General features: G+C 55.5%; 54 protein-coding genes (1 of these 54 running past the window's edge). 25 read left to right on the top strand and 29 right to left on the bottom strand.

Going from position 1 to position 57671, the window contains the following annotated elements:
- The 6 genes from JNC80_RS13185 to JNC80_RS13160 all read right to left on the bottom strand — a co-directional run.
- A protein-coding gene (locus JNC80_RS13185) for a hypothetical protein (protein ID WP_024897975.1) crosses the window boundary here: on the bottom strand, positions 1-129 show its 5' portion. It extends 273 nt beyond the left edge of the window; the window shows 129 of its 402 coding nt (coding positions 1-129); the start codon lies at positions 127-129; its stop codon lies beyond the left edge, outside the window.
- A 65-nt stretch (positions 130-194) separates the two neighbouring features.
- Positions 195-392, bottom strand: coding sequence for a hypothetical protein (locus JNC80_RS13180; protein WP_003497264.1), 198 nt, complete (start codon positions 390-392; stop codon positions 195-197).
- Positions 389-1054, bottom strand: a complete 666-nt coding sequence (locus JNC80_RS13175) for a hypothetical protein (protein WP_024897973.1) — start codon at positions 1052-1054, stop codon at positions 389-391. Before JNC80_RS13175 ends, JNC80_RS13180 begins: the two co-directional genes overlap by 4 nt.
- Before the next feature lie 97 nt (positions 1055-1151).
- Positions 1152-3320: a ParB/RepB/Spo0J family partition protein gene (locus tag JNC80_RS13170; protein ID WP_024897972.1), complete on the bottom strand. Its 2169-nt coding sequence runs from the start codon at positions 3318-3320 to the stop codon at positions 1152-1154.
- Between the two features lie 109 nt (positions 3321-3429).
- Positions 3430-3771, bottom strand: a complete 342-nt coding sequence (locus JNC80_RS13165; RefSeq protein ID WP_003497267.1) for a hypothetical protein — start codon at positions 3769-3771, stop codon at positions 3430-3432.
- The gene (locus tag JNC80_RS13160; protein ID WP_003497268.1) at positions 3768-4724 is read right to left on the bottom strand and encodes an ArdC family protein; all 957 of its coding nucleotides are present in this window, start codon (positions 4722-4724) and stop codon (positions 3768-3770) included. The genes JNC80_RS13165 and JNC80_RS13160 overlap by 4 nt, the downstream gene beginning before the upstream one ends.
- A 276-nt stretch (positions 4725-5000) precedes the next feature.
- Between JNC80_RS13160 and JNC80_RS13155 the strand changes: the two genes are divergently transcribed.
- The 3 genes from JNC80_RS13155 to JNC80_RS13145 all read left to right on the top strand — a co-directional run bounded on the left by JNC80_RS13155 (position 5001) and on the right by JNC80_RS13145 (position 7257).
- Positions 5001-5600, top strand: a complete 600-nt coding sequence (locus tag JNC80_RS13155) for an SOS response-associated peptidase (RefSeq protein WP_003497270.1) — start codon at positions 5001-5003, stop codon at positions 5598-5600.
- Positions 5601-5770: 170 nt separating this feature from the next.
- Positions 5771-6733 (top strand): hypothetical protein, encoded by a 963-nt coding sequence (locus JNC80_RS13150; RefSeq protein WP_003497272.1) that lies wholly within the window; start codon positions 5771-5773, stop codon positions 6731-6733.
- Positions 6730-7257 carry a hypothetical protein gene (locus JNC80_RS13145; protein ID WP_003497274.1) on the top strand — a complete coding sequence of 176 codons (528 nt, stop codon included), beginning with the start codon at positions 6730-6732 and terminating at the stop codon, positions 7255-7257. Before JNC80_RS13150 ends, JNC80_RS13145 begins: the two co-directional genes overlap by 4 nt.
- An 82-nt stretch (positions 7258-7339) precedes the next feature.
- Here JNC80_RS13145 and JNC80_RS13140 read toward each other — a convergent pair whose 3' ends face one another.
- The 7 genes from JNC80_RS13140 to JNC80_RS13110 form a co-directional block, all read right to left on the bottom strand.
- The gene (locus JNC80_RS13140) at positions 7340-8551 is read right to left on the bottom strand and encodes an AAA family ATPase (protein ID WP_003497275.1); all 1212 of its coding nucleotides are present in this window, start codon (positions 8549-8551) and stop codon (positions 7340-7342) included.
- A gap of 205 nt (positions 8552-8756) precedes the next feature.
- Positions 8757-10502 (bottom strand): DUF2326 domain-containing protein, encoded by a 1746-nt coding sequence (locus JNC80_RS13135; RefSeq protein WP_003497277.1) that lies wholly within the window; start codon positions 10500-10502, stop codon positions 8757-8759.
- Entirely contained in the window at positions 10499-10726 is a 228-nt protein-coding gene (locus JNC80_RS13130) for an ABC-three component system middle component 6 (RefSeq protein WP_003497278.1), read from the bottom strand. Before JNC80_RS13130 ends, JNC80_RS13135 begins: the two co-directional genes overlap by 4 nt.
- Complete coding sequence (locus tag JNC80_RS13125; protein ID WP_003497280.1) at positions 10723-11466, bottom strand: HNH endonuclease; 744 nt, start codon at positions 11464-11466, stop codon at positions 10723-10725. Before JNC80_RS13125 ends, JNC80_RS13130 begins: the two co-directional genes overlap by 4 nt.
- Positions 11456-11839, bottom strand: coding sequence for an XRE family transcriptional regulator (locus tag JNC80_RS13120; protein ID WP_003497282.1), 384 nt, complete (start codon positions 11837-11839; stop codon positions 11456-11458). Before JNC80_RS13120 ends, JNC80_RS13125 begins: the two co-directional genes overlap by 11 nt.
- Position 11840: 1 nt before the next feature.
- On the bottom strand, positions 11841-12209 hold the full coding sequence (locus tag JNC80_RS13115; protein WP_003497284.1) for a type II toxin-antitoxin system RelE/ParE family toxin: 369 nt from the start codon (positions 12207-12209) through the stop codon (positions 11841-11843).
- 12 nt (positions 12210-12221) lie between these two features.
- Entirely contained in the window at positions 12222-12524 is a 303-nt protein-coding gene (locus JNC80_RS13110) for a helix-turn-helix domain-containing protein (protein WP_024896899.1), read from the bottom strand.
- A gap of 245 nt (positions 12525-12769) precedes the next feature.
- Between JNC80_RS13110 and JNC80_RS13105 the strand changes: the two genes are divergently transcribed.
- The 4 genes from JNC80_RS13105 to JNC80_RS13090 are packed head-to-tail and all read left to right on the top strand — an operon-like array spanning position 12770 to position 16580.
- Complete coding sequence (locus JNC80_RS13105) at positions 12770-13363, top strand: DUF6088 family protein (RefSeq protein WP_003497286.1); 594 nt, start codon at positions 12770-12772, stop codon at positions 13361-13363.
- Positions 13356-14372 (top strand): nucleotidyl transferase AbiEii/AbiGii toxin family protein, encoded by a 1017-nt coding sequence (locus JNC80_RS13100; protein ID WP_003497288.1) that lies wholly within the window; start codon positions 13356-13358, stop codon positions 14370-14372. Before JNC80_RS13105 ends, JNC80_RS13100 begins: the two co-directional genes overlap by 8 nt.
- A gap of 14 nt (positions 14373-14386) precedes the next feature.
- Positions 14387-15268, top strand: coding sequence for a hypothetical protein (locus JNC80_RS13095; protein ID WP_024896898.1), 882 nt, complete (start codon positions 14387-14389; stop codon positions 15266-15268).
- Positions 15258-16580, top strand: a complete 1323-nt coding sequence (locus JNC80_RS13090; protein ID WP_003497293.1) for an AbiJ-related protein — start codon at positions 15258-15260, stop codon at positions 16578-16580. Before JNC80_RS13095 ends, JNC80_RS13090 begins: the two co-directional genes overlap by 11 nt.
- Before the next feature lie 33 nt (positions 16581-16613).
- On the opposite strand, the gene JNC80_RS13085 is transcribed toward JNC80_RS13090, so the two are convergent.
- The 9 genes from JNC80_RS13085 to JNC80_RS13045 form a co-directional block, all read right to left on the bottom strand.
- Entirely contained in the window at positions 16614-17498 is an 885-nt protein-coding gene (locus tag JNC80_RS13085; protein WP_024896897.1) for a DUF4231 domain-containing protein, read from the bottom strand.
- Positions 17499-17515: 17 nt separating this feature from the next.
- Positions 17516-17983 carry a TIR domain-containing protein gene (locus tag JNC80_RS13080; protein ID WP_024896896.1) on the bottom strand — a complete coding sequence of 156 codons (468 nt, stop codon included), beginning with the start codon at positions 17981-17983 and terminating at the stop codon, positions 17516-17518.
- Between the two features lies 1 nt (position 17984).
- On the bottom strand, positions 17985-18575 hold the full coding sequence (locus JNC80_RS13075) for a 7-cyano-7-deazaguanine synthase (RefSeq protein WP_024896895.1): 591 nt from the start codon (positions 18573-18575) through the stop codon (positions 17985-17987).
- Positions 18572-19279, bottom strand: a complete 708-nt coding sequence (locus tag JNC80_RS13070; protein WP_024896894.1) for an 8-oxoguanine DNA glycosylase — start codon at positions 19277-19279, stop codon at positions 18572-18574. Before JNC80_RS13070 ends, JNC80_RS13075 begins: the two co-directional genes overlap by 4 nt.
- On the bottom strand, positions 19276-20679 hold the full coding sequence (locus JNC80_RS13065) for a toll/interleukin-1 receptor domain-containing protein (protein WP_003497299.1): 1404 nt from the start codon (positions 20677-20679) through the stop codon (positions 19276-19278). The genes JNC80_RS13070 and JNC80_RS13065 overlap by 4 nt, the downstream gene beginning before the upstream one ends.
- A gap of 44 nt (positions 20680-20723) precedes the next feature.
- Positions 20724-21461 carry a PfkB family carbohydrate kinase gene (locus JNC80_RS13060; protein WP_353612169.1) on the bottom strand — a complete coding sequence of 246 codons (738 nt, stop codon included), beginning with the start codon at positions 21459-21461 and terminating at the stop codon, positions 20724-20726.
- 456 nt (positions 21462-21917) lie between these two features.
- Positions 21918-22706: a hypothetical protein gene (locus tag JNC80_RS13055; protein ID WP_198647619.1), complete on the bottom strand. Its 789-nt coding sequence runs from the start codon at positions 22704-22706 to the stop codon at positions 21918-21920.
- 72 nt (positions 22707-22778) lie between these two features.
- Positions 22779-23273: a TIR domain-containing protein gene (locus JNC80_RS13050; protein ID WP_024896892.1), complete on the bottom strand. Its 495-nt coding sequence runs from the start codon at positions 23271-23273 to the stop codon at positions 22779-22781.
- A 518-nt stretch (positions 23274-23791) separates the two neighbouring features.
- Positions 23792-25195 (bottom strand): tyrosine-type recombinase/integrase, encoded by a 1404-nt coding sequence (locus tag JNC80_RS13045; RefSeq protein ID WP_003497302.1) that lies wholly within the window; start codon positions 25193-25195, stop codon positions 23792-23794.
- A gap of 378 nt (positions 25196-25573) precedes the next feature.
- On the opposite strand from JNC80_RS13045, the gene JNC80_RS13040 reads away from it, so the two are divergent.
- A complete protein-coding gene (locus JNC80_RS13040; protein ID WP_376710609.1) occupies positions 25574-26353 on the top strand; it encodes a glycosyltransferase family 25 protein in 780 nt (259 codons plus the stop codon).
- A gap of 5 nt (positions 26354-26358) precedes the next feature.
- On the opposite strand, the gene JNC80_RS13035 is transcribed toward JNC80_RS13040, so the two are convergent.
- Positions 26359-27246: a LysR family transcriptional regulator gene (locus JNC80_RS13035; RefSeq protein WP_376710608.1), complete on the bottom strand. Its 888-nt coding sequence runs from the start codon at positions 27244-27246 to the stop codon at positions 26359-26361.
- 129 nt (positions 27247-27375) lie between these two features.
- On the opposite strand from JNC80_RS13035, the gene JNC80_RS13030 reads away from it, so the two are divergent.
- Positions 27376-28233 (top strand): EamA family transporter, encoded by an 858-nt coding sequence (locus tag JNC80_RS13030; protein WP_022711273.1) that lies wholly within the window; start codon positions 27376-27378, stop codon positions 28231-28233.
- A gap of 3 nt (positions 28234-28236) precedes the next feature.
- On the opposite strand, the gene JNC80_RS13025 is transcribed toward JNC80_RS13030, so the two are convergent.
- The 3 genes from JNC80_RS13025 to secA form a co-directional block, all read right to left on the bottom strand.
- Positions 28237-29358: a GNAT family N-acetyltransferase gene (locus JNC80_RS13025; RefSeq protein ID WP_376710607.1), complete on the bottom strand. Its 1122-nt coding sequence runs from the start codon at positions 29356-29358 to the stop codon at positions 28237-28239.
- 3 nt (positions 29359-29361) lie between these two features.
- Positions 29362-30594, bottom strand: a complete 1233-nt coding sequence (locus tag JNC80_RS13020; RefSeq protein WP_376710704.1) for a lipopolysaccharide biosynthesis protein — start codon at positions 30592-30594, stop codon at positions 29362-29364.
- Between the two features lie 375 nt (positions 30595-30969).
- Positions 30970-33690 carry a preprotein translocase subunit SecA gene (gene secA / locus JNC80_RS13015; protein ID WP_376710606.1) on the bottom strand — a complete coding sequence of 907 codons (2721 nt, stop codon included), beginning with the start codon at positions 33688-33690 and terminating at the stop codon, positions 30970-30972.
- 393 nt (positions 33691-34083) lie between these two features.
- Between secA and JNC80_RS13010 the strand changes: the two genes are divergently transcribed.
- The 5 genes from JNC80_RS13010 to JNC80_RS12990 all read left to right on the top strand — a co-directional run bounded on the left by JNC80_RS13010 (position 34084) and on the right by JNC80_RS12990 (position 38209).
- The gene (locus tag JNC80_RS13010) at positions 34084-35010 is read left to right on the top strand and encodes a peptidylprolyl isomerase (RefSeq protein WP_075657333.1); all 927 of its coding nucleotides are present in this window, start codon (positions 34084-34086) and stop codon (positions 35008-35010) included.
- A 296-nt stretch (positions 35011-35306) separates the two neighbouring features.
- A complete protein-coding gene (gene argJ, locus JNC80_RS13005) occupies positions 35307-36548 on the top strand; it encodes a bifunctional glutamate N-acetyltransferase/amino-acid acetyltransferase ArgJ (RefSeq protein WP_376710605.1) in 1242 nt (413 codons plus the stop codon).
- The gene (locus tag JNC80_RS13000) at positions 36548-37309 is read left to right on the top strand and encodes a GNAT family N-acetyltransferase (RefSeq protein ID WP_376710604.1); all 762 of its coding nucleotides are present in this window, start codon (positions 36548-36550) and stop codon (positions 37307-37309) included. The genes argJ and JNC80_RS13000 overlap by 1 nt, the downstream gene beginning before the upstream one ends.
- Positions 37310-37319: 10 nt before the next feature.
- Positions 37320-37730 carry an 8-oxo-dGTP diphosphatase MutT gene (mutT, locus tag JNC80_RS12995; RefSeq protein WP_075657337.1) on the top strand — a complete coding sequence of 137 codons (411 nt, stop codon included), beginning with the start codon at positions 37320-37322 and terminating at the stop codon, positions 37728-37730.
- Positions 37731-37852: 122 nt separating this feature from the next.
- Positions 37853-38209, top strand: a complete 357-nt coding sequence (locus JNC80_RS12990) for a hypothetical protein (protein ID WP_022711265.1) — start codon at positions 37853-37855, stop codon at positions 38207-38209.
- 9 nt (positions 38210-38218) lie between these two features.
- Here the strand turns inward: JNC80_RS12990 and JNC80_RS12985 are convergent, their stop codons facing one another.
- Complete coding sequence (locus JNC80_RS12985) at positions 38219-39094, bottom strand: methyltransferase domain-containing protein (RefSeq protein WP_376710603.1); 876 nt, start codon at positions 39092-39094, stop codon at positions 38219-38221.
- Positions 39095-39245: 151 nt separating this feature from the next.
- Between JNC80_RS12985 and JNC80_RS12980 the strand changes: the two genes are divergently transcribed.
- The 4 genes from JNC80_RS12980 to JNC80_RS12965 all read left to right on the top strand — a co-directional run bounded on the left by JNC80_RS12980 (position 39246) and on the right by JNC80_RS12965 (position 41631).
- A complete protein-coding gene (locus JNC80_RS12980; protein WP_376710703.1) occupies positions 39246-39977 on the top strand; it encodes a ComF family protein in 732 nt (243 codons plus the stop codon).
- Positions 39978-40062: 85 nt separating this feature from the next.
- On the top strand, positions 40063-40326 hold the full coding sequence (gene grxC / locus JNC80_RS12975) for a glutaredoxin 3 (protein WP_033316077.1): 264 nt from the start codon (positions 40063-40065) through the stop codon (positions 40324-40326).
- Positions 40327-40351: 25 nt separating this feature from the next.
- Positions 40352-41209 (top strand): carbon-nitrogen hydrolase family protein, encoded by an 858-nt coding sequence (locus JNC80_RS12970; protein WP_022711261.1) that lies wholly within the window; start codon positions 40352-40354, stop codon positions 41207-41209.
- A complete protein-coding gene (locus JNC80_RS12965; protein WP_121994036.1) occupies positions 41206-41631 on the top strand; it encodes a DUF1178 family protein in 426 nt (141 codons plus the stop codon). Before JNC80_RS12970 ends, JNC80_RS12965 begins: the two co-directional genes overlap by 4 nt.
- Before the next feature lie 103 nt (positions 41632-41734).
- Here the strand turns inward: JNC80_RS12965 and ubiG are convergent, their stop codons facing one another.
- Positions 41735-42526: a bifunctional 2-polyprenyl-6-hydroxyphenol methylase/3-demethylubiquinol 3-O-methyltransferase UbiG gene (ubiG, locus tag JNC80_RS12960; protein WP_083647263.1), complete on the bottom strand. Its 792-nt coding sequence runs from the start codon at positions 42524-42526 to the stop codon at positions 41735-41737.
- A 186-nt stretch (positions 42527-42712) separates the two neighbouring features.
- On the opposite strand from ubiG, the gene JNC80_RS12955 reads away from it, so the two are divergent.
- From JNC80_RS12955 to JNC80_RS12925, 7 genes are all read left to right on the top strand, one after another.
- Positions 42713-43966 carry an aspartate kinase gene (locus JNC80_RS12955; RefSeq protein WP_022711258.1) on the top strand — a complete coding sequence of 418 codons (1254 nt, stop codon included), beginning with the start codon at positions 42713-42715 and terminating at the stop codon, positions 43964-43966.
- Between the two features lie 641 nt (positions 43967-44607).
- Positions 44608-46878, top strand: a complete 2271-nt coding sequence (gene ptsP / locus JNC80_RS12950) for a phosphoenolpyruvate--protein phosphotransferase (RefSeq protein WP_022711257.1) — start codon at positions 44608-44610, stop codon at positions 46876-46878.
- 140 nt (positions 46879-47018) lie between these two features.
- A complete protein-coding gene (prfA, locus tag JNC80_RS12945) occupies positions 47019-48095 on the top strand; it encodes a peptide chain release factor 1 (protein ID WP_028233711.1) in 1077 nt (358 codons plus the stop codon).
- A gap of 8 nt (positions 48096-48103) precedes the next feature.
- The gene (prmC, locus tag JNC80_RS12940; protein ID WP_376710602.1) at positions 48104-48979 is read left to right on the top strand and encodes a peptide chain release factor N(5)-glutamine methyltransferase; all 876 of its coding nucleotides are present in this window, start codon (positions 48104-48106) and stop codon (positions 48977-48979) included.
- Between the two features lie 462 nt (positions 48980-49441).
- A complete protein-coding gene (locus JNC80_RS12935) occupies positions 49442-50362 on the top strand; it encodes a DUF4167 domain-containing protein (RefSeq protein ID WP_376710601.1) in 921 nt (306 codons plus the stop codon).
- A gap of 359 nt (positions 50363-50721) precedes the next feature.
- Positions 50722-53307: an ATP-dependent chaperone ClpB gene (gene clpB / locus JNC80_RS12930; protein WP_022711252.1), complete on the top strand. Its 2586-nt coding sequence runs from the start codon at positions 50722-50724 to the stop codon at positions 53305-53307.
- Positions 53308-53605: 298 nt separating this feature from the next.
- Positions 53606-55042: a L,D-transpeptidase gene (locus JNC80_RS12925; protein ID WP_075657374.1), complete on the top strand. Its 1437-nt coding sequence runs from the start codon at positions 53606-53608 to the stop codon at positions 55040-55042.
- Positions 55043-55090: 48 nt separating this feature from the next.
- Here the strand turns inward: JNC80_RS12925 and JNC80_RS12920 are convergent, their stop codons facing one another.
- Entirely contained in the window at positions 55091-57058 is a 1968-nt protein-coding gene (locus JNC80_RS12920; RefSeq protein ID WP_225685227.1) for a M23 family metallopeptidase, read from the bottom strand.
- Positions 57059-57671 lie beyond the last annotated feature (613 nt).

Genomic DNA, 57671 nt, shown 5'->3' with positions numbered 1-57671 from the left:
GGCGATCCATTCGCCATCGTAGCGGACGCTTTCGGCGACGCTTCGCGCCTCTGCGGGCGTGCCGGCCTCGACGACGGTTTCGTAATAGACAAAGGCATCGTGGCCCTTGCGGACAACAAATCTGGGCATGGGAAGCTCCATAGGGAAAGCACCGGGCGCGACGGCCGGTCTGGTTGACGGGATGGTGGGAAGGCTCAGTGCCAGGTCTGCCACGCGCCGCTTTGGGCCGCGGCGTGGCAGCGCAGCATCTCGCGGTAGAACTTGCGGCGCAGAAGGCGTTTGCAGCGGTCCCGGCGGACCCAGGCGGGAAGCATTCGCGCCGCCGCCCGCAGGACCGCCCGGTCGGTGTCGATCACCGTGATGCCGAGATCGGCATAGATCGAGTGCATCATGGCCGGCCTCCCTTGGTGTTGCGCCACAATGCCGGTCCGAGGGCGGTGAGCACCGCGCGGATCTCGGCCGTGCCGGTCCGGTCGTCGGGAGCGGTCGATCTGACGACAGCCAGGCATGCCGAGCTGATCTCGCAGTCGGTCACGGCGTCGGGCGACAGGCCGCCGAAGTCCGGATCGGTTGCGAGGATCGTCGCGATGCGATCGCGAACTCGATCTTCCTCAAGCCATGCCAGGACATGGCGACGTCCGGGAAGATCGGCGGCAGGGTCGGGATCGCGCGCGCCGGCGATGATCGCCTCGCCGCGTGCGACCTCCCAGGAGGCGCGCGAGATCCAGTCCCTCTCCGTGGCGGTATTCGCGCAAACGTCTGCGACCAGCATCTTCAGCAGGCCGAGAACGATCTCGAACTGCGCGATCTTCCGGGCGTCCGTCTCCGCGAACTGCGAGGGAACGGCAATGGATGACCGTGCGAGGGGCGCATCCGGTCCGGGCCAGATGCCGGTGACGTAGGTCTCGCCGGCCGACTCGTAGGCGATCGCATCGCCATCCCGATCGTCGTCCTCGATGGCGAGCCGGCAAGCCAGCTCGGGCGTGTCGGCCTCGTATGTCCGCGTCCGGTAGGCCGGGAGCCGGTAAGCGGTCTCGATGGTGAACATCGGCATGATGTGCTCCTGAAACGAAAACGGCCCGGCGAGCGCCGGGCCTGGAGGTGGAAGGGGGAAGATGCGGGGCGACCGCGGCCGCCCCGCGGATGTGGGACTATTCGGCGGCGACGAGCACCGCCGGATCTTCGCCGGTGCCGGCTTCGGGGGCCTCGTCGTCGCCGGCGAGGAAGTCGGGAAGCGCCACGTCGGGCTCGTCCTCTTCGGCTGCACCCTCGATCGCGGGCTCTTCGCTGGCGAGACGCAGCGGTTCCGGGAGCCAGCCGGTATTCGCCAGCCGCTCCTCCGCCTCGGACGCCATCCACATCTTGTCCTTCTTCTGGTTGTCGAGGAGATTGGCGGTGCTCTCGCCGACGGCCTCGGCGATGGCTTCGAGGATGCGCTGCTTGGTCACGCGACCGAAGTAGTTCGCGACGGTCGGCCGGAATCCGGCCTCCGCCATGTCGAGGCCGGTCACGCGGGCCAGGCGGTCGGCTTCCGCCATGCGCGCCTGGAGCTGCCTTTCGGAGATGCCGGTGGCGCTCATGGGATTGGGCCGCTCGTAGAGCGCGTTGATCCCGAGAGACATGCAATGCGCCAGCAGCGCCATGCGGTTCTCGTCGTCGAGCGCAACGAGCCAGTCCCAGAGCGCATCGTCGTCGGTCGGCACCTTGGCCTTCCATGCGGCGTGGCGCTTGTCCACGGCCTTCGCATAGGGCGTGGTCTTCAGGTCGGTTCCCTGATTGCCGCAAAAGACCTCGTGAACCGAGACCTGGACGGTCGCGCCATGGGTGGATCGCCTGAAGGCGTCGCGGGCGAGCTTGTGCAGCAGCGCCGTCATGGCGACATGGGGATTGCTGCCGACCGCGTTGCGCAGCGCGATGGTACGATGCGCCGACAGCTCGATCACCAGCTTTTCGGGGAGCGGCCGGATGACGTCCACGTCCTCCTCTGGCTCGACCGGCCGGCCGTTGACGGCGATGACGGTGCGCGGTCCCTCGGGCGAGAGATCGTCATCGTCCTCGCCGTCGATACCGGCATCCGGCTCGACGCCTTCGGTGTCGACGGTCTCGACCGGCTCGTCCTCGGGGCGCACCCAGCCGCGATTGACGACAAGCTCGCCGTCCTCGTCGACGGTGACGAAAGCGCCGGCGATGGCGATCTCGACCGGATCATAGACGGTCGGGCGGCGCTCGAAGGCTTCGAGCTGCCTTTCGATCTCGCCTAGGCGCCGGTCGATGTCCTCGGGCAGCTCCTGATCGGCCGGGTACTTGGCCTCAAGCCGCTCCTGCTGGCTGCGCAGCTTCTCGCGTTCGCGCCGCTCCTTCTTGGACAGTTCCGCCGGCGTGCCGACGACGCCGCGCAGGCCGTGGTCATAGCCGTAGGGAAGTTCGAGGTCTGCTTCGACCCACTTCCAGCCTTCGGCGGCCACAGCATCCGCGGCCGCCTTCAGCTTCTCCCCGACCAGCCGGTCGAGAAGCGGCACGTCTTCCAGCCATCCCTCCTCGTCATCGTCGAAGAGATAGCGCGGCAGGAGAGACCCGCTCGCCGCCAGATAGGCGTCGAGGCCGACGAAGCGCGCACGCTTGTCGGATGCGGGAACCTCGGTCTCGGTGAGCATTTCCCGGATCTGCCAGGGCTCCTTGTTGTGGGACTGCCGGACGGCATCCCAAACCTGCTCCTGGCGTTCGTGATCGGGATGGGCGGTGAACGCCTCCAGCGTCCGGAGCGTCATGCCGTTCGCGGCATAGACCTCGTGCAGCTTGGGCGAGACCTTGGCGAGCACCAGGCGCTGCTCGACATAGCGCGTCGTCGTGAAGTAGGCGCTGGCGACCTCCTCGTGGGTCATGCCGCCATCCACCATCCGCTTGAAGGCGCGGAACTGGTCGAGCGGATGCAGCCCGACGCGGAAGGTGTTCTCGGCCAGCGAGTCGTCGACGGCCGAGGTCTTGGCATTGGCCTTCTTGACGAGGCAGGGGACCAGGCCGTCCTCGGGGAAGCGACCCTTTGCCACCAGGCGGGCGATGACGCGGTAGCGGCGACCGCCGGCCGGGGTCTCGAAATCGCCGGTCTCGTTGCCGTCGGCGTCGAGAACGGCGCGGACATTGATGCCGAGGATCAGGTCCTCGCGGCGCTCGACATCGAACTCAAGCTCATCGAGGCCCGCATCGGCGTCGACTTCGCGAACATTGTCGTTCGACAGATGGATGCGGTTGAAGGGAATGTCGCGCGACCGCGAGAACTCGATCATCGCGAGGGCGGGCTTCTTCTTGGCAGCTCGGGCCATGGTGGGGTACTCCGTGACGGGCGCCGAGAGCCTCTCTCTCCGCTATCAACCCGTCACGAAATCCCCATCCCCTCTCTCACTCTCTGGAACGCCGATGCGGGCGCCTGCCTCACCGGGCGGGGAGCGACGGCCGCGGCGCGTCCACCCCGTATTTCCGCCGCAGCGTGTCGATCGCCGCCTCCTGCCGGACGATCCTGCGACGAAGCCGGTCGAGATCGGGACCGGACGCCTTGAGCAGATCGTCGAGGATGCGGCGGTATTCCGCCTCGTCCGCGCCGGTCCAGCGGCTCATCGCACGATGGTAGTGCCGCGCTTTCGGCCGCCGGCGGATCGCCTCGGCTTCGGCCCGGCGGCATACCGCGCGCTCGGCCAGCGCGAGATTGTCCCGGCTTCGGGCGAGGCCGGCTTCCATGCGCACGAGAGCGGCGTGAAGTCGCGCGCGGTCAATCACGCCGCCCGCCTGTCAGGCTCGGCCTCCACCGGGCGCAGCCCGTCATCGGGGGCGAAGGACAATATCCAGTCGGCCGCCTTGCTGGCCTGGCTGGCGGCGCGGACCACGGCGCGGGAATCCTCGCGCAGCACGTCGAGCCAGGAGCCGATATAGTCGGCATGGCGCACGGTCGGGACGATGCCGAGCGACGCGCAGCAGAATGCGGCGCTCATCTCGGCGATCAGTTCCTCGAAGGCATATTTCTTCGTGCCGAAGGAGGAGGAGAAATCGCGGTTCAGCCGGCTGCGATGGCCGCTGGCGTGACCCAGCTCGTGCAGGGCCGTCCGGTGCCAGTTGATCGGCTCGAAATAGGCTTGCGGCGGCGGCACGACCACATAGTCGTCGGCCGGTACATAGAATGCCCTGTCGCCGCCGATGCGGAAGTCGACGCCCGTCGCCCTGATCAGCGCCTCGACCCTCGGCTCGATCAGGCCGGGGGGCGGCGGCGGAACCGCGACGGTGATGTCGTCGGGCAGCCGTTCGCATTGCGCTGCATTGAAGACGGTGAAGCGCTTGAGGAAGGGGATGGCCTGGGCTTCCTCGCCGGTCTCGCGCGCCCGGCGCTTCTCGTCCTCTGGGACGAAGCGGTCGGCATAGACGACGGTGGTGCCCTGCTCGCCCTTGCGGACATTGCCGCCGAGCGCGGCGGCCTGCCTGTAGGTGAGCCAGCCCTGACCGGGAAAACCGTGCTGCACGACGGCGCCCCAGAGGATCAGGATGTTGATGCCGCTGTAGCTGCGGCCGGTGGCGGCGTTCCTCGGCAGGCCGAGCGGCGCTTTCGCCGACGCCGTGCCCCAGGGCTGGACCCAGGGGAAGCGGCCGACCTCGAGCTCGGCGATGATCTTGCCGGTGATCTCGTCATAGAGGTTCGTCCGGTCCGAGCCGGCGCGAGGGGTGCGGTCACGTCTGGACATCGCGGTTCTCCGCGACGGGCGCCGGGAGCCTCTCTCCCAGCCCTCAACCCGTCACGGCAAACCCCGTCCGCACTCTCACTCTCGGGGGGCGTTGCGGGGTCTCCCCGCAGAAGGGGGTGTGTCGGCAACGAAGTGCCGACCAGGGGGAAGGCTTTCCCCCGCAAGACCGTAAAACCGTGGAAGCGTATAAATGCAAAAGCATAGATACGGACCGCCGGAAATCGCGAAGGACCGCCAGCCTCGAAATCGCTCCGGTCCCGCCCTATCTTGCCATCCATGTGCAACGCCTATGAACAGCATGTGAAATGGGTCGAGTATTGCAGGATGATGCAGGCGCTGGAGCTTGGGATTCCGACGCAACAAAGCGACCTTGACCTTCCCGAACATGACGACATCCGCATCAACCAGATGGGTCCGGTGATGCGGGCGACGGCGAACGACCGCGAGGTCGAGCTGGAGCGGATGAATTTCGGATTGCCGTCGAACCGGCCCGAGGGCGGCCCGGTGTTCAACTTCCGCTCGGAAGGGCGCGATTTCTCCAACACCCATCGCTGCCTCGTCCCGGCCTCGGCCTTCTTCGAGTTCACCGGCACGAAATATCCGAAGACCAAGCACCGCTTTACGCTGAACGGAGCGCCCTTCCTTGCCGTCGCCGGCATCTGGCGCGAGGCGCAGGGCAATCACCCGGCCTCCTTCGCCATGCTGACGACCGATCCCGGTCCCGACGTGAAGCCGATCCACGACCGGCAGATCGTGGTGCTGCGGCCGGAAGATTGGGCGGCCTGGCTATGGCTGACGAAACCGGAGGCCGAGTTATTACGGCCGCTGGAGCAAGTCTCCCTCTCGGTCGAGACGGTGCGGAAGGGTGCCGACTAGCCCCATCGCCGCTTCCATCCGCCACTATGACAGCGGCATCCGACGACGAAAGCGGCCGTCAGCTTCTCCAACATGCGATAGTGCGCTCGACCGCTTCCCGGCCGAGGTGACGCCTTTCCTTGAAGAGTCTAGGGTAGATTTGTGGAAGTTTCGGAGCTGTTGGCGGGGGCATGGCGGATATATTTGAGAATGCGGTAACTTCGATTGTGCTCGGTATCGAAGATTTCCGAGAGGGTTCCGACGCGCGCATGTTGAGTGCGGCGCGCAACTACTATGCGGGCGTGCTGTTACTGGGCAAGGAATGCCTCGTCCGTGCCGCCCCTGACGCCGATCCGATGGAGATCATCGGCGCGAAATTCGAACCCGTCCCCGATGGTGACGGCGGCGTTGACCATGAGGTTGTCGGCTATGCGACGGTAGATCTCGCCCAGCTCAAGAGCCGATTCAAGAAATTCGGCTTGTCCTGGCCTGACGTGAACATCGAAAAGCTGCAACGATTCCGAAACAATCTTGAGCATTATCACCTGGCCGAACCCGTTGGAGCGCTGAAGGAGGCGATCGCCGCCTCATTTCCGATGGTTATCGACTTCCTGGAGACGCTGAAAGAAGATCCGCAAGACGTCTTGGCGGACGTCTGGGATACAATCCTTGAAGAGACGAATGCCTTCAATAAGGTCCAGAAGAGCTGCATGGACAGCCTTCTGCGCCTGAATTGGCCCGGTGAGATCGGGCAACTGGATCGTATGTCTTGCACCAATTGTGGCTCGTCTCTTATCGGTCAGACCGACCGCGACAATATCGAGAGCGAAGCGGCCGATGCCAAATGCTTCCAGTGTGGCCATGAGTACGATCAGCGGCAGCTTGCTGAGATGGTCGTGTCGGCGAGCTACGAGATCGACGCCTATTATGCCGCCAAGAACGGTGACTCGTCACCGATCGCGACATGCCCCGAATGCAGCGCCGACGCCTATGTCGAGAATGGAGAAATGAGCATTTGCTTTGCATGTAAGGAAACGATCGGTGGCGAGTGCAGTCGATGCAGTGCCGACATCACGGTCCATGAGTACAATCCAGACTATCCCGGTTTGTGCAGCTACTGCGCTCACACCTGGGAAAAGGTTATGCGAGAGTGACGAAGGATATTGTCATCCGCACCGCCGTCGAGACGGATAATTTGATGGAGATGGTGCGAGCCTCTGCCGCACGGGCTCAACAATGGATGGCGTCGCAATCGGGGGACCCGCTGGACCTGTTGCGCCGGATGAAGTTCGATCCAATTGGCTTCCATCCCCTCGAGGATCGGCCGTTAAATCTGATCGAGCAAATCAATCAGACTTGGACCTTCGCCGTCGCCATCGCGGCTGCCCGCCAATTGTTGAACCTACATCCAGACGTGAGCGGGTTTCGGCTCGCCCCTGGCGCGCACGCATCGCTTGAACTCGACATCATGAGTGAGGAAGCCGGCTATGTCGGCGCCGAGACCTTTGCGGCTGTCAATCCACGCAACAACGGCAAGCTGGCAGCCGATCTTGTTAAGCTCGCATCTCGCATGGAGCGATATAAGTACGTATTCTTCATGTCACCCTTGTTCCCCGGCAACGAACGCCGACCGCAGTTCGAACGCAATGGGATAGAGGTCTGGTCTGTCGATTTCTGACCAGGACGAAAGGGTTGTCCGACAGGGTGGTCGTCGGTGGTTGCAGCAGACTGAGAGAGGCGATGAACCCAAACTTCTTGGGTCACGCACGCGGTGATGCGACTACTGTCCCTTTCTCTCCTGGTCGTCCGTCCACCATGTAGATCTGCCAGCCGAGCATCTCGACGTCGCTGGGTAGTTCCCAAGATGTCAAGACAGTTTGGTATAGGCACTCGGGACTGCCGAAGAAGTCCAAATAGGGCTGGATAGCACCCCAATCCATTCCAAGCGACTTAAGCTCGACCAATAGCAGCGTCGGCCCGAATTGGGTTCCTTCACGGGCTAGCGCCATCGCGAGTTCAAGTAGAACGCGCCCCCTTTCGCCACCCGATAATTGCTCGAACCTCATCACTCGACCATTGGTCAGATGACTTTCCAACACGTAGACAGGTGCGTCAAGATCATCTCTCTGAAGCTCGTCCTCGTCGTCTTCCTGCTGCGTCCGCTGGACAAATTCCACTTTCTTTACGAAATCACCGGATACGCGAGTGCCCAAGCTGCGCAACGCGAACTCATCAATCTGGAGCAAGTCCATGATTCGACGAAGATCGCACACAATGCGGTTGTCACCGCGTCCGCTTAGATAAACCGCGCTTGATCGGGCGTGGTTTCGGCTAACCGTTTTTCCATCAAGGTCTAGAGTGAGGATGCCTTCTGTTTGAACGGAGAGCCGATGTTCGGCGGGGGCGTCGAATATGATATCGTAGTGGACGTTGTTGTTTGCGAGCCAACGCCGGATATTGTCACTCGCCTCAAGTATGCTCACCCACTCGCAAATAGCGGATTTGCCACTGCCATTAGGCCCGATTAGAAATGTGGTCTTGGCGAAATCGATCTGCGTGCCGGGCGTGAAGAGCGGTGAACGCTCAAGCCTTAGAGTTCGCACGAATCCGAAAGCTGCCTGATTTCCGCTATGTTCAAACGATGTGCGGTATTCGTGGAGCGCTTTCCAGCTCTGCAACACATTGACGGGAAAGCGCACGCCGCTTTTCTTGTCGATCAGGTTCTCGTGCGCTCCGCACATCCAAATACCATTGGATGCGTGTTTTAGTTGCGCAGGCTTTAGCCCGCCCTGCCCACGGGGGCCACGAAGAGAGGCGGCGTGAATATGGCTGGCGAAGCCGGTGTCCTCGTACTGGTCAGGTGCGACCGCTGGCCCGAGGGTCAACTTCTGGCAGCCCGGATAGGAACAACGATAGCCTGCCCTGGAAGCGATGACATGGCGCGTCGTTGATGTAAAACCGTGCCGCGTCACGTAGATCGTACTCCGATTTGCGAGGCCCTAAGATACACAACTGAATAGACCAAATTACCTTCATTCACTTAAAATCGCGCGTTTTCACGCGAATTTCTCCGATATGCCCATATCCGTCCGTGAGCGTGCGCCCCCGGAATGGGCGCGGTGGCAACCGAAGCGTTCCGAAAATGAAGAGCCAGACCCGACCATGTGCGCCCCCCAATCAGTACCGGAATCCGAGCAGACTACCGCTCGCGTCGGTATCCGTCAGACGCAGCCGAACGAGCGCTTCATAGTCGAAGCCCGGCGAAAAGTCGCTGACCGGGACCATGTCGGTGTTGAGGGTGCAGATATATTGAAAGTCGTATTTTGCGGCCATCGCTGCCGCTAGTTCGAGCGCGTGGGCTCGCTGACGGGGATCAACGCCGTCGAAGATCGTGCTGTCGTGAATCAGGAAGTCGATCCCGAGACCGCGCTGCCGCGCGAATGAGATCAGCATGAGATCGTAGCAGAAGATTTTCATCTTGCTGATACCCTCGCTCGGGCTACCGGCAATCTCTACGTCGAACTTGTAGCCCGTATCATCGATGTCGATGACTAGGCGACCGGGCGATTTGTAGAGACTCTCGGAGAATTCAGAGAACAGGCTGAGCGCCTGTGACCAGAGTGCGCGCCGTTCTTCATAATCGAGTGCTGTCGCTCGCTTCAACTCCACGGTCTCGACCTTGATCGTGTCCGCCTTCGTGGTCATCTGGCGAAGCTGTGTGATCCTGTTGGTCAGTTCATCGACCTTCAGCCGGGTGGCGGCATGCAGCTCCTGTAGCTGCGTCAGTTCCTCCAGCGCGCCCTGTCCGGCAAGCGCGCTAAGGTAGCCGGCACGGCGATCCGTGAGAGTCGCTATGTTCGTCTCGCGCTCGCTGACAGCAGCCTCAAGCGCGGCAATCTCGCTGGCGATGAACTCGCGGCGGTTGGCGATAATCTGCGCATTGAAAGCCCGCGCATCCTCCAGCGTCTTCTTGACGGCGCCAGGCAGGGCGATGCCCGCCTCACCGTAGAGAGCTTCCAGCCGGTCTTCGGTCGGGACATCTTCGCTGACCAGCGAGTCGCGGTAGCGATCGAGCCGGCGCTTATCCACGATATTGGCGTTGACCAAGCCGTGGATTTCGCCGGTCAGGACGTTCGCCTGGCCCTCGATCTCACGGTACTGGGGAAGCACGCGGAAGCTTGAGAGAGCATCGCGCTCGCGTTCGAGCTGTGTCGACAGGCGAAGGCGTTCGGCTTCGAGTTCACCGAGGGACGCCAGTTCGCCGTCGACCGCTCCGGTCTTGATCGCCTGTTTGAGCGCATCGAGTGCGTTCTTTTGATCCTTGAGCTGCTGCCAGGTCGCAGCTTTCTCCCAGTTCAATCCGAGAAGGAATGCGTTGTGGACCTGGATATCCCAGGTCTTCTGATTATCGAAATACTTGAAGGGGATGTTGTACGCGGCTGTCTGGTTACGCACGAAATAGGAAAGCAGCGACCGCGCCGAGGGCTTGTAGCCCGACTCGGCAGACAACTCGCTGATGCCGAACAGCGCCCAGGCGAGGACCGCTCGCCATTTCTTCGCGTCGAGACCGGGCACGCCTTCCTTGTTAGGGGTCGGGCGGACAGGCCAGTCGTCGGTCGCGCCTTCGATCGCGAAGAAACCGGGCGTGTCGGTGGCTCGCGTTACCGCGACGTCGCGGCCGGACAGGGAAAGCTCCAGCGTGAATGCCCAACCCTGCAAAGCCTCGATGCGAAGTCCCTTTCCGGGTGAGGTATTGCTTGCGAGACAGAAGTCGATGATCTCGATGAGCGTCGATTTGCCAAGTGCGTTCGTCGTGTCCTTGTCGCCGGCCGAGGTGGATCGGTCGGCCAGTATGAGATTGACTCCTGGCTGAAGCAGAGCGGCGTGGAAGCCTTTGTGATTGGCGCGAACAGCTCGGATCATGAGGCGGTCCTGACGATGAGGCCGTCTCGAATGTCGATGGCGCCGATGAGATAGAGGAGATTCGAGGCCAGCACGAACCGCTCGAAAGTTCCGACGTTCGGCTCCGTGCGCAGACGCTCCCAAAGGCCCGAGACGGTCATGGGCATGCTGAGGTGGGCAAGCAGCGTCGCGCCGACACCGATCAGCGCCTCGTTCTGCGGGATATGTTTGGTCGGAAGAATCATTTCTCAAACACGTCGCAGATTTCGAAAAGATAGATCAGCACCGCGATACCAGCAGTCTTGTCCGCCTGCCGACGCAACCCGCGTTGGGCAAAGGCGCACATCAGCTCGAACAGCTCGTCGCCCTTATGGCCCTCCTTCCGACGCGCGTAATATTCCTCAAGGAAGCCGGCTTTCAGGCGTTCGGGAAAGTCCGGATCGAGCTGCGCTTCGGCCTCGACATAGTCGCCAACGGTAGCTCGCGAGGTCAGACCGGCAGCAATGATATGCCGAGATCCGTTCGATAGAGCGTTCTTCTTGATCTTCTCGTCGGGCGCGGTGAGATCGAACGATCCATTGCCTACAGGAGCTTGGCTGGCGACCCACGACACAGCGTTCTGCAATTCGGGAAAGGCAACGTCCGCAAAAGCCGCCTCCATCGCCTGGCGAACCTGCTCTTCGTGGCTTTCCTTCAGTTGCTGCAACGTCGCGGTGGGCCAATCAGCCTCGACCTTGTCGATGATCGTATGGTGGTCGGTGCAGAGATAGATAAGGTTGCGGACGTTATCGCGCTCCGCATCGGTCATGGAGGCGTCGTAGCGCGCGGCGGTCGGCTTTTCACCCCGAATATGTGCCGCCTCGCCGACATAGGTGTCGTCTCCCACCTGGGCGTCGTAGGTGAGATGCTTGCCGCATTTCGGAAAGGCGCAGACGCCGCCGCTTCGAAACGCCAGGATGATTCTCGTCGGATAACTAGCGCCCACGCCGACCGCCCATCTGCGCGCGCGTGCCAGGACGGCGGGTCGTTATCTGTGGAGGAGCGCTGGCATCGCCGAGCTGGTGAATCCGCAATGCGGGCCGCTGCGGCAGCTTGACCGTCAATTCGAGCTCTCCCCCCACAGCTTCCACATAGCTGCGGAGAGTGGAGAGATACATATCGGTCTGTCGCTCGATCTGAGAAACCGAGGGCTGCTTGATGTTGAGCGCGGATGCGATCTCAGCCTGGGCCTTACCCGCAATCTGCCGCAACTCGCGAAGGCCCTCGACTTCCTGCTTCAAATCCTGATAGCGGGCGTCGATCGCTGCCTGCTCTTCGGCAGGGAGCGCGGCAATGATGTCATTCAGGCTCCGACCCATCTCATTTGCCCTTCTTTGCGGATTTCAGGCTTTCCAGATGCTCGGAAAACCGTAGATCCGCCTTTGCGATCAGCGTTTTGTAGAAGCGCTTCTGACTGACGCCCGATTTGTCACCCGCTACAAGAACGATGGCTTTGCGCTCGGGATCGAAAGCGAAGGCCGCACGCCATTCGCCATCGCTGCCTTCGAAGCGCAGCTCCTTCATATTGGCGTGTTTCGATCCTTTGAGCGTGTCGGCGTGAGGCCGGCTAAGCTGCGGTCCGTAATCGGACAGCAGCTTGGTGGCGGCGATCAACGCGACCCGGACATCACGCTCAAAAGTCAGAACCTCAGCCTCGAAGGCGGAGTGGAATTCGACCTCCCATTCCATATAGGTTAGAACCTATATCCGGTCAATGGGAAGGATGCGGGGCGGTTCTGGCGATACCGTCGTGGTGCGACGGCAGCTCTTAGCCCAAGCGTCCAGATCATCGACTGCATAGCGGACCCATTTGCCGAACTTATGATAGGCGGGGCCTCCTCCTCGCGAGCGGTAGCACTCCAACGTATGTGCTTCGAGGGCGAGGTAGCGCGCCGCCGCCTCAGTGTCGACGAAACGAACTGGTCCCGCCTCGTCGACGAACCTGGCGCGCTTGAGGATGTCCGGCGTTGGCCAGCGGCGATCCGGCTTTGCTCTATCGGACATGACCGGCCTCCATCGCTTCGGTGCGCTTCGAGCCAGGCGGAACCGAGCGGTTTTCGCCGCTGCGGTGACGATAGGGTCTGTAATTGCCGAGACGGGTGGGGGACTAGCGCCCCGACCGCAGATAATTCGAACATCCCTGACTCCGCGCGACAGTCCGGGGAGCGGGCGTAAACATGAGTCATGGCGTTCCCACATAGATTGAAAACTGTCAGAAAACTGCGTATATTTCTGACAGGAGATTTATCATGCAGCGACTGACCGAACAGATTCTGGCGCATACCGAGGGTTTGCCCGAGGGCGCTCCGATCGCCGCGAAAAGCCTGCTCCATCTCGGCAACCGCCCCGCATTGGACCAGGCATTGTCGCGACTGGCAGAACGTGGCCGGCTGATACGGGCCGGGCGCGGCGTTTACCTACGTCCGGTTTCGAGCCGGTTCGGCGTTCGCGCGCCCTCCGTCGATAAAGCCGTTGAAGCCCTTGCGACGCAGCGTGGTGAAATCATCGTGTCGAACGGAGCGGCGGCTGCCAATGCGCTCGGGCTCACGACCCAAGTACCGGTCCGGTCGGTCTATCTGACCTCGGGCCGAAGCCGGACCATGACTCTGGGCCAGCAGACTATTGAGCTGCGCCATGCGCCACGCTGGCAGTTGGCGTTGGCCGATCGCCCTGCCGGGCAGGCCGTGCGCGCACTCGCCTGGCTGGGACCGGAGAAGGCGGAAGCGGCCTTGAAGACGCTGAAACACAAGCTGCCGTCTTCTACGTTCGGCGAGCTTGTCGCGGCCGCGCCGCAACTACCGAGCTGGCTCGCCAGATCGGTCGGCAAGGTCGCTCATGGCTGAAGCCTTCGTCACATTGTCAGCGAACGATCGGCGCGAGGCTCTTGCCGTTGCCGCCGATCGATCCGGCCGCCCGGCCCATCTGCTTGAAAAGGACGTGTGGGTCGTCTGGACTCTCGCAACGCTGTTCGGGTCAAATTTCGGCGAACATCTCGTGTTCAAGGGCGGCACATCACTGTCAAAGGCTTATCACGTCATCCGGCGTTTTTCCGAGGACGTGGATCTCACCTACGACATCCGCGCCATCGCCCCCGACCTGGTGGGCGAAAACGGCGAGGGCCTGCCGAAAAACCGGAGTGAGGAGAAGCGATGGTCGAAGGCAGTCCGCCACCGGCTGCCAGAATGGGTCGACGGAACAGTCCGACCTCTCCTTGCCCGCGCGATCGACGCGCAGTCGTTGCCTGCAACGTTCAGGGCCGAAGGCGACAAGCTGTTCATCGACTATGAGGCGACCTCTTCGGGATCGGGCTATGTGGCTCCGAGCGTGATGCTGGAATTCGGCGCCCGCTCGACCGGGGAGCCGGCCAGCCCGCGCGATGTTGTATGCGACGCGGCCGGATTGGTCGACGGCGTCGAATTCCCAACGGCTCGTCCCCGGGTCATGCATGCCGAGCGAACCTTCTGGGAGAAAGCGACGGCAATGCATGTTTATTGCCTCGAGGGCCGGTTGCGGGGCGATCGGTTCGCCCGTCATTGGCACGATGTCGTCCGACTGGATGATGCGGGGGTCGCCAACGCCGCAATATCGGATCGTGAGCTCGCCGACGCGGTTGCCCGCCACAAAACCATGTTCTTCGGGGCGAAGACGGTTGATGGCGAGGTTATCGACTACGAAGCCGCCGTCGGTGGAAAGCTGCAACTCGTGCCGGACGGAGATGCGCGCGCTGCGCTGGCAACGGACTATGCGCACATGGTCGAGGATGGGTTGCTGCTTGACGACGCGGAACCCTTCGAGGCGCTGATCATGCGATGTGCGGACATCGCCGGGCGAGCCAACCGTGCTGCGAAGTGATGATGGGAGATAGGGTGTCGAGCTATTTTACGGATCGTGAATATGGGGCACGCCCTGCAACAATCGATGTCATTGGTGACCGTCTGTGGGCGGGTCTTTTCACCTTGATCGAGACGAGGATTGGCGATGGCTCGTTTGGCTTTCGCTTTCCGGAACAGTGCCCCGACGGGAATGGTCCGTGCGGATGTGACGTCCAAGCCTTCAGCCGGGTGCTGGGCGCCGAGGTGCCGTGGATCGAATGGCCGTTCTCTGTGAACGAAGTGCCCGATACGCCGGTGATCCTCGATCTGCTCGAGTTTTGCGCCAGCGCCGTCGGCGAGCCGATTCAAGGCAGTTATCATTCCTACTTCGGTCACCATCACTTGAGCTGGAACCGGGACGGCGGCCTTGCTCGGTTCGTAGCCGACGTAAACCTCCTGTTTCGCCGGAACGCGATTGCGTATGAACTCACATCGAGCGGACAGGCCCGCCGGCTTCTCCCACAGCCGGTCGCCGATGTTCTCGGTTGGGCGATGTTTCATACCGGTGATGCGGAGACGGACCGCCTGCTCGAAGCCGCTCGCCAACGGTTTCTATCGCCCAAACCTGAAGACAGGCAGGACGCGCTGGAGAAACTGTGGGATGCCTTTGAACGGCTGAAGACACTGGAACCCGGCGCCAACAAGCGCGCTCAGGCCGAAGCGATGCTGGACCGTGTCGCCACGCCGGACTCTGGATTCCGGGAAGCCCTTGGGCGGGAGGCCGCTGAGCTGACCTCCATAGGGAACAGCTTTCGCATTCGTCATTCCGAGACGACCCAAGAAACCCTGACCTCTCTGGATCAGGTGGATTATCTGTTTACGCGGATGTTTGCATTTGTGCGTGTGATCCTGAGAGGGACCGGGCGTGGCGGATGATCTTTATCGGCTTATCTTCGGAATTCTGCACGGGATGAGCCACGCCCAAATGAGTCAGGAGCCGGGGCTGGTCGCTGGGCTGGTCGTGCCGGCACCAGAGGGCTTCTCAAAACGGCAGCGTATCGAACTTGCGCTCGAAAACCTCACGCAGGCGGACTTGGCTCGACTGGCGCTCAAATTCGCTGCTGCTCGCAGCGACATCCCGCTTGATGAGGCGGGCCGCAAGGTGCTTGAGGCTGATGATCCACCGCTGACGCAGATCACACGACGAGACGTCGCGCGGATTCTCGGCAACGACCTCGCCGGCGAGCGTAGCACCGTGGAGGTCGTCGAGAGCTACTTCCCGCTTTCCTCACCATTCGAAGCCCTTTTTGGCAGCAAAGGCCAGAGCCTGCGCGACCGCATCGCCCGGCACATGGATCACAATCCCGGCGATTGGTCGGTCGAACAACTGTTTGGAGAAATCGGGGCCTTCGATTGTTCCAGGGCCAGGTTCGGCGCCTTGCTCGAACAAGCTGTTCACCCCCTTTCCCGATCAGGTGATGAGCAGACGAAGACAGTCGAAGCGTTGAACAGGGTGCTCGCGCGGGATGGATATGAGCTTGCGCAGGATGGCGAGGTATCCGGCCATCCGCTTTTCAGTTTCCGCTCTCTGGTGCGGGGGGTTGGCGGCCGGCCGAAAAACCTGATCTTTGCGTCACGAGGACCGAAGCCGGAAATCGGCTTCGCCGATGCGATCAACAACGACATCGTCATTCTGTCCGGCGAAGAGAGCTGCCTGATCTACGACCGGCCGATCAGCGCGAGCGGCCTTCTGTGGTCGGAACTCGTTTCCTGGTGGGGCGACGTTACGCCCGGTGCTGATGCCGCAAGACTCGGAGCGCGTCTCCAGGAATCCCTGGCCTCGGATGCGGAACGCAAGCTTTTCGCGGCCTACTTCAAGGCTTATCGGTCTACCCTCGGCGAGGCGCTGCCCGCGCTGCTGCCGCAGGTCTACCTTCACTATGATCCTGCCGTCGTAAAAACCCTGCGTCACCGGCTTCCATTGCCGCGTCAACGCATGGACTTCCTGCTTCTGTTACCCAGCCGTCAGCGCGTCGTGATTGAGGTCGACGGTAAGCACCATTTCTCGGAAAACGACCTTCCTTCATTGAAGGTCTATGCCGATATGGTGTCGGCCGACCGCGAGCTGCGCCTTGCGGGATATGAGGTCTATCGGTTCGGTGCAAATGAACTGGTCGGTGACGGCGCCGAAGCGAAGATCAAGGATTTCTTCGACAAACTTTTTCGCCTGCATCGCATTCGCCAATGAACTCACTCGCTGATCGGTTGGCGTATGATCAAATCAGGGCGCATTCTCGATCTGGCGGGCAACCCATTGGGTATGTTCACGAGAGAACGCTCGCTCGGCTTCATTTACGAAGGCAGAAAACTTCTCTTCGCTGTCAATCGTGCCAAGCCGCGTCTGCAAGATGCCGATCTCGTGGGCGGTGAGGCTGTAGGCAGAAGCGAGTTCGTTGAATTTCTTCAGTTGGATCCAACCTATGGCGGAAGACGCTATCACCAGCAAAGGTTCGGTTGGCCAAATCATCCATGGTGGATCATGGCGGATTCGGAGGAGAGCTAAAGCGATTGCGGCACCTTGAACGAGGACGCATATCAATATCCATAGGCGAAAACGCTGCCTATTCCAGGTAACCTTTGCTACATACCATTCGCGTTGGTCCGTAATCCGGTCAGTATTATATCGTTGAACACGCTCTGCGAGAGGCAGAGCACGAACCGCATTCATTTCGTTGGTGATCTGATCGCCGGTTACCGGCCGACGGCTTATCGAGTCGCGGACGTGGCTGTTGGCATCCAGAATCGCCCTCAGAAACTCCGAGAATTTCTCTGCTACTGTTGAGAGTTTCGGGGCATCTTCGAATGGCTCAGCTCGCATCATGTAACGCCAGGTTGATGTCTTGATCGACTCCGCCAGCGCTCGGCACCCGTACCACTCTTTCTCAGGTTTTTGGACTGCCATATATAGTAGGAGACCCGTAGAGGCGGCCAGAACTAACGCATAAGCGATGTATAGATCAGGAGACGCTCCAAACCAAATAGAGATCGTCGCTGCGACAGTGAGCAGAAGGTACTGCAGCCGAATAAGCCTTAGATAGGTGGACTGGGCATCGGCGGCGGAGCCGTCTGCCGAGCGGTACAGGGCGGGAAAACTATCAGGCGTCATATCGACGGATCTCCGGGCTATTTCAGTTCAGCGGCCAATTGATTCCACTGGACGACTTTCACGCCGTGCTTCGCCACCCAAGGCGGATTTTGCCGTGGGGCGCCCCCCTTGGGGTGAACCGCCACCACCTTTTTCCCAAGAGCGAGGCTGGTCTCCACTTCCCAAGTCACCCAACGGCTTTGCGCAGTATTGTCGGAGATGTAGACGACACAAACAGATGAGCGCTCTATCCGCTCGCTGATCTTTTGTTTGATATATTCTGCGCGTTCGCTGTCGTAGGGCTCGCGAACAGAATGATCGTTGAACTCGATATCACTGTTCTCGTTCTTCGCATGCGCGCGCAGAAGATTGACCTCGTCCATATCTTCGGTTGCAAAACTGATAAAGACATTTCGTTTGCCGCCCTGAAGCGCCGCCTTGGCTTTCTCCTCCAGGGACCGAATGTCGCCTAACCTGCTCCAGCTCCCGCTACTCCCGCCGCCCATATCAGACCCCCTCAGCCTTGAATTCATTACATGCTATGCACGCTCCACAAGGTGTTTCACCCCCGAGATGACAGGAATAAGTGCCCTCGATGCCTTTAAGCGTCGCGAGTTCGATGACTTCCTGCTTGTGGAACGACGAGAGCGGTGCAAGGACCTTTATTTCACGCCCCATGCTCCTTGCGATCATTGCCTCCGCCTCCTGCAAGAACGCCGATGTCTGGTCAGGAAACAGGCTGGTTTCCTCATGGAGGAGTCCAATCGATATCGCATCGGCGTCGCGCTGAAATGCGTAGGCTGCTGCTACAAGCAGAAAGAGGAGATTTCGACCAGGAGTAAACGCATCCTCCAGCACTCGCTGGTTCGGGTCCGTCAACCCGGACTTAATGAGGCGGCCATAGCCCGACAGGTCGGCCACCTCCAAATCTGGTAGCTGCAACTTGGCCATCGCTGACCGGCAAGCCGCGTGCTCTCGATCGCGGGATCGCTGCCCATAGTCGATGAAAATCGGATATTGCTGAATCCCTTCCTCTTTTGCGAGGTAGGCGACCAGCGTGGAATCAAGCCCACCGGAAACGAGAGTGACAATGCTCATGCTAACGCGCGCTCCGTATCTTGAGAACCCGCAACCCGCATCACTATCCAGATCGCCCAATCCATAAGGCCGACTGCAAATCCGAGCCTATTTGCATGTGAAATCAGTTTATCTTCTTGCATGTGATAGTGTGAAAGCTTCGAGATGGCTCGGCCGGCCCCTGTGTAGAGTCCAATAATCGTCATGTAGTTCAATACGTGGCGATCCAGGACTGCGAGATCGTAGCTGATACCTGCGTTACGCAGGAACATACTCGCCTGCTTTGGCCCGATTCCAGCTACGTTCGACACAAGCCACGAGCGAGCGGTTGCCGCATCTCCGAAGGCATGCACGAGTGAGCACAGGTCCCCGCTTTCCTGCGAGACCGATTCGCGCGCAGAGGCCAATTGCATCGACTTTGATCGAGGAAAGCGATAATTTCGAAGGCTGCCGTTCACCAGTACAGGTTGACGGAGAACCCCGAGGATTTCATCGGCGAGTTCGGCCCGGGGTGCCGATGTGTTGAGGAGAAGCTGCCGTTTATCCAAAGCATCGGCGGTGGCTACGGCAAGCCCATACGGTACTTGACTGCTGAGCAGGCAGCATGAGAGTTCCCACCAGAGATTTCGCTCGTCAAGCGCACTCTGAGAGCGCTTAGCCCGCTCTTCAATCTCCGGGCATATTGCGGCAACGGCGTGCTCCAGCCTGGCAGCATCGTTTCTCATCTGAACAAATCCGGCATTTGATCCCTAAGTTGTTTTGAATTGGATTGGCCCAACAGGCCGACGGCAAATGCTTCTAAGCGATTTGTTGAAGCGGCAGCCTGCAAGTCGTGGGTTAGCTCCCGATAGTAGTCCAAATTATGGAAGGCAACTTTACCTGCGTAGTCTATATTATCGTCGGAGAGCGCAGAAACAGTGATGGCCGAAGCCGCCATCTGCGCCTGGTATGCGAAAAAATCGAAATGTTGGTAGTGATTTAATCTGTGCTGCTGTCGGTCAACGGCAACCCGGCACCACTCTAACCCATCGAAGCTGTCTGCTCCAGCTGCCGTTAGGATCGCTATACTCCATGGATTTCCCGTACCCAAGAGATGGATCGGCTGATAAAAGGATAAGCGATCAAGCTCGTTCCGGACGCGCCTCATGGTCTGTGCGCGCTGGATCAGCCCTCGGCCCAACTCGCGCTCCGCCAGCGCGATCATCGGTGGCTGGAGCTGGTCGGCGACATCCCGCACGACCTCGGGGAGAATAGTAAGATCGTACCCTTTCGACCTAGTGGCGGGAGCATGAATGATTGGAAGGACGGGGGCTTTGGTGAACTTCCTGTCTCGTTCGACCGCTGCAATGACTTGCCCAACCGCACGCTTTCTGTCCCTCGACGGATCCATCTCGTCGAAGCAATACACCCAATCGTGTGAAATCCCTTCCAGCGCCAATTCGAAATCTTGGGGCTTCCAGCTGTCGTCGTCGCGTCGCGTCGCTTCATAATTGCCTGAATCGACGAGGACAAATCCGCCTTGCGCGCGGATACGCTTCAGCTCCTGCTGGATACCTCGAGGGCGGCGGGGTGGAAACAGGTCGTAGGCGGAGACAAGGACCGTCGATGTACCGAAGAGACGAAGAGCCTTAAGAGCTTCGAGAGGAACGAGTTGTGTCTCGTGTGATGACACGGAGAGGAACAAGCTCGGAAGGGGGACTCTACCCGCAGCGATGGCTGATGGGCGGGTTGGCGCCATCCTCGGCGGGACGACAGTCGAAATCTTGCGCATCAGGTGCTGGATACCAGGATGATCGTCTTCTCCGGTCCAGCCCAGAAGATCAACCGCACTATAGCCGTTAAAGCCGTACGGCGCATTTGTCGGAATGATCTTAGCGGGAATAATCGGAATATTATATTGCTCAGCTAAGCGGAGTTCGTCCTTTACATTACTCTTGTCCTTAGCTGTCGGCGACCAGAGCGGAACGACGCATTTTGTATTCTGGATTTCACGTTCGATCACGGTCGAGAAGTCGCCGACGATTTTATCGTCCCACCAAACATCCCATCGGGTTGAAAGTGTTTTTACTAATCTCTCCGCCTGTCCGACATCTTCTCGTGAATAGACTATGTAGACGTCTGACATACGTAATTACTCCCCCCAGAGTAGTGAATCAGAAGTCTCACAAATTATGCGTCGCCGCAACTGTCTAGGCTACGGCAAGATGCACGAGGCCAGGCAGCTCGGTACAAAGACGAGGCGAAGTCGGGAACAATCGTAACGCCGAGATCGGAGAGTGCAGCGATATCGGACCGCTGCTCCTCGTCCAGTATTACAATATTTTGGTGAGATCGCGTTGCGCAGAGTCGTCGAATTTCCGTTGTGCTCAATCCGTCCGCCACTAGAAGTGAAGGTGCATTTTCGAGGAATGAATCTGGGACCTCATCGAGTTGAGGTGAGAGCACTTCAACACCAAGCTCTTTCAGGCGGAAGCGCGCCTCCTCAAGCGTATACCGCCTTCCGATTGTAGATGTTGAGCCATGCAGAACAATCCGGTTTGGTGCCTGCCCTGTTATGGGCTCGCGGCTACTGAGCAAGTCGGTTTGCACCGGAAGGGTCATTGTCTCACAGTAGGCGGACACCGATCGGGAGGCGAGGTCCGCGGCTTCGGCCGCGGAAGTTCCGGCTTCGCCCCAATGATATGCAAACACGGCACTGAAGACATCCCCTGTTCCGATCTTGAAGACCCGAGATGAATAATATGCGGGAATGGTATTAGGTTCGGCATGACGCTCAAAGACGGTGACCCCCCGCACCCCTCTTTTTACGACTATCACAGTCACCCGATCGCCATGCGACATGGCTTTCGCGGCGGCAGTCGCCAAGTCGGTGCAACCCGCATAGCGGCAGAGCTCTAGCTCATTCATAACCAAAGCAAGCCGTTTCGCTGTCGAGCCATTGGCTCCAAATGGCTCAGGACGGACAGCTGTCTGAGGATCGTAAATCGCGCGGACAGCGTGCACGATGGCAGATCCTTCCAGGAACCCGAATCTCAGGACCACATCTCCCGAAACATGTATCGGAGGCTGCTGAGGAAATGACCCAGGTCGCGGCTCGATGTGTGGTTGAGACAGTGGGTGGAAGTACGCAAATGCGATCGCAATATCGGAATGGGTGCGGGATAGCCGCACACCGAGGTCCGACAGTTCGTCCGCTCCCGGGCTGCTCTCGTCCCGTGCATAGGTGTGAAGAGTGCTCCCTGGCGAAAGAGCACTGACGGCTGCCGCCGCGCGCCCGCCCGAGCCAAACTGTGCGTTCCACTTCGGCGTTTCGCACAATTCGCGATATAGTCCACCTGCGATTTGCATGATGCATACGTCCAGCTAATGGCCGATGATTGTCTGCATGCGGGCTAGTAGCGTCGCGGACAACTCGGCCCGACCTTGGTCGTTGTTGAGGTAGCGCACATATCGGAGATGGCGCAGGTCGAACGGGATATCGTGATCGCTTTGTGCAATGAGGATGACCTCTCGACCTAAGGTGTGTGCAATCCCGGCTTCGTAAAATACATTCGGATTTCGACCTGAGCAGTCACAGATCACGATGCGCGAACGATCAATCAGGGAAACGACATCCTGAATAATTGACGCATTCTCCCAGATGTCGTCCGCCCGTCGGCAACGAAGTCCGACACCTTGAGCAGCGTTTCGGATAGCATCAAAAACAGGATTAAACGCCGCATCGAAGGGCATCATGGCGGATGCAAGATGGGGGTCTAAATTCTCATGCTCGGCCAATGGGAAGACCGTTGGCCGCTGTCGCCGGGGGCGTACCTGGCGAAGTAAAAAGCGGTACAAGTCGACCTCTTTCACGGCCCAATGGTTGCGAGAGAATTCGAAATCTCGGGGCATGTCCAGTTCAGCCCGGCTATCATAAAGCAGCGAGTTTGTTAGGGGAGGAACGTCGGGGTCAAAGCTTACCTCGAGTGAGACTTCGCCCCCTACGATGCGCGCCCGGTTTATCTGCCCGACATACGCGGACTCATCGCCGGTCCCCTCTTCGCAGAAGAGACAAGGCAGAGCCGTAAGTTTGTCCAGAAGTGGCGTATTGTTCAATCTGAATAGTTCGGCGATATGCGCTTCCGTATATTCGAACATCCGGCCGATCGGCACAGTGACTCTTCCCGATGGCCAATCAGCATTAAACATCAAAAGATTGAAAATCGACGTCCCCTCCGCGTTAAATTACAGGCCCCAGCTACGATACTGATCCGTGCCGTAGTGCCGTGCTCCCCCGGCCCTTTCGGTGCGGCTCAAATGTTGGAATTCAGTTGGCCAATGTCTTATAGCATGTTCTATGGCCTTCAGTTTGAATGGTACGTGTACAACACAATGATCCCTAATGATCGGCGGGCACAAACTGTCCTGTACGCGGCTTTCATTGAGGTTGACGGCAATAATCGGCAGATCCAAGCTCAACGCGAGTTCTAGCTCCCACCTTACAAAGCGGAAAAGATTCTTGGTCGAGTTTCCAATCAACACCATAACTGCTGTCGATTGTCGCATTCGCTCCCGCAATTTCGATTTTACGTAATCCTCATTCTGAGCACGCGACGTCATGTTGTCGAGATCATGAGAGTCCACGAACTGGAACGGTATTCTGGGGTTGGCATGCCACCCCCGGACATACCGGTAAGCCCATTGGTCGTTATCGCCATCGAAAACGACGTAAGTCGACATTTTCCGTTCCCCCCAAGACTACTTAACGCTGAACCCGATCTACAAAACTCAGAAGCTTCCTTCGCCGCGTGCGAACCCCAACGCGATTCAGAACTCTCGGTCAAAGGCTCGAATCTCATCCTCGAAGGAAGAGTGAGCGTGCCCCTCCAAGAGACATAGCCTCAAACCTATGTTCGATTAAGAGGGAGAATGCGCGGTGCTTCCGGAGAAGCGGTCGTCGAACGTCGGCAGCTTTCCGCCCAGGCATCAAGGTCGCCGACCGCGTACCGGACGTAGCGTCCGAACTTGTAGAATGCCGGCCCCGTATCGAGAGATCGGTAGCATTCGAGCGTATGGGCATCGAGCGCCAGATATCTTGCCGCTGCGTCTGTATCGACAAAGCGGACGGGGCCAGCATCTTCCACGTAGACCGCGCGCGCGAGGAGGTCTGCGGACGGCCATTTTGCTCGGTTGTTAGGTCGCGACATGACGCACCTCCGTTCGTGCTTCGGCAGGGATCGATGTGAAACGGGGCGCGCTCATCGCGTTGCCTCCCTGTTTTCATCATGTCGGGCGCCGGGCGGGGTGGCGCGATTGGCCCCGTTGCGATGGCGGAATGGCCGATAGTTTCCGACCTTGGTGCGCGACGAATACTTGCCGTCTTCCAGGCCGGGAGGCGGCGACGCGGGCTCGGCAACGTCCGCTGTTTCCAGCGCGGCGCCGACCTCGATCTCGACCTCTGTCGACGGTTCCTCAGCGACCGGGGCTTCGGCGCCGACGACGATGCGCCTGCGCGCGGCGACCGCATCCGCAGCCATGCGCACCGGGTCTTCCTCGTTGTGAACGTAGCGCATGAACATGGTGACGGTCTTATGCGCCGTGAGCGCCATACCGACCTTCAATGGCACGCCCGAGTTCGCGATATCGGTTGCGGCGCGATGGCGGATGCCGTGCGTACCGACATGGGGGACGCCCGCTCGGGCAAGGATGCGCCGCCATCCGTGTTGATAGGTATTGTCCGTCATCGGCTTCGAGGGATCGAAGATCGACGGGCACACATAGGGCGACGTCTCGAAGCGCGGAGCCTTGCTGAGCAGCCGGTGAGCCTCGTCGCTGAGAGGCTTCGTCATTCCTCCCGTCTTGCTGTCAGGCCAGGTCACGCGCCGGCGTTCGAGGTCGATCCAGGCCCATTCGAGCGTAAGCACCTCGGACTTGCGCGCCGCCAGCTCGAACTGGAGCCGGATGGCGAGGGTGATGAAGGGATGCTCCAGGCCCTCCCGGTCCGAGCGGTCGAGATAGGCGAAGAGCTTGCGCATCTCCTCGTCGGTGATGAACCGGGTCGATCCGTTCTCCGCGAATTTCTGGACGTGCCTGCACGGATTGGAGCCGTCTGGCCGATATCCCCACAGTTCGGCGAGGTTGAACATCTTCCGAAGGGCAGCGAGCGTTCGATTGGCGTTCACCGGCCGGTCGGCCATGCCGGTCATCAATTCCGAGATGTGGGCGCGGGTGACTTCATGAGCCTTGTAGCGGCCCAGGCGCGGAAGGATGTGGTTCTTGATGTTCAGTTCGTTCGTCGCGACGGTGGAGGGCTTGTTGTGAAGCTTCGAGTGCTCCTCGATGAACTTGGTGCACAGCTCCTTCATGGTCGGTGCTGCGCGCGCGGCTGTCTTCTCCGCGCACGGGTCGCGTCCATAACGAACCTCCGCGAGCCAGTCCTGTGCCAGGTTGCGGGCCTGATCGACGGTGAGTTCTCCGAATCGACCTAGCGCGGGCTTCCGGCGGACGCCGGAATTGGTCACGTAGGCGAGCATGAAGATCTTGCCGCCGAACGGTGTGACTTTCAGCATGAAGCCCGGTACGATCGTATCGCGGAGTTCGTATTCGCGCTCCTTCGGGCGCGCGGCGTCCACAGCCGTCTTGGTGAGTTTGATTTTGGCCATCAGAGGTCTCCAAACACGTTAGTCGTAGGAGTCGCGCGAGGGTGTCTAGGAGCACGATTCCCGGCTATTGCCGGCAAGTATGGAGAAGTTTGAAGCCTACGATGGTCAAGCTAAATCATTGATCGTAGTAGGTTTTCGCGCTTTTACTTGCAATCGGCGGTGTTTAGAATATCGTCCTTTGGGCCGCTCAAAATCCGGTTCCGAAAGGAGTGTCGGTTCGATTCCGACCACCCGCACCACTTTTTCCCTGACAAAATTTCGCCGCAACTTTCTTTCACTTTTTTTACCGTAAACTTGAGTAAAATATACCTAATATCTCTTGAAAGATATGCGGACATATTTTACCGAAAGAGAATATTCTCTAGGGCGGAAATTGCAGTGAAAGCCTATTTGATTAATCTGGATCGTTGTCCTGAACGCTTGGTGCGCATGCAGGAGCAATTTGCCAAAGCGTCAGTTCCGTTTGAACGTGTCGCAGCTGTGGATGGCAAAAATCTCAGCGATCAGGAGTTGGCGTCCATCATTCGTATACCGTCCTGGAAAGAGCCTCTGACACGAACGGAAATCGGTTGTTTTCTGAGCCACCGGAAATGTCTGGAGCTTATAGCGCAGGGTGAAGATCGTTTCGCAGCGATTTTTGAAGATGATGTGACCCTATCGAAAGATACGCGACAGTTTTTCGAATCCACAGACTGGATTCCAGACAATGCCGAGCTGATTAAAATTGAAACTCAGGGCAAAAAAGTTCTGACTGACAAGCCGGTTGTGACAATTGCCGGTCACTATACAGTGGCACAATTGCGCAGCCAGCATATTCTTGCTGCCGGTTATATTGTTTCCCGTGATTGCGCGAGAAAATTATTGTGCCGTATGAATGATGCGGCCTCGCCGATCGATCATCTCCTCTTTACGCCATCCTGTGGTTTCTTCCCGCAAATGACGGTTTATCAGGTCAGTCCTGCAATTTGCATGCAAGCGGGGCTGGAAAGCACATTGAGTCCTGAGCGGTCTTCGCAATATTGCCCGCCGGCCAAAATGCAAAGGCTGAAAAGTGAAGTGAAGCGAGTGTTTGTCCGTGGTAAAACCGGTTTATGGGGACTTTACATCAATTGCTTCACCAAGAAGCGCTGGGGACGGGTTCCGGGCGCCCGTGACTGATTTTCTCAACTTTCGAGCTTTTCGCTTAAGAAATCGAGAAATACCCGCACCTTGGGTGCCAGATATTGGCGTGACGGGTAAAAGGCGTAAATGCCGGTTTCCATCTGCTGCCAGTCGTCCAGTGCTGTAACCAGTCTGCCTTCCGCAAGATCATTTTGCACATAGCTGAGCGGGATCAGGCTGAGGCCGAAACCGGCGCATAAAGCATCGCGCACTGCAAAACTGGATGAAACAATATAGCGTCCGGTCACCGGTATGCGCTCTGTTCGTTCTCCTTTGCGGAATTCCCATTCATGGACATGTCCGGACAGGCTGTAGCGAATACAGTTGTGGTGACGCAGATCCGCTGGTTCCTTGGGCTTACCGTGCTTTTCGAAATAAGAAGGCGAAGCGCAAACCACATGATGCAATGTGGACAGCCGTCTGCTTATGAGGCTGGAATTCTTCAGACTGTCGCTGCCTTTGACGGCGATATCGTAACCTTCCCTGACAATATCAATCTGCCGGTCATCGAGGTTCAGTTCCAGTGTGATCTCAGGATAGCGCTCTAAAAATTCCGGTATGAATCGGGACAGGCTGACAATTGTCATGGTCAACGGTGCCGTCACGCGCAACAGCCCGTATGGCTGATTATTATGTGGTGTCAGCGAGCGGTCGGCTTCTTCAAGCTGTTCGATGATCGGGGCAATCTGATCATAATAGAGCGTACCGGCTTCCGTCAGGCTCATGCGTCGCGTGGTGCGGTTGAACAGCCGGACTTTCAGATGGGCTTCAAGCTCACCGATGCTTTTTCCGACCGCTGCCGCAGTCAGACCGCTAGCGCGTGCAGTTTCGGCAAAACTGCCCAGCTCAGCGGTTTTGCGGAAGAGACGTAATGCGCTGAGCTGATCCATATCTTGCCTGTCATTGAAATATTCAAAACTTTTGGTTGGCAATATAATCGTAAAACAAGAAATTATCATCTCCAAAAATTGTAATTATGGTGCGCTGTACCGGCATATGAGAACTTACGGAGACAATATATGACATCGACACGCACGGATTTGCTGCTGACAGCATTGGCACCGGCGATCTGGGGCAGTACCTATATTGTCACCACGCAAATGCTGCCTGCCGGTTATCCGATGACAGTCGCGATGCTGCGTGCTCTGCCTGCGGGATTGTTGCTTTTGCTGCTTGTCCGGCAACTGCCGCAGGGTATCTGGTGGCTGCGTGTGTTTATCCTTGGTGCGCTGAATTTTTCATTCTTCTGGGCAATGTTATTTGTCGCTGCCTATCGCTTGCCCGGTGGTGTTGCAGCCACAGTGGGCGCTGTGCAGCCACTGATTGTCGTGTTTCTGGCGCGAATGGTGCTAGGAACGAGATTGCGCATTGTTGCGGTAGCCGCAGCTCTGGCAGGGATTGCCGGTGTGGCGCTCCTCGTTTTGAAGCCCAATGGTGTGCTGGATCAGACAGGGATCATTGCAGCGCTGGCCGGTGCATTTTCGATGGCTGCGGGCACGGTTCTGAGCCGCTATTGGCAACCGCCGGTTTCTCCACTTACTTTTACTGCATGGCAGCTGACGGCCGGTGGTTTGTTGCTGGTACCTGTAGCTCTGTCGCTGGAGCCCGCTTTGCCGGTACTGACACTGACAAACTGGCTGGGGCTGATTTATCTCGGCCTGATCGGCGGTGCTGTCACCTATCTTTTGTGGTTTCGCGGATTGGCACGACTGGAATCATCTGTCGCTGCTTCACTCGGTTTTTTAAGCCCGCTGACAGCTGTGATCCTCGGCTGGGTATTGCTGAACCAGCAACTGAACTTGTTACAAATCACCGGTATGGCGATTGTGCTGTTCAGCGTCTGGCTCGGGCAGCGTGTACAGGCGCGTAAAATTTGACGTTTAGCGTTTCAGTCGTTTTTGCAGGCGGGATTTGATGTGGCGTAATGCTGAGCGCAGGCGGTCATAGCGGTCGAGCTGGCGGGCTATTTTAGACACGTTCTGCTGGCTTTGGGCGCCCAGGCCAAGAATAATTGTGCCGAAACTCTCGCGCTCATGAAACAGGCGCGACATCACCGGATGATCGGGAATGGCGCAGGAATCGGTGATGCGCAATGCCGGATTTTCCAGATGGTTTTTCAGTACTTCGATCATCAGCAGCACACCGGGAGAGTAGGCGCGCAGAGCTTCGTCATAGGCGGTTTTCCACGTCCATGCCTGATCCCCCTGCACAAAGACCACAAGGCTGGCAATGAGCCTGTCATCCAGTGTCAGGGTATGAATGCGTACCAGATCACGCTCGGCCAAGGAGAGGACAGTTTCACGGGCAAAATCCGCATCAGCCTGTTTGCTCAGAAAAGCCGTGCCGCGTGTACCTTTCCAGCCTGCAGCTTCCAGTGACAGAAAGTCATTGAATGCATCTTTGATCGCGGTTTTGTCCGCAATGATCTCGTATACCAGACTGCCTGTTTCGGACAGTCTGCGCCACAGGCGGCGATATTCACGGCGATGGTTTTTACCGATTGCATTCGTCAGATAGCTCTCTGCATCGCTGCCATTAGACAAAACCGGACGCTCTTCCTGCCGCATGATATGAAGCGGCAGATTTTGGCGCTGTGCCAGTTCTTTGAGCGCAATTGCAAAAGCTGCATTGAGATTGATATCCGGCAGAATGAGCGTATCCGGCAACCCGAGCTCCGGTTGCTGCAATACAGTCAGCGCTGTTTCCAGAGTGTGTGTCAGGTTGCCTGCAGCGATTAATGGTGTGCCTTGCGTGGCATAGATATTGCTCCAGCCACAAAGAGATTTTTTTAAACCAAGTCCGGCACGGGCAAGCTGAAAGGGCATCAGAAATGCGGTTTCAGGATCATCGTCAAGGAGCACTGCGCAATTATCGGACGCGAAATGTGCAACTGCAGGGCGCAAAAAATCCGGATGATTGAAAATATTTGCTTCTGCAACAGACGGGATCTGCAAATTTTTCAGATGCTCAAGAGCTTCAGCTTTCTGCAAGATTTGCATCATGATTTAATCTCCGGCACGGCGGGCTGAAGGGGCAAACACAAACATTGTGATACCCAGACGTTTATAAACCACAAAGGAGAGGGTGGCTGCTTCTGTGGCCATAGCGCAAACCGTGGCAATTGCTGCGCCACTCAAGCCCAGAAGCGGGATCAGGGTAATGTTCAGCGCGATATTGACGATCAGTGCCAGCGCATAGAGCAGCGCGCAGATATTCTGATTGCCGGACATGGAGAGCAGGCTTTCGCAAGGGCCGACACTGGCACGCGCAATCACCCCGAAAATCAGGATGAACAGCAGCGGATAGCCTTTGGTGAATTCATGGCCGAACAATGCCAGCAAAGGCCAGCCGGCGGCCAGCAGCAGAATGCCGAGCAATAAAGACGGCCAGAATGTCCAGCGGGCGGAGTTGCGGGCGAAATCGTTGAAGGCCTGCTTGTCGCCGCCATGAAGCAGCTGGGAATAGCGCTGGGCGACACTGGATTTGACGGCAAAATAAACGAAATGCGCCAGCGCCAGCACTTTGGTGACTGCAAAATACAGTGCAACACTGTCCGGCTCCATCATGCGGCCGACCATCAGCACATCAATATTGATGAGCAGGAAGAAGAAACCTTCAATGAGGAATATCGGCAGGGATACCCGTATCCATTCCCGTAAATGATAGGTTCCCGCACCTTTAGGCAGAACTGTTGCAATGCGTTTGCGCAGGAATAGTTGCTGGCTGATGACGGTCAGCGCAGTGCCGGAAAAGGCTGCGATAAGTGCTGTGGTGGCCTGCGGCTGCCATCCTGTCAGCAGCAGCAAGATGAAGATCAGCAGCATCATCAGCGGGCGGAGAATATAGCCGGGGCTGAGTGCTGCCAGAATCCAGCCCTGTGAGCGTGCTGTGCCGTCATAAATATTGCCGAGCGCAATCGCCGGAATACAAAGAATGCCGATAAGGAAAGCTGGCCAGTAATAGGGCGCAAATTGCGCACTCAGACTATTGAGAAGAACAATTGCAATCAGGGTAATGATGCTTGCACTGATGAGCGCGAAAACAGGACCGGTGCGCAGAATACCGCGTGCATCATCTGTTTGATTTTTCTGCAAATATTGCGGAACATAGCGGATAATCGTGGTGTGGAACCCGAAACAGGCGAGGTCGCCGAGAATAAGCGTAACCGTCCAGACAAGGACATAAATACCGAATTCAAAACTGCCCATCAGACGGGCCAGCACAACCTGACTGAGCAGTGCCAGAGCCGCACCGGCAATGCGAATTGCAAAAGCAATCAGCGAAGAGCGTTTGGCCTGAGCCTGTTCATCCTCACCGGAGAACAAGCCCTCTGCCCGTAGCAAAAAAGGACGCAACTGTTCTGCCCGTTTTGCAGGCAGGAATCTTTCAGCCAGTGATGTGATCTGAAATTTTGCAGGCAATGCGTCTCTCGGAAAAACTTTGATATGCAGCTGTTGTTGCACAGAATAGTTTAAAAGTCAGTCTATGTGCTTACCACAAAAGAAAACACCGCCTGCGAAGACAGGCGGTGTTCTTTATCAATTTATAGTTTTTTCTTGCGCATTATCCTTCGCAAAACCGCTTCACACTTTTGCTGGAAATGCTTTTATCGTTTAAACAAAAGCGCCGTGGCAATGTTTGAACTTCTTACCGGAGCCGCAAGGGCAGGCTTCGTTACGGGCAACACGACCCCATGTCGACGGATCAGCCGGATCACGGTCTGCCGGATCAACAAAGCGGTCGCTGTCTGCCAGACGCGGGCCTTCAGAACCTTCGCCGAAATCATCTTCACCGGTGGTGCCGTCAATATGGTGGCCATGCATTTCAGGCAGTTCCGGCTGCGATTCTTCACGCATGATTTCCACGCGCATCAGCTGCGATGTCACAACTTCACGCAGGTTGGACAGCATGGCCTGAAACAGTTCAAAACCTTCGGTCTTATATTCGTTCAAAGGATCGCGCTGGGCATAGCCGCGGAAACCGACAACGGAACGCAGATGGTCAAGATTGACCAGATGCTCGCGCCACAGATTGTCCAGAGACTGCAGGATGACGGATTTCTGCACATAGGCCATGATCTGCGGGCCGAAGCGCTCTGCACGGTCAGCAGCAGCCTTATCAGCAGCTTCCTTGATACGCTCTTCGATCTGCTCTTCGGCAATGCCTTCTTCTGCCGCCCATGCATCCACCGGCAGGTCGAGATTGAGGACTTTGAGTACCTCTTCCTTCAACTCCGGCACACGCCATTGTTCGGCATAGGCATTTTCAGGAATATGGGCACGCACCATATCCTCGATCACTTCATGGCGCATTTCATCGACCGTTTCAGTCAGATCTTCTGCATCCATCATTTCCAGACGCTGTTCGAAGATCACCTTACGCTGATCATTCATCACGTCATCATATTTGAGCAGGTTTTTACGGATTTCAAAGTTGCGGGCTTCGACCTTTTTCTGAGCCTTTTCCAGCGCTTTGTTGATCCATGGATGCACAATGGCTTCGTCTTCTTTGAGACCCAGCTTCTGCAGCATGCTGTCCATACGGTCAGAGCCGAAAATGCGCATCAGATCGTCCTGCAGAGACAGGAAGAATTTCGACTTGCCCGGATCGCCCTGACGGCCGGAACGGCCACGCAGCTGGTTGTCGATACGACGGCTTTCGTGACGCTCTGTCGCCAGAACATAAAGACCGCCGGCAGCCAGTGCCTGTTCTTTCTTCTGAGCGATATCCGCTTTGATTTCCTGAATTTTGGCATCGCGCTCAGGACCGGCAGGTACATCCGCCAGTTCCACCTTCACGCGCATTTCCAGATTGCCGCCGAGCTGAATATCGGTACCGCGACCGGCCATATTGGTCGCAATGGTGATCGCGCCCGGAACACCGGCCTGTGCAACAATATAGGCTTCCTGCTCGTGATAACGGGCATTCAGAACCTGAATATTCTTCACTCCGTCTTTTTTCAGACGTTCAGCCAGAATTTCGGATTTTTCGATGGAAGTTGTACCAACCAGAACCGGTTGGCCTTTTTCGTGGGATTCACGAATATCGCGGATGATGGCTTTATATTTTTCATCAACCGTACGGTAAACTTCGTCATCGGCATCAATACGGGCAACCGGCAGATTGGTCGGGATGGTTGCAACATCAAGGCCGTAAATATTGCCGAATTCTTCCGCTTCCGTTGCTGCTGTACCGGTCATACCGGCCAGTTTTTTATACATACGGAAATAGTTCTGGAAGGTGATCGAAGCCAGTGTCTGGTTTTCCGGCTGGATCGTTACTTTTTCTTTGGCTTCCAGTGCCTGATGCAGGCCTTCGGAATAACGGCGGCCCGGCATCATACGACCGGTAAATTCGTCGATGATGACCAGTTCGTCATTACGGACGATATAGTCCTTGTCGAGCTGGAACAGCTTATGGGCACGCAGGGCGTTGTTGAGGTGGTGAACAACAGCCACATTCTCAACATCGTAAAGGCTTTCGCCTTTCAGATGACCTGCAGCTTCCAGCAGTCTTTCGATCTTTTCTGTGCCGACTTCGGTGAAGATCGCAGTCTTCTGCTTCTCGTCAACTTCGTAATCTTCCGCCTCAAGCTGCGGAATGAAAGTGTCGATCAGTGAATAGAAGTCTGAGCGGTCTTCCAGCGGACCGGAAATAATCAGCGGGGTACGGGCTTCGTCGATCAGGATCGAATCAACTTCGTCGACGATGGCGTAGTTATGTTCGCGCTGCACCATCTGGGCGCGCTCATATTTCATATTATCACGCAGATAATCGAAGCCGAGTTCGTTATTGGTTGCGTAGGTAATATCGCAGGCATAGGCCTCGCGGCGCTGATCGTCATCAAGGCCGTGAGCAATCACGCCGACAGTCAGACCGAGGAAGTTGTAAAGCACGCCCATGGTCTGCGCATCGCGGGTGGCGAGATAGTCGTTGACTGTCACGACATGCACGCCTTTGCCTTCAAGGGCATTGAGGTAAACCGGCAGGGTAGCCATCAGGGTTTTACCTTCACCGGTGCGCATTTCCGCGATGGAGCGGTCATGCAGCACCATGCCGCCGATCAGCTGCACATCAAACGGGCGCATACCAAGTGTGCGTTTCGCCGCTTCACGCACCGTGGCGAAAGCATGAGGTAGAATGTCATCCAGTGTTTTGCCGCTGCTAAGCTGGGCACGGAATTCATCGGTCTTAGCCTGAAGCTCAGCATCGCTTAAGCCTTCATATTGTTTCTCAAGCGCGGTAATTTCTGCTGCGCGAGGACGAAGGCCTTTGATGCGACGCTCATTGGATGAGCCGAAAATCATACGGGCGAGACCGCCAAAGCTGACCATCGCTGGTCCTTTCTTAAATCTTCAGCCAAGTGTGTCGCCGCCTGCGCGGCGCTCTGTCATCGGCTTTATTTGTTTATGCGAGACTTATGGCAAGAAAACACGCTGTCGAAAAGACATTTCGCGCAATTTCTCTCTGGCAGCTCTCTGGACGCAAAGCCGATGGACAGATAAGAGGGGAGTGCGGCGATGTCAATGATTTGACAACAGTCATAGTCCCGAGCAATGCGATTATATGCGCATAACAAAAGGGACTATTACTGCTGAAATATATATATTGTGCAGAAAATTGCCATATCGCCTAAAAACTATTCTGCTTTATCCGAATGAGAGCGAAGCAGCAAAATTCTGCCTTATTCTTGGGACGGTACTTCGTCCCCGAAGGAGAAATCACTGATGACCCGTACCCGTAAAGTCCTGATTCAGCTTGCAGCCGGTCTGCTTTTGACCACTGCTGCAGGCTCTGCCTATGCGCAAGGCACCGCTGCAAAGACTGAAACTGCAGCAAAACCGGCTGAAAAAGCCGATCCGAACAAAGTGCTTGCCACTGTAAACGGCGTTAAGCTGACACAGGGCGAAGTTGATCAGGCTTCGAGCGATCTGGATCCGCAGTTCTCCCGTTTGCCGGATGATCAGCGCCGTCTTGCTGCACTGGCTGCTCTGGTTGATATCAAAGTTCTGGCCGCTGCTGCGAAAACTGAAAAACTCGACGACAGTGCAGATTTCAAACAGCGCATCGAGTTTCTGAAAGACCGCGCGCTGCATAATGAATATTTCCAGACTGCAATCGTAGACAAGATCTCCGATGCAGATGTACGTGCCCGTTACGACAAGGAAATCGCGGCAATGCCTGCGAAGAACGAAGTTCGTGCGCGTCATATTCTCGTAAAAACTGAAGACGAAGCCAAAGCAATCATCAAGAAGCTTGAAGGCGGCGCCAAATTTGAAGATCTGGCAAAAGAAAGCTCAACCGATGGTTCTGCCGCACAGGGCGGTGATCTGGGCTATTTCGGCGAAGGCATGATGGTGCCTGAATTCGAAAAAGCTGCCTTTGCACTGGAAGTCGGCAGCTATACCAAAGAGCCTGTGAAGTCGCAGTTCGGCTATCACATCATCAAGCTGGAAGATAAGCGCCAGCAGCAGCCGCCTGCATTTGATGAAGTGAAAGATCAGGTTCGCTCGATCGTCATTCGTGAAAAATATATCGAAATGGTCAAGAAGCTGCGTGACGGTTCGAAAATCACTTATGAAGACGAAGCTGTTGCCAAAGCGATGAAAGAAGCTGCTGACGCACAGGATGCAGCTGCGAAAGCCGCTCAATAAGCTTACATTTTGCTTTGATGTGATTGCCAATCTGGTAAGTTTAAGGCGAATTTTGATAAAAATGATCACCTGCCCTGATTATTTCGGGCAGGTGATTGCATTTTATGCCTATCCGTCATTTATTGGCCTCAACCTGAGGTGAAATGGCGGGTGATTTGATGTGCCGACAGCATCTGAAAGGCACTCAGGATACGAGCTGTTTTATTTCGGTTAAAATTCATTGGTATTTAGCCGCATGACCCTGACGCAAAACTATTTTCAGTTTTGCCGGTAATGCTCTTATTCTTGAGGCACGCATGTCTTCTTCTGTTTCTCCGCTTGCACCAAAACATTATCCTGCCATGCCGGTGATTACCGGTGTGCGAATGGCAACTGCCGAAGCGGGGATTAAATATAAAAACCGAACAGACGTGCTGATGATGGTTTTTGATAAGCCTGCTTCAGTTGCCGGTGTTTTCACCCGCTCCAAATGCCCGTCTGCGCCGGTGGATTTTTGCCGCGAGAGCCTGAAACACGGAACAGCCAAAGCGGTGATCGTCAATTCCGGTAATGCCAATGCCTTTACCGGTAAAAAAGGTCGTGAAACAACGACAGCCACAGCCAAAGCCGCTTGCGAAGCGCTGGGCTGTGAGGCGCACGAAATCTTTCTCGCTTCAACCGGTGTGATCGGCGAGCCGCTGGATGCCGGTAAATTCGCGCATCTCTTCGGTGATATGAATGCGCGTGCCGATAATAATGGCTGGCTGGAAGCTGCCAAAGCGATCATGACCACCGATACCTATCCGAAAGTGGCAACGGAAACCGTGCTGCTTGGCAGTGTACCGGTTACTATTAACGGCATCGCCAAAGGTGCCGGTATGATTGCGCCGGATATGGCGACCATGTTGTCTTTTGTGGTGACAGATGCGCCGATTGCCTCTGATGTCTTGCAGGGCCTGTTGTCCAAAGCGGTGGATTCCAGCTTCAATGCGGTGACTGTGGACAGCGATACTTCCACATCCGATACGCTGATGCTGTTTGCAACCGGTACTGCTGCTGAGCGCGGCGCGGTAGCTGTAACATCATCCGATGATGACCGTCTGGCAGAATTTGACCGCGCTTTGCGCAAGCTTCTGAAAAATCTGGCTTTGCAGGTTGTGCGCGACGGTGAAGGCGCACGCAAAATGCTGGAAATCACCGTGAAAGGTGCGGTTTCTGACATTTCTGCCAAGCGTATTGGTCTGTCGATTGCCAATTCCCCGCTGGTGAAAACCGCTGCTGCCGGTGAAGATGCCAATTGGGGACGTGTGGTGATGGCTGTTGGTAAAGCGGGTGAACCGGCTGACCGTGATCGTCTCGCCATCAGTTTTGGTAATATCCGCGTGGCGGTCGATGGTGAACGCGATCCGGATTATTCGGAAGCAGCTGCTTCTGCCTATATGAAGGGTGAGGATATTCTCATCACGGTTGAGCTTGGTATGGGCGAGGGCACAGCCACGGTCTGGACTTGCGATCTGACCAAGGAATATGTGGCCATTAACGGTGATTACCGGTCGTGATGTCTGAAATTCGTCAGTTTGAAGAGCTTGGTTTTCATGCATGGCCCGCTTTGCAGGTCACGCATTTCGGGGACTGGGCTGTTCAACTGACACCTTACTATCCGTCAAAACGCGGCAATTCGGTTAATCTGCTGAACCCGGCTGATGATGCGGATCTGGCGCAGCGGGTCGAGGCCTGTGAAGCGCTGTTTACAGCGCAGGGCAAACAGCCGGTTTTCCGGCTGACACCGCTGGCACCGCTCGCATTGGCCGATTATCTGGTAAAGCGCGGCTATACGGCCACCGGCGCATCATCAGTGATGGCCTGTGATTTGCGTGATAACGCAGCGTTGAAGACCCCGCAGCCGCGTCTGCCGTTACGGCTTGTGCAGTTTCGTGACGGGCAGGAGATCGGCTATAGCCGGATTTCCGGTGCGTTTCACGACCGTCCTGAGCCGCTGGTGGAGGGACTGGCGGAAGTTCTTCGTTCAATCAAGCCGCAGAAATATGTCATTGCCGGTTTTGCCGGAGCTGAACCTGCGGCAACACTGCTTTGTGTGAGTGAGAACGGCTATACCGGTCTGCTGGATTTGTGTATTGGTGAGGCGTTCAGACGGCGTGGTTTTGCAAAAGCACTGGTTCTGAATGAGATGGCGCAGGCCTTATCCCGCGGCGATCATTGTTTCTGGTTGCAGGTGGAAAGCGCGAATGCAGCAGCGCGTGCTTTGTATCAGGGTTTAGGCTTCACCACTGTCTATGATTATATTTATTATTGCAGATAGGTAGTATTTGATGACTGAGGGCAAAAAGATTGTGCTGGTGGCAGCCTGTGCGCTGATTGATACGGATGGCCGTATTTTGCTGGCACAGCGCCCTGAGGGCAAAAATTTGGCCGGTCTTTGGGAGTTTCCGGGCGGTAAAGTTGAAAGCGGTGAAACACCGGAAGATGCGCTGATCCGCGAATTGCAGGAAGAGCTGGGCATCATCACCAAACATGCCTGTCTCGCACCACTCACTTTTGCCAGCTATTCTTACGATAAATTCCATCTGCTGATGCCGCTTTATATCTGCCGGCGTTATGAGGGCATTGCCCGCTCGATGGAAGGGCAGGCGCTGAAATGGGTCAAACCAAAAGACCTGCGCTCCTATCCTATGCCGCCTGCTGATGAGCCGCTGATCCCTTTCCTGATGGATCTCCTGTAATCCTCCAGCGCATCCTTGATAATTGCCGGTTATTTTTAGTCGTAAGACGGGTTTTTACGATTTTGTTAAGGGATGATTCACTGACATGCCGCATGGTGGGATCATCGCGCCGGAGTATGACGATGAGCAGCAATCGCAGTCAGTATCAGTCAGAATTTCTGACAGACTTTTTTAAAGATGATGAAGAGACAAAATCGGGCTTTATGCCTGTTGCCAAAAGCGGCTTTGTCCGTTGCATTTTGCTGTTCGGTTCCGCAATTCTCGCATTGACGCTGGTCATTGTGCCGGTGCTGAGCCAGAAAGCCAATAAGCAAACCGCGCAATCGCTGTTTCCTGCCGGTGTGGATATGATGTCCACCGGTTCTATTCAGCGCGGCAATACTGACAAAGCCTATATTGAGCGCAAAAGCCTGCTGCAATCCTCACCGGAAGCAGTTTGCGTGATTGCCCGTGACGGCTCACAGCAGGGCGACTGCTGATCTTTCTTGTTACTTTTTCGGTTCTTTTTCCGTAGCAAGCAGGGCTTCAGCCAGTGAAGCCTTGGCCGATCCCGGTTTCAACGGCTGCTGCTGCGAGGCATGCGGGGCCCAGCCGGACATCCAGATGAATGAGAATGTTGCGCGGATGCGTCCGTCAGGATCGCTGAAGCGTTCGGCATAAATCTCCGCAGCCCGCATGAACAGACGACGGCCAACCGGTTTGCGCGAACGGCTGGTGAGAATATTGGCCATACCCATGGCGCGGATATCGGCCATCAACGCAAACATATTGTCATAGCGCACAGTGACATTCTCAATATCCGTCACCGGTAGTGCAAAACCGGCACGCTGCAACAGGGCGCCACCATCACGCACATCGGCAAAAGGTGCCACACGCGGGCTGACGCCGCCGGTCAGCTCAGACTCGGCCTGCAACAGTGATTCACGCAGCTCTCCGAGTGTGCCGGCACCCGCCATACAACCGAGAAACAATCCGTCAGGCTTCAGCGCCTGTTTGATTTGCATCATCAGTCCCGGCGTGTCATTGGTAAATTGCAGGGATAAGAGCGAGATAATCAGATCAGTACTTTGTGGTTCCAGCGGCAGATATTCCGTGCTGTCTTTTGACTGATAGTCAATGCTTTCAATCACTTCTGCCTTGCCGGATTGCTGCAAAGATAAAGCAGCAGACGGTGTATAAGGATTGACGATTACAGCGCGGGAAAACTGACGCTCAACCGTTGAAAGCCTGTCTTCCAGATCCTGCACCGTGCGCTCCAGCAGAAAATCCGCACCACTTACATTGCGCTGTATCGCCCGTTTCAGGCGCTGTTGCAGCAATGCGCTGTCGAAAATAGTGTTTGGTGTGGTTTCTGTTGCTGGCATTTTTCGTATCCCGATATTTCTCTGGACTACACCGGTGCATCTGGCATGGTGATGTAAATGCGTTCAATCGGGGGCGAATGCAATGGGGGAATTGCCGCTTTCTCATGAAACTGTTGTGAGAGAGACAGGTTTTCAGCGCTTGCTGCAAAATATGCAGGCCTGTTTAAAAACACTGCCGGACAGGATTTTTCCGGCACTTTGCGAGGGTTGCGACAGCCCCGTTTCACAGGCCGGCACTTTATGCGGGGCTTGCTGGAATGAGATGCGCTTTCTGGAAGCGCCATTGTGTCCGGTGATGGGTACGCCCTTTACCCATGATTTTGGCGAGCATTTTCTCTCAGCCGAGGCAATTGCCGATCCGCCGCCTTTCCGGCGCTTGCGTTCTGTCGCTTGTCACGATGGTTCAGCCCGTCATGCCGGTATTTCGCTGAAATATTATGACCGGCTTGATCTCGCCCCCTGGATGGCACGCTGGATGCAGCGGGCGGGGCATGAATTGCTTGAGGGATGTGATGTGATTATTCCGGTGCCGCTGCATCGTAAACGCTTGTGGAAACGCCGTTATAATCAGGCGGCAGAACTGGCGCGGGTTTTGGCGAAGCTCAGTGGCAAGGTCTATGATCCTTCTGCATTGCAACGCATTAAAGATACACGGCAACAGGCGGAGCTGAGCCAGTCCGAGCGGTTGCGTAATGTGGCAGGTGCATTTCAGGTGCCTGAGGCAGGGCGAAGCAACGTGCAGGGGCGCACTGTGTTGCTGATTGATGATGTTTATACGACCGGTGCGACAGTCAAAGCGGCCTGCCGTGCTTTGCTGAAAGCAGGAGCGGCAGAGGTGGATGTGCTGACGTTCGGCAGGGTTTTACCGGACATACAGAAATAATACCCGCGACAACAAACCGACAGCAAATGCTTGGATGATTGTGCAGGCATGGTTATATAGAGTTGAAACTCTGGAGACTCTTGAAATGAATGTTGAAATTTATACCCGTGACGGCTGTGGTTACTGCGCACGTGCAAAACAATTGCTGAATGAACGCGCGCCTGGCTACACGGAATTTAATGCGAGTGTTGATCCGAAATATCGCGAAGAAATGATGACCCGCTCCGGCGGTACAACATTTCCGCAGATTTTTATCGGTGATGTGCATGTCGGCGGTTGTGACGATCTTCATGCGCTGGATCGTGCAGGCAAGCTGGTTACTCTGCTGGAAACCGGTAAAGCAGACTAATCTATAAGGCATAAAGGGGAGAATAATGTCGATGGTTAAAGTTGCAGCAGTGCAGATGCGCTCAGATGGCGATATGTCCGCCAATATTGAAGCCCTCAGCCGTATGGTCGGAGAGGCTGCCGCCCAAGGTGCGCAATATGTGCAGACGCCTGAAAATACCGGCATTATTCAGAATGACCGTGCGCTTTACCGTGCCAGCCTTCATGCGGAGCAGGATGATCCTGTGGTGCGTGAAGCTTCGGTTCTGGCAAAGCGTCACGGCATTCATCTCCATATCGGTTCCACGCCGATTAAACTTGAGAGCGGGCTGATCGCCAACCGTGCTTTTGTTTTTGCGCCGGATGGTTCGAAAATCACCACTTATGACAAGATCCATATGTTTGATGTGGATCTGGATAATGGTGAGAGCTGGCGTGAATCCGATACGATTTCGGCAGGGGATCGCGCAGTGGTAGCGGAACTGCCATTTATGAAACTCGGACTGGCAATCTGCTATGATATCCGCTTTCCGCAGCTGTTTCAGGCGCAGGCCAATGCCGGTGCCAATGTGATTTCCGCGCCTGCTGCTTTCACCCGTCAGACCGGTGAGGCGCATTGGCATATCTTGCAGCGGGCGCGTGCTATTGAAAATGGTGCCTTCCTGATTTCTGCTGCGCAGGGCGGCCTGCATAACGGCAATCGCCAGACCTATGGTCATACAATTATTGTTTCGCCATGGGGCAAGGTTCTGGCAGAAGCCGATCACGATAATCCGGCAGTGATTTATGCGGATATTGATGTGGCGGACAGCGCTGCTGCCCGTAATAAAATCCCGAATTTGAAAAATGCGCGGGAATTCAAACTGGAAACCATTGTCGCGGAAGGTGAAACGATCAAGGCATGATGCGGTTTTCTCTGCACTGTGACCAGTCCCATGAATTTGAGGGCTGGTTTCGTAATAATGAGGATTTCGACAGCCAGACCGCACGCGGTCTGGTGCAGTGCCCTGTTTGTCACTCACCTAATGTGAGTAAGGCGCTGATGGCGCCGTCCGTCACCACCGGTCGCACCAAAGAGAAAATTGCTGCGACCATGGGTGAAGCCCAGCGCAAACTGCTGGATGAGATGCGTGAGATCAGCCGCAAGGTGAAAGAGAATGCCGATTATGTCGGTGACCGTTTTGCCGAGGAAGCGCGTAAAATTCACCATGGTGAAACGGAAGAACGCGGCATTTACGGTGAGGCAACGAAGGAAGAAATCACATCGCTCGTTGAGGATGGTGTGGAAATTCTGCCGTTACCGGTATTGCCTGAGGATTATAATTGAACAGTGCCGGCTCAATGGCAGAGGACTATAATTAATCCTCTCATCTCAAAATTGAGGGCTAGAACTGATCCGTTTATACGGATCAGTTTTTTCCAAGTATAATTTAGCGACGCTGTGCCAGAACCATATAATTCACGTCGAGATCGCGTGAGCGGCTCCATGTATCATTGAGCGGATTATAGCTCACGCCGGTTTTTTCCAGCACAGTCAAACCGGCAGCCTGCAATGGTTTTTCCAGCTCTTCGGGGCGCACCAGTTTTTCATATTGATGGGTGCCTTTCGGCAGCCAGCGCAGCACATATTCTGCGCCGATAATCGCCAGCCCCCATGCCTTGAGTGTGCGGTTGATGGTGGCAACAAACATCAGCCCCTGCGGCTTGACCATTTTCGCAGTCGCCGACATGAACAGATCAACGTCGGAGACATGCTCAACCACTTCCATATTCAGCACGATATCAAATTGTTCACCGGCATCAGCCAGATCTTCTGCTGTGGTGGCACGATAATCGATTTCAATGCCCATTTCCGCAGCATGGATTTTGGCGACTTCAATATTGGTGGTTGAGGCATCGGCACCGATAACTGTTGCGCCAAGACGTGCCATCGGTTCGCAAAGCAGACCGCCGCCGCAACCAATATCCAGAATGCGCAGGCCTTCCAGCGGTCTGGCTGCCAGCGGATCACGGTTGAAATGCTTGCAGATCTGTTCTTTCAGATATTCCAGACGGGTCGGGTTGAATTTGTGGAGCGGGCGGAATTTGCCCTGCGGGTTCCACCATTCGCTGGCAATGCGCGAGAAATGCGCAACTTCAGCGGGATCAATCGTGGTGCGGCCGGATACGGCTTCCTGTGGCTGTTGTGAGCCAGTATCTGTCTGTCTGGACGTGTCGGACATAGCTTTCTCCATTTCCTACCAATGGACTTGTCTGTTCATTGATGAAAGTCAAGTATCTTTTCGCCTGTTGCGCTTGCGAAGTGGTCATAATTTCGGTATGTCAGCATCACTTACCTGTCAGGAGTACCTCTCAGTACGATGGCAGGTTCCGTTGGTTCTCATTTTCATTTAGGATATGTCGACATAATGGCGCGCATTGTGATGAAATTCGGCGGTACTTCTGTGGCCGATCTTGAACGGATCCGGAATGTGGCGCGTCACGTTAAACGTGAAGTCGATTCCGGCAATGAAGTAGCAGTTGTGGTTTCGGCTATGGCCGGTAAAACTAATGAACTGGTTGCCTGGACGCGTGAAGCATCGCCGATGCATGATGCCCGTGAATATGATGCGATTGTTGCATCGGGCGAGCAGGTAACGGCCGGTCTTCTGGCAATTGTGCTGCAGTCTATGGGCGTGAATGCACGTTCATGGCAGGGCTGGCAGATCCCGATCAAAACCGACATGACGCATGGTGCGGCACGTATTACTGATATTGACGGTTCATTTCTGATCAAGCGCTTTGGCGAGGGTCAGGTTGCGGTGATTGCCGGTTTCCAGGGTATCAGCCCGGATAACCGTATTTCGACGCTCGGGCGCGGTGGTTCCGATACTTCGGCTGTTGCCGTTGCGGCAGCGGTTAAGGCTGATCGCTGTGATATTTATACGGATGTGGATGGTGTTTATACGACTGATCCGCGCGTAGAGCCTAAAGCCCGCCGTATGGCCAAGATTTCTTTTGAAGAGATGCTGGAAATGGCATCCCTTGGCGCTAAAGTGCTGCAGGTTCGCTCCGTAGAACTGGCCATGGTGCATAAAGTGCGTACATTTGTACGTTCAAGTTTTGAAGATCCGCATGCGCCGGGCATGGGTGATCCGCTCAACCCTCCCGGAACACTGATTTGCGATGAGGATGAAATCGTGGAACAACAGGTTGTAACTGGTATTGCTTTCGCCCGAGATGAAGCTCAGATCTCATTGCGCCGCGTGGCCGACCGCCCGGGTGTATCTGCGGCGATTTTTGTCCCGCTGGCTGAAGAACATATCAATGTTGATATGATTGTTCAGAATGTTTCCGAAGACGGTTCAAAAACTGACATGACCTTCACCGTTCCTTCCGGTGATATGGATAAGGCTGTGCATGCGCTGGATAAGGTAAAGGCCGAAATCGGCTGTGACTCCATCCAGTCGGAAACCGGTCTGGCAAAAATTTCGGTGATCGGCACCGGTATGCGTTCTCACGCAGGTGTTGCAGCGACTGCATTTAAGGCGCTGGCTGAAAAAGGCATCAATATTCGCGCAATCACGACCTCCGAGATTAAAATCTCGATCCTGATTGACAGCGCATATACAGAGCTGGCGGTACGAACCCTGCATTCTGTTTACGGGCTGGATAAGCACTAACAGCTGCGTGAGTTATAAAGTTTCAGAAAGGCAGTGCTTCGCGGCACTGCCTTTTTTTCTGCCTGTATTCTATTCATTTCTGTTGGGCGGCAACATTATACCAGGCCGTGTCGCGCTTAATCGCATTCATGGTGCTCGCTCTATCTCTTTGTTTTTACGCATGTCACTCTCGGAAAACCGGTACCCACTTTTCCGCGACATGCTATTATCTTTTCAGGGGTAAACGGAAATACAGGGTTTAGCTATGCAGTCATTGCATAGCTGGAGAGCAAGAATAAGAGCAGAGCGATCCGGTTCTGGTTAGGTGCAGGCAGCGAGACAAATAAAATCATTTTTGTTGATGGAGAGGCTTTAATCGGTTTATGCCCCATTTTGGACACGTAAACTGCAATAAGAGCACAATGAATAATAAGATTTGATAATTGTACTCTGGACGATTGTGAGAAAAATGCTCACAAGCAAACCAAACTGAGCTATGCACACAGCGGTGTGATTCGTGATCGGGCTGGTCTTGTAGTATCAGGATGAAACAATGCCTGACCGGCCGATCGGAAAAGCGGTAAAAGCCGACGAGTAACCACATACGCTGTGTATTGTGGTTTGAGATTGGCATGAGGCATATGGAGGAGCATTGAGACCCTATGCGTGAGTTGACAGCCGGACCCCGGATTTTGCTCAAGCGTCTTCGCGCTTTAATGGCGGAAGCGCTCGAACCGCAGGAACGTCTTGACCGTATCGTGCGCGAAATCGCGCAAAATATGGTGGCGGAGGTCTGTTCATTCTATGTGCTCCGATCTGATGAAATTCTTGAGCTCTATGCAACCGAAGGTCTGAATCCGCAGGCTGTGCATCTGGCGCAGCTGCGTCTGGGGCAGGGGCTTGTCGGTACGATTGCCGCAACCGCGCGTCCGCTCAATCTGACTGATGCGCAGAGCCATCCGGCTTTCACTTATCTGCCAGAAACCGGCGAAGAAATTTATAACTCCTTCCTCGGTGTGCCGGTATTGCGCGCAGGCCGGACGATGGGCGTTCTGGTTGTGCAGAACCGCACCAAGCGCGCTTATCGCGAAGATGAGCTGGAAGCTTTGGAAACAACTGCCATGGTGCTGGCGGAAATGGTTGCGGCAGGCAATCTCACCCGCCTTGCGCGTCCCGGTGTGGAACTGACTAACGGGCGTTCTGTCAGCTTCAACGGTCATGCCTATAATGATGGCGTAGGTCTCGGACATGTGCTGCTGCATGAGCCGCGCATTGTCGTAACCAATCTCTTTAATGAAGATATTGAGCATGAGATCACCCGCCTTGATGAGGCGATGGGGTCTTTGCGTCTCTCGATTGACGATATGTTATCGCGCCGCGATGTGGCGGTAGAGGGGGAGCATCGGGATGTGCTTGAAGCCTACCGGATGTTTGCCCATGACCGTGGCTGGATGCGCCGTCTTGAGGAAGCAATCCGCAATGGCCTGACCGCAGAAGCAGCGGTTGAAAAGGTGCAGAGCGATACGCGCGCACGGATGATGCATCTGAGCGATCCTTATATGCGTGAGCGTCTCAGTGATTTTGACGATCTTGCCAATCGTCTGATGCGGCAGCTGATGGGGTATGACCCGAAAACCGCTGCGGAAATGATGGCGAAGGATTCGATCATTGTTGCCCGCTCCATGGGCGCTGCGGAATTGCTGGATTATCCGCGCGAGCGTGTGCGCGGTCTGGTGCTGGAAGACGGTGCAACGACAAGCCATGTTGTGATTGTCGCGCGTGCTATGGGTATTCCGGTGGTCGGGCAGGCTAAAGGCGTGGTTGCACTGGCTGAAAATAATGATGCGATCATAATTGACGGCGAGGATGGCCGTGTTCATCTGCGGCCGCAGTCTGATGTTGAAGCAGCCTATGCGGAGAAAGTCCGTTTCCGCGCTAAAAGACAGGCGCTTTATCGTGAGTTGCGCGATAAGCCGACGATTACCAAAGATGGTCAGCCGGTTTCCTTGCTGATGAATGGCGGTCTGATTGTTGATCTGCCGCAGCTGAAGGAATCCGGTGCGGATGGTGTCGGACTGTTCCGCACAGAGCTGCAATTCATGGTGGCCTCTACTTTCCCGCGTTCAGGACAGCAGGAAAAGCTCTATCGCGCAGTGCTGGAAGCGGCGGGTGATAAGCCGGTAACCTTCCGTACATTGGATATCGGCGGTGATAAGGTTCTGCCTTATTTCCGCTCCAACGCCCATGAAGAAAATCCGGCGATGGGCTGGCGGGCGATCCGCCTTGCTCTGGACCGGCCAGGTCTGATGCGTACGCAGTTGCGAGCACTGCTGAAAGCTGCGGGCGGTCGTGAATTGCGCATTATGTTGCCGATGGTGACGGAAGTGGCAGAGGTGAAAGCGACCCGCGAGATTATCGAACGGGAAGTTAATTACCTGACCCGTTTTGATTATCAGCCGCCGAGCAGTCTGAAAGTCGGGGCGATGATCGAGGTGCCGTCACTGTTGTGGCAGCTGGATGAGCTAATGCGCGAAGTGGATTTCGCCTCGGTAGGGTCGAATGATCTGTTCCAGTTCATTATGGCTGTTGACCGTGGCAATGCGCAGATTGCGGATCGTTTTGACCAGTTGTCTCCTGCATTTTTGAGGGTGTTGCAGCAGATTGCCGAAGCGGGCAAGCGCCACAATAAACCGGTGACACTCTGCGGTGAAATGGCGGGTAAGCCATTAACTGCGATGATGCTGGTGGGGCTGGGCTTCCGCTCGATCTCAATGTCTGCGGCGGCAATCGGACCGGTGAAAAATATGCTGTTGTCGCTTGATGCGGCGCAACTGAATACGGTTCTGAGCGACCTCGTGCAGAGACCCGATGCCAATGGATCAATCCGCGAGCATCTGGTTCGTTTTGCAGCTGAACAGGGCATTCCTCTGTAACAGCCCCCTAAAAGCGCTGACATTTGTGCAGAAAATTTCGCAATCAGGCATTTCCGTTTGATTGCGAAATGCTTTATGGGTGCCCTCATCAAGCTGAAAACTGAATTTCAGAGATATAATTATATTATCAGGATTATCGCATGGTCGCGCTTCCGCAAGACAGAATGGATCAGTTGTTAAAGCATTTTGTCATGCTTGAAGCGCAGATGGCGAATAATCCTTCGCCGGAAACCTATGTCAAACTGGCGTCGGAATATTCCGAGCTGCAAGATGTGGCGCTGAAAATCCGTGAATTGCAGGCTGCCCGTCAGGAGCTGAGCGATCTGGTTTCCATGCGTGATGATACGTCAGGCGATGCAGAAATGCGCGCTTTGGCTGAAATGGAAATTCCGGATACGGAAGAAAAAGTCGAGGCGCTGGAAGCCGAAGTCCAGATTTTGCTGCTGCCGAAAGATGCGGCGGATGAGAAAAATGCTATTCTGGAAATTCGTGCCGGTACCGGCGGTTCCGAGGCGGCTTTGTTTGGCGGCGATCTCTTCCGCATGTATGAGCGTTATGCAGCGGATAAAGGCTGGCGTGTGGAAGTTGTCTCTGCCAGTGAAGGTGATGCCGGTGGTTTTAAGGAAATTATCGCGACAATTTCCGGTAAGGGTGTGTTTTCCAAGATGAAATTTGAATCCGGTGTGCATCGCGTGCAGCGCGTGCCGGAAACAGAAGCCAGCGGACGTATTCATACCTCGGCGGCAACGGTGGCTGTACTGCCGGAAGCGGAAGATATTGATATTGAAATCCGCAATGAAGATATTCGTATTGATACGATGCGCGCGTCCGGTGCCGGTGGTCAGCACGTCAATACCACGGACTCGGCCGTACGTATCACCCATATTCCGACCGGGATTATGGTGGTGCAGGCAGAAAAATCGCAGCACCAGAACCGTGCGCGTGCGATGCAGATTTTGCGTGCCCGTCTTTATGACATGGAGCGCCAGCGTGCAGAGAGCGAACGCTCGGAAGCGCGGCGTAGTCAGGTGGGCTCCGGCGATCGTTCAGAGCGCATCCGTACCTATAATTTCCCGCAAGGCCGTGTGACGGATCACCGGATTAATCTCACACTCTATAAGCTTGACCGCGTGATGATGGGCGAGCTTGATGAGCTGGTGGATGCATTGATTTCGGATCACCAGACCGCATTGCTGGCGGAATTGGGTGATAATTGATCGCCGTTATGACTAAACCGGAAACTACAAATAACACGCTTGGTCAGCTTTTAGCCCATGTGCGGCTTGAGTTGCGACAGGCAGAAATTGACGGTGCCGAGCTGGATGCACGCCTGCTGGTGCAGCATTTTACCGGTGCAACACTGACAGATTTTGTGATCCGTTCGGATACAGAAGTCGCGCCGGATGTGACGGAGCAAGTGCTGGGTGCAATGCAGCGCAGGCTGGCCGGTGAGCCGGTACACCGAATCATCGGTGAGCGCGAATTTTATGGTCTGAGCTTTAAATTAAATGCCGATACGCTTGAGCCGCGCCCTGATACAGAGGCGCTGATCGGGCTGGTATTGCCGTTTCTCGAACAGAGAAGCTCGGAAAAGGGCTTCGTTGATCTTCTGGATATGGGCACCGGTACGGGGGCAATTGCGGTCACCCTGTTGCATGAAATAAAGACCGCGCGCGGTGTTGCTGTTGATATTGCTGAAGGCGCCCTGCAGGCAGCACGGATCAATGCAAAATTGGCGGGTGTTTCATCACGTCTGGCTGTTCTGAAAAGTGACTGGTTTGGTGCCGTTCGCGGAGAATATGACCTGATTGTCTCGAATCCGCCCTATATTCCGGCAAAAACAGTGCTTGAACTGGACAGGGAAGTTAAAGATTACGATCCGCGCCGTGCTCTGGACGGCGGAGAAGACGGATTAAATTTTTATCGTGCTCTTGCAAAGCACAGTGGCGCCTACCTACATGATAATGGTATAGTTGCTGTGGAAATCGGGGCAGGACAGGCGGATGATACGGAGGCAATTTTTGCACAATATTCATTCCGTCTGACAAGCGTAGCCGAAGATTTGGCCGGTCATAAACGGGCATTGTCATTTCAGCGTTGACTTTAATGTTTAATATGCCCAAAAAAGACTTGGAATTTACGGCAAACACGTCTAATTTCCTGTCACCGCTACTGCATCGCATGTCCTGTAGGATGGATGAAAGATGCGGTAACAATTCGGACTAATGCGTAATCTCATTTTTAAACCGGCAGCGATTTAAAGAATTATGCATTGGTATGTCGGACAGGGTTGTCAGCCTGAAATTATATGTTTGAATTTGTATCTTTATAAAACCGTGTCATGCGACGCGAAATTATGAGTGATTCAGACATTTTGATCAGCAGCTGTCCGGTGGTTTTTCAACCGACCTCCTTTGCGGAGTTGCTGACACGGCAGCACAAAACTTAAATTAAAATTATACGCTGAAAGTGCGGGGCGCGCTTTCTGTTATTGTAGTTATGAAGTCGCTCAGCCCTTTCAGCTGAAATGATTTCTTCGCCCCTAATCTGAAAAGAGATGAGTATGAGGCCAGGACAGCAGAACAGGCGCATGCGTGGACGGGGGAATAATAACCGTAAGGGCCCTAATCCTCTTTCCCGTAATTACGAAAGTAACGGACCTGATGTAAAAATCAGGGGTAATGCGCAGCATATTGCCGAAAAATATATGACTTTGGCCCGTGATGCGCAGGCGACCGGCGACCGGGTGATTGCAGAAAATTATTTGCAGCACGCTGAACATTACAATCGCATTATTCTGGCGGCACAGGCACAAAATCCTGCGCCGGTGCAGCGTGATGAAGCTTTTGATGATGACTTTGATGATGAAGAAGGTATGGAGCAGGGTCATTCCGGCCAGTCCGTATCGCATCAGGAAGTTTATGATGGCAGCGGCCCGCAGCCTGTGATCGAAGGCACGCCTGCTGAAGTCATGTATGGCGAAGAAAATTCCCGTTCTTCCAACCGTAATAACCGTCAGCAGAATAATCGTCAGGATCGCGGCGACCGTAATGATCGCAATGATCGTAACGACCGTAACAATGACCGTCAGGGTCGCATGCAGCGTCCGCGCCGTCATCAGCGTCCGGAATATGGTGCAGATCAGGGACAGGAAGCGCCGGTTGCAGCCGCACAGGTGCCTTTTGACCAGTCTGCTGAACAGCCGGTTGTCACGTCAAATTTTGCTGAACCGGTTGTGACTGAAGTTGCGGAAGCGCCTGTTACCCGTCGTCGTCCGCGTGCCGCTGCGCCTGTTATGCAGGACGGTGATGATGCACCGGCAGTTGAAGCGAAGCAGGATGTTGTTCCTGAGGCAACCGGTGCGGATGAAGCACCGGCACCACGCACCCGCCGTGTTCTGCGCCCGCGCCGCACGACAAGCCGTGCAGCGAAGGCTGATGGTGAAAATCAGGATCAGGATACCGCTTTTGCTGAAACAGAATAATCTGTTTGCATAAGAGAGAATAAAAACCGGCAGGGAAATCTGCCGGTTTTTTTATGTGCGGGGGGCATGACTGCGGCTTTGCATAACTGCGGGCGGGGCTTAACCCCTGTTGTGATAATAATTTTTCACCTTCATGCTTTCAGCCCTTGCAGGGAGAGGACTATCGCCCCATATCCCTTGTGACAGGATGCCGGAGCAATTTATTCCATGCATTTCCAGTGAAACTGGTTCTGATTTTTGCCAGAATATTTTGTCCCGTTTATCTAAATCTGCTGAATAATGGTTCCTGCCTTTAAGGGGGAGCCGTCACCCATGATCTGCCGGTGCCTTGAAGGGCTGGCGGGCGAAAAGGAGACACTATGAATATTGAAAAATACAGCGAGCGCGTACAGGGTTTTCTCCAGTCAGCGCAAAGCTTTGCATTAAATTCTGATAACCAGCAATTTGCCCCTGAACATCTGCTGAAAGTTTTGGTGGATGATGAAGAAGGTCTGGCTTCCGGCCTGATCGAACGGGCAGGCGGTCGCCTTGCTGATCTTAAGCTCGGATTACAGAGTGCCTTGGCTGCACTGCCGAAAGTAACCGGCGGTAGCGGACAGCTTTATCTGTCGCCTGCACTTGCAAAAATCCTGACCACTGCGGAAGAACTGGCCACTAAAGCCGGTGACAGCTATGTCACGGTTGAGCGTCTGCTCACCGCTTTCACGCTGGAAAAAAGTGCGAAAACCTATGAAATTCTGACACATGCCGGTGTCACAGCCAAAGCTTTGAACGAGGTAATTAATCAGATGCGTAAAGGCCGGACTGCCGATAGTGCTTCTGCTGAAGCCAATTTCGAAGCGCTGAAAAAATATGCCCGTGACCTGACCGAGGATGCGCGTTCCGGTAAGCTTGATCCGGTGATTGGCCGTGATGAAGAAATCCGCCGTACCATTCAGGTTCTGTCGCGTCGTACCAAGAATAATCCGGTGCTGATCGGTGAACCGGGCGTGGGTAAAACCGCGATTGCTGAAGGTTTGGCACTGCGTATCGTCAATGGAGACGTGCCTGAATCGCTGAAAGACAAGCGGTTGATGGCGCTGGATATGGGCGCACTGATTGCCGGTGCGAAATATCGCGGTGAATTTGAAGAACGTCTGAAAGCTGTGCTGACGGAAGTTGAAGCGGCGGCCGGTGAAATCATCCTGTTCATCGACGAAATGCACACTCTGGTCGGTGCCGGTAAATCGGACGGCGCGATGGATGCGTCCAATCTGCTGAAGCCTGCGCTTGCCCGTGGTGAGCTGCACTGTGTTGGCGCAACCACATTGGAAGAATACCGCAAATATGTTGAAAAAGATGCGGCGCTTGCCCGTCGTTTTCAGCCGGTATTTGTCAATGAGCCAACCATTGAAGATACGATCTCGATCCTGCGCGGTCTGAAGGAAAAATACGAGCAGCACCATAAAGTGCGTATCTCGGATTCTGCTCTGGTATCGGCCGCAAGCTTGTCGAACCGCTATATCACTGACCGTTTTCTGCCGGACAAGGCGATTGACCTTGTGGATGAAGCGGCTGCGCGTTTGCGTATGCAGGTGGATTCCAAGCCGGAAGAGCTGGACGAGATGGATCGCCGTGTCATGCAGCTGAAAATTGAGCGTGAAGCGCTCAAGCTGGAAACCGATACGGCTTCGAAAGACCGGTTGCAGCGTCTTGAAAAAGAACTGACCGATCTGGAAGAGGAATCCGCTGAACTGACCGCCAAATGGCAGGCAGAAAAGCAGAAACTCGGCCATGCGGCAGATCTGAAAAAGCAGCTTGAAGATGCGCGTAATGCACTGGCCACTGCCCAGCGTAATGGTGAATTCCAGAAAGCCGGTGAACTGGCCTATGGTACGATCCCGCAGCTGGAAAAACAGCTGAGCGATGCGGAAGCACAGGAAAATACCGGCACAATGCTGGAAGAAACTGTGTCGCCGGATCACATCGCGCAGATCATTTCCCGCTGGACCGGTATTCCGGTTGACCGGATGCTGGAAGGCGAACGGGAAAAATTGTTGCGGATGGAAGACGAACTCGGCAAGCGGGTGATCGGTCAGGGTGAAGCGGTGCAGGCGGTCTCGCGTGCGGTGCGTCGTGCCCGTGCCGGTCTGCAGGATCCGAACCGTCCGATCGGCTCGTTCATCTTCTTAGGACCAACCGGTGTTGGTAAAACGGAGCTGACCAAAGCTTTGGCCACGTTCCTGTTTTCCGATGAAACGGCCATGGTGCGGATTGATATGTCCGAATTCATGGAGAAACACTCGGTTGCCCGTCTGATCGGTGCCCCTCCGGGCTATGTCGGTTATGAAGAAGGCGGTGTGCTGACAGAAGCTGTGCGTCGTCGTCCGTATCAGGTGATCCTGTTCGACGAGATTGAAAAGGCACATCCGGATGTCTTCAACGTGCTGTTGCAGGTGCTGGATGATGGTCGTCTGACCGATGGTCAGGGACGTACGGTGGATTTCCGCAATACGCTGATTATCATGACCTCTAATCTTGGTGCGGAATATCTTGTTGCGCTGAATGAAGATCAGGATGTGGATAGTGTGCGTGAAGAAGTCATGGGCGTTGTCCGTGCATCTTTCCGTCCGGAATTCCTCAACCGCGTGGATGAGATTATTCTGTTCCATCGCCTGCGCCGCTCCGAAATGGGTGCGATTGTCGATATTCAGCTGGCAAGGTTGCAGAACCTGCTGAGTGACCGCAAGATCACTCTGGATGTTGAGGATGACGCCCGTAACTGGCTGGCCGATAAGGGCTATGATCCTGCTTATGGTGCCCGCCCGCTGAAACGGGTGATCCAGAAACAGGTACAGGACCCGCTTGCAGAGAAAATTCTCGGCGGCGATATCCTCGATGGTTCGGTTGTGGATATTTCGGCCGGATCAGACCGGCTGGTTTTCCAGCCTAAGCCGAAACACTGAGCTTCAGGGGTACAATACACCTTGATTGAGTGAAGAGATGGTAAGCGGCACTGCTGAATGCGGTGCCGCTTTTTCATGGGCGCTTTGGCTTTATTGAGTTGTCGCATGCTTGCGGACGCTCAATGAGTCCATTGAGCTGCGTCATGCTTTATAAAAAATATCTGTTGCGGATTGTCTTCTTCATATGCAGTTAAGTTATTAACCATAAAAATGGCCTGATCTGTGACTAAGGCATTTCAGGTCAGGCGACTGGCTGAAGAAACAAGATTTGCGCTTTAAAGGGTGTGGTATGCATAAAATGCGGGGAATTCTACGGAAGACTTATCTCGGACTGTCGGTGACAGCGCTGACGGGTCTGACAGCGGCGACCGCTTATGCGTCCCCTTTTGATATTGGTGGTTCTGCTTCCGGTGAGGAGCGTCCCGTGTTGATGGCACAGCTTTATGATCCGGGTGAAGTTATTTATCAGGATAATAAAGTGCGGGTCTATATTGATGCTTCAGGGCGTCAGGTGACCATGGATAATAGCGGCAAGATTTTGCGTATTCAGGAACAGCCGGGCGGCTATCCGCAACAGCCTCCGCAGCAGCCGGATTCTAATGATAACTGGACATTGAACGGACCGGTCGGCGGCGGCGTGCCTTATGACGGCTTTGCCAATGTGCCGGATGATGCCGGTACGGATTATTTTCCGGCAGCACCACGTGGCAATACGGGTGTGAATAATGCTGCGGTTGACCGTTCTGCTTTGCCGGATGTCGGTGCTGCACCGTCACCGGATGATAATGATTTCAAACCTGCGATTGAAGATCCTTACGGACAATATCCGAACACGTCTTCCGGCATGTCCGGTTCACAGACACCGTCAGTTGTGATGCCGAAAGGTCAGGGCGCGAAAGCTAAATTTGCAGCCTATCAGATCATGCTGGATCGTGCCGGTACATCACCGGGCGTGATCGACGGCAAAGCGGGCAGCAATGTTGACAAGGCGGCGGCGTCCTATCTGGAAGTAACAGGTCTGAGCATTAATCCGGCAGATGAAACGCAGGTCAATGCCCAGCTCGAAGCCACAGGCGGCCCTGCTTTCACAGAATATACGATTACCAATGAGGATATCGGGCGTTTTTATCTGGCTTCTGTCCCCAATGATTACAGCGAGAAGGCAAAGCTGCCGGAAATGGCCTATGTCTCGCCGCGTGAAATGCTGGCTGAAAAATTCCACATTGATGAAAACTATCTTCAGGAAATCAATCCGGGGATCAGTTTCCGCCAGCCCGGCGAAGTGATCCGTGTACCTAATCTGGGCAAGCAGAAGCGTGCGCCTATTGCCAAAATTATTGCGGATAAGGCGCGCAAACAAGTGCGCGGCTATGATGCAAACGGCAAACTGGTTGTGGCTTACCCGTCGACAATCGGCTCGGCAGATAATCCTTCGCCTTCAGGCATTGTGACGGTTGAACGTATCGCGACCAATCCGAATTACACCTATAATCCGAAGATTAATTTCAAACAGGGTAATAATGACAAGGTGCTGATTGTGCCGCCGGGGCCTAACGGGCCGGTGGGTACTGTGTGGATTGCACTGTCAAAGCCGACTTATGGTATTCACGGCACCCCTGATCCGTCCCGTATCGGTAAAACAGCCAGTCACGGTTGTATCCGCCTTGCCAACTGGGATGCGGAAGAACTGGTCAAGCTTGTAAAACCCGGAGTGACCGTGGAGTTTACGGAATAAGAAATAAAAAAGCGGCCTGAACGGCCGCTTTTTTATTCTATAAAATTATCAGCTTTTTGCCTGAGATGTATTGGCAACCTTGGCAGGGGCATCTCCCTTACCATCCAGCAGCTGATCAATACGGTTACGTTCACGCGTAAAGACTTCCAGCTGTTTTCCGCCCAGAGACTGACTTTGCGGCATACGGATACGCATCGGATCCACTTTTGCGCCATTCACAATCACTTCATAGTGCAAATGCGGGCCGGTCGATAGACCGGTTGAACCAACATAACCAATCAGCTGTCCCTGACGAACACGTGCGCCGGGTGTAATGCCGGAAGCAATCGCGTTCTGGTGATTGTAACTGGTCTGATAGCCGTTGCCATGACGGATAATGGTCTGATTGCCGTAACCATTGGCCCAACCGGCTTTTTCAACAACACCATTACCGGCAGCGAGAATCGGGGAGCCGCGCGGTGCACGCCAGTCGACACCTGTATGCATACGGACATAACCGAGAATAGGATGACGACGTCCGCCGAATGGCGAACCGAAGACACCGTTCGGAACCGGTTTACGGATCAGGAATTGCTGGGCACTGCGGCCATTCTCATCATAAAATTCCACGCCGCCTTCTGGCGACTGGTAGCGATAGAATTTCTTGGTCGTGCCGCCCATATTGGCGCTGACATAGAGCAGTTGAGATTCTTCATTGGCGCTTTCGGAATCTTCCGGCAGGGAGAAGAATGCTTCAATCGCATCGGAGCGGGTGATCTTGGATTGCAGATCGACATCATTCGCCAGCATTTTTATCAGCTGCCGCGCCATATCATTGGTCATGCCATAGGCAAGAGCTGCTTTATAAACGGCATCATAAACAGATGGCAGCTCACCGCGGATTGTCGGCGGCGGTGCATTATCATCAAATGCAGTTTGCAGAAGCGGGGTCATTTCCGGTTCATCAGACGGAACATATTGGTTTTGATCGTCGAGAGCGACCGTAACAATATGGGTTGTTCCGTTATAGAGTGTCACACGGACAATATGATCTTCTTCTTCAGAAGAGGTCACGCCCACACGCAATACGCTGCCAGCCTTCAGGCGCGGCGAATTCATCAACTTGCTCAGGGCTTCAGCAATATTATCCGCATCTTCACCCTCATAACCACTCTTATTCAGAGCATCGATGATTTTCGAATCCGAACGGAAAGGAATAATATCTTCGGAGAAGCCGGTATTGGTTTCACCATCGAGAAGGCGGTTGCTGACGCTGACATTCTCCTGCGTGATACGCACGCCAAGCGGTTGTGTCAGCGTATAAGGGGAGTCACCACTATTACCAAAGCGCAGCGGATCGACATAATGAAGAGACGCGATCTGCACATCGCCGTCAGTCAGCAGCTGACCGGTGCTGCGAACGACTTTTTCAACTTCGTCGCTGGTAAGATCTGATGCTGAATCATAATTTCCGGCATTAACCGGAAAATCGATCGTACGCAGACTGATTTCACTTTCAACCTTCGCGCCGTAAATTTGTCCGGTATTCGCAGCCTGTACCTGCTGTTTGGCGCCGTCAGAGAAAACAGCCATAGCATCAAATGCCGGATATTGGCGGCTTGCCGGATGATCGGCGGCCAAAGCCATACGGACATATTCAAAAGGTTTAGTACGGATAACCTCGCGCTCACCAACTTTCTGCATGGTTGAAACTTCCATGCGGCGGCGGTCGCGGCTTTTTTGTTTCGTGACAGTTGCAATAACGCGGTTGCCCTTGGTGCTGTCCTGAGCATCCGATTTAGCCGGCATTTCTTCTTTTGTAACAAGCTCCGGCGGTGTCGCTAATTGCTGACGTCCGTCGAGCGCTGCAAAGAGTGCAACACCAATGAGTAATGAAGCTGTAATGCCGGTCAGAAAAGTACCGGCCAGCCACCGCGCAGAAACCTCACGCCGATCCGGTGGTCCGCGACGCCCGTCCGTGATGAGCGGCGGCTCATCTCCGGGGTCGCTGGAGTTGGTCACGATCTGCTGATTCATGCCGCGCAGTACCATTCCTTATTATATATTGCGCACCGCAGGCTGCGGAAAAATCTGCGTAATATTGAATTACCTCAGGTGAGGAGCAAAGTTTTGCCTGTGCATACCGGTCAAGTCAATGAGAAGACGGCAAACAATCTGGATATGTGGAATCATTCCACGATTATTCGCCTTATTTAAACCGGAGCACTGAACCTATTTCATTTCAGATGTGTGCGTACGACCGGAATGGGGCGTGTTTATGATCGCTACATTATTAGGCTGTGAAAAGCACTATATATAATGAGCATCAATGCTCTCATGAAAAACACTGTTTTGGACATGGATTCGGGTGTGAGGTGAATGATTCCGCGTTTTGATTCTGAATTTATGAGTCGAAACAAAGGTTTGGTGCTTTGATTTGATATATTTGGCTGGGTTTTTGGGATGGTTTGGGGAGGTTTTGGGTGCTGGAGTGGTGTGGTGAGGGGATAAAGCGGGGTGATGGGCGCTGTTTTTCGATTTTTGTTATAAAAATTCCATAAAAGGTGTTTTGGCGTGTTGACAGTTTGGGAGAGTGGGGTCTATATAGCGACACAACGAGGGCGGCGGCGCTGCTAGCGGCAGAGAGCTT

It is taken from the genome of Pseudochrobactrum lubricantis (assembly GCF_041929865.1).
In the GTDB taxonomy this organism is placed as follows: Bacteria; Pseudomonadota; Alphaproteobacteria; order Rhizobiales; family Rhizobiaceae; genus Pseudochrobactrum; species Pseudochrobactrum saccharolyticum.
Note: the sequence above shows the minus strand (reverse complement) of the source record. Positions and strands in the feature narration are given on the sequence as shown.

What these genes read in the sequence shown, in the direction of transcription:
- JNC80_RS13180 (WP_003497264.1), bottom strand. Translation starts at nt 392, where the DNA reads ATGATGCACTCGATCTATGCCGATCTCGGCATCACGGTGATCGACACC.
- JNC80_RS13175 (WP_024897973.1), bottom strand. Translation starts at nt 1,054, where the DNA reads ATGCCGATGTTCACCATCGAGACCGCTTACCGGCTCCCGGCCTACCGG.
- JNC80_RS13170 (WP_024897972.1), bottom strand. Translation starts at nt 3,320, where the DNA reads ATGGCCCGAGCTGCCAAGAAGAAGCCCGCCCTCGCGATGATCGAGTTC.
- JNC80_RS13160 (WP_003497268.1), bottom strand. Translation starts at nt 4,724, where the DNA reads ATGTCCAGACGTGACCGCACCCCTCGCGCCGGCTCGGACCGGACGAAC.
- JNC80_RS13155 (WP_003497270.1), top strand. Translation starts at nt 5,001, where the DNA reads ATGTGCAACGCCTATGAACAGCATGTGAAATGGGTCGAGTATTGCAGG.
- JNC80_RS13150 (WP_003497272.1), top strand. Translation starts at nt 5,771, where the DNA reads ATGGCGGATATATTTGAGAATGCGGTAACTTCGATTGTGCTCGGTATC.
- JNC80_RS13135 (WP_003497277.1), bottom strand. Translation starts at nt 10,502, where the DNA reads ATGATCCGAGCTGTTCGCGCCAATCACAAAGGCTTCCACGCCGCTCTG.
- JNC80_RS13130 (WP_003497278.1), bottom strand. Translation starts at nt 10,726, where the DNA reads ATGATTCTTCCGACCAAACATATCCCGCAGAACGAGGCGCTGATCGGT.
- JNC80_RS13120 (WP_003497282.1), bottom strand. Translation starts at nt 11,839, where the DNA reads ATGGGTCGGAGCCTGAATGACATCATTGCCGCGCTCCCTGCCGAAGAG.
- JNC80_RS13115 (WP_003497284.1), bottom strand. Translation starts at nt 12,209, where the DNA reads ATGGAATGGGAGGTCGAATTCCACTCCGCCTTCGAGGCTGAGGTTCTG.
- JNC80_RS13110 (WP_024896899.1), bottom strand. Translation starts at nt 12,524, where the DNA reads ATGTCCGATAGAGCAAAGCCGGATCGCCGCTGGCCAACGCCGGACATC.
- JNC80_RS13105 (WP_003497286.1), top strand. Translation starts at nt 12,770, where the DNA reads ATGCAGCGACTGACCGAACAGATTCTGGCGCATACCGAGGGTTTGCCC.
- JNC80_RS13100 (WP_003497288.1), top strand. Translation starts at nt 13,356, where the DNA reads ATGGCTGAAGCCTTCGTCACATTGTCAGCGAACGATCGGCGCGAGGCT.
- JNC80_RS13085 (WP_024896897.1), bottom strand. Translation starts at nt 17,498, where the DNA reads ATGACGCCTGATAGTTTTCCCGCCCTGTACCGCTCGGCAGACGGCTCC.
- JNC80_RS13080 (WP_024896896.1), bottom strand. Translation starts at nt 17,983, where the DNA reads ATGGGCGGCGGGAGTAGCGGGAGCTGGAGCAGGTTAGGCGACATTCGG.
- JNC80_RS13075 (WP_024896895.1), bottom strand. Translation starts at nt 18,575, where the DNA reads ATGAGCATTGTCACTCTCGTTTCCGGTGGGCTTGATTCCACGCTGGTC.
- JNC80_RS13070 (WP_024896894.1), bottom strand. Translation starts at nt 19,279, where the DNA reads ATGAGAAACGATGCTGCCAGGCTGGAGCACGCCGTTGCCGCAATATGC.
- JNC80_RS13065 (WP_003497299.1), bottom strand. Translation starts at nt 20,679, where the DNA reads ATGTCAGACGTCTACATAGTCTATTCACGAGAAGATGTCGGACAGGCG.
- JNC80_RS13060 (WP_353612169.1), bottom strand. Translation starts at nt 21,461, where the DNA reads ATGAATGAGCTAGAGCTCTGCCGCTATGCGGGTTGCACCGACTTGGCG.
- JNC80_RS13050 (WP_024896892.1), bottom strand. Translation starts at nt 23,273, where the DNA reads ATGTCGACTTACGTCGTTTTCGATGGCGATAACGACCAATGGGCTTAC.
- JNC80_RS13045 (WP_003497302.1), bottom strand. Translation starts at nt 25,195, where the DNA reads ATGGCCAAAATCAAACTCACCAAGACGGCTGTGGACGCCGCGCGCCCG.
- JNC80_RS13035 (WP_376710608.1), bottom strand. Translation starts at nt 27,246, where the DNA reads ATGGATCAGCTCAGCGCATTACGTCTCTTCCGCAAAACCGCTGAGCTG.
- JNC80_RS13030 (WP_022711273.1), top strand. Translation starts at nt 27,376, where the DNA reads ATGACATCGACACGCACGGATTTGCTGCTGACAGCATTGGCACCGGCG.
- JNC80_RS13025 (WP_376710607.1), bottom strand. Translation starts at nt 29,358, where the DNA reads ATGATGCAAATCTTGCAGAAAGCTGAAGCTCTTGAGCATCTGAAAAAT.
- secA (WP_376710606.1), bottom strand. Translation starts at nt 33,690, where the DNA reads ATGGTCAGCTTTGGCGGTCTCGCCCGTATGATTTTCGGCTCATCCAAT.
- JNC80_RS13010 (WP_075657333.1), top strand. Translation starts at nt 34,084, where the DNA reads ATGACCCGTACCCGTAAAGTCCTGATTCAGCTTGCAGCCGGTCTGCTT.
- argJ (WP_376710605.1), top strand. Translation starts at nt 35,307, where the DNA reads ATGTCTTCTTCTGTTTCTCCGCTTGCACCAAAACATTATCCTGCCATG.
- JNC80_RS13000 (WP_376710604.1), top strand. Translation starts at nt 36,548, where the DNA reads ATGTCTGAAATTCGTCAGTTTGAAGAGCTTGGTTTTCATGCATGGCCC.
- mutT (WP_075657337.1), top strand. Translation starts at nt 37,320, where the DNA reads ATGACTGAGGGCAAAAAGATTGTGCTGGTGGCAGCCTGTGCGCTGATT.
- JNC80_RS12990 (WP_022711265.1), top strand. Translation starts at nt 37,853, where the DNA reads ATGAGCAGCAATCGCAGTCAGTATCAGTCAGAATTTCTGACAGACTTT.
- JNC80_RS12985 (WP_376710603.1), bottom strand. Translation starts at nt 39,094, where the DNA reads ATGCCAGCAACAGAAACCACACCAAACACTATTTTCGACAGCGCATTG.
- JNC80_RS12980 (WP_376710703.1), top strand. Translation starts at nt 39,246, where the DNA reads ATGCAGGCCTGTTTAAAAACACTGCCGGACAGGATTTTTCCGGCACTT.
- grxC (WP_033316077.1), top strand. Translation starts at nt 40,063, where the DNA reads ATGAATGTTGAAATTTATACCCGTGACGGCTGTGGTTACTGCGCACGT.
- JNC80_RS12970 (WP_022711261.1), top strand. Translation starts at nt 40,352, where the DNA reads ATGTCGATGGTTAAAGTTGCAGCAGTGCAGATGCGCTCAGATGGCGAT.
- JNC80_RS12965 (WP_121994036.1), top strand. Translation starts at nt 41,206, where the DNA reads ATGATGCGGTTTTCTCTGCACTGTGACCAGTCCCATGAATTTGAGGGC.
- ubiG (WP_083647263.1), bottom strand. Translation starts at nt 42,526, where the DNA reads ATGTCCGACACGTCCAGACAGACAGATACTGGCTCACAACAGCCACAG.
- JNC80_RS12955 (WP_022711258.1), top strand. Translation starts at nt 42,713, where the DNA reads ATGGCGCGCATTGTGATGAAATTCGGCGGTACTTCTGTGGCCGATCTT.
- ptsP (WP_022711257.1), top strand. Translation starts at nt 44,608, where the DNA reads ATGCGTGAGTTGACAGCCGGACCCCGGATTTTGCTCAAGCGTCTTCGC.
- prfA (WP_028233711.1), top strand. Translation starts at nt 47,019, where the DNA reads ATGGTCGCGCTTCCGCAAGACAGAATGGATCAGTTGTTAAAGCATTTT.
- prmC (WP_376710602.1), top strand. Translation starts at nt 48,104, where the DNA reads ATGACTAAACCGGAAACTACAAATAACACGCTTGGTCAGCTTTTAGCC.
- JNC80_RS12935 (WP_376710601.1), top strand. Translation starts at nt 49,442, where the DNA reads ATGAGGCCAGGACAGCAGAACAGGCGCATGCGTGGACGGGGGAATAAT.
- clpB (WP_022711252.1), top strand. Translation starts at nt 50,722, where the DNA reads ATGAATATTGAAAAATACAGCGAGCGCGTACAGGGTTTTCTCCAGTCA.
- JNC80_RS12925 (WP_075657374.1), top strand. Translation starts at nt 53,606, where the DNA reads ATGCGGGGAATTCTACGGAAGACTTATCTCGGACTGTCGGTGACAGCG.
- JNC80_RS12920 (WP_225685227.1), bottom strand. Translation starts at nt 57,058, where the DNA reads ATGAATCAGCAGATCGTGACCAACTCCAGCGACCCCGGAGATGAGCCG.